The organism is Xylanibacter brevis ATCC 19188, from assembly GCF_000621725.1.
Lineage (GTDB): Bacteria > Bacteroidota > Bacteroidia > Bacteroidales > Bacteroidaceae > Prevotella > Prevotella brevis.
The window spans coordinates 1-57,671 of the sequence record NZ_JHXM01000017.1; the positions used below are offsets into that span (position 1 = coordinate 1).

Genomic DNA, 57,671 nt, shown 5'->3' on the forward strand with positions numbered 1-57,671 from the left:
TCGGCCGTCGAGCTATACCTTCCCGACGTAGGCGGCCTCAATCGCGGAAGTTTTAGCCTGCTGCGCAGGGAAATTTTTCAAAATCTGATTCAAAATTAAACAGGATCTTTTATCCATTCGGCTTGTGTCAGGCGAGAAAAAAAAAATAAAAATGAAAAATTTTGTTTTCAATTCTGGAAAATTTCCCGCCGACAGGCGGCTCACAAATTATTAACCAAATTAATTTAATACTATGAAAAACAAAATTGAAACTTGGAAATTTATCGTGCAGACCATCATCGCCGTGCTCACGGCGATTGCCACTAGCCTCGGCGTGGCTAGTTGTATGAACTAGGAACCCCTCCCCATCCCTCCCAAGGGGAGGGGGTTGGTTGACTACGTAGGCACTCCCCTCCCTTCAAGGGGAGGGGCAGGGGTGGGGTCTGTATCTCCATTGGCAGTTAGAACAACACTGACCCCACCCCCGACCCCTCCCCTACATGGGAGGGGAGAAAACAACACAATCCAACATCCCCTCCCCGACCCTCCCGAGGGAGGTGGGAATCCAGTCCTTTTTCTATCTGATTTCTACTTTAATTGGTTTCAATCTAAAGAATCTGCTGAGCCTCTACTGAAACGCAAAAAAAGGATTACCCTTAGATTTTTCGCTTGACCCCTAAATTTCTACTGAGCCCTTTAAATTCATTAAACAATTATTATTGCACAAGAAAAAGCGTAACTTTTCTTCTCTTAAAGTGGCACTTTTCTCTTTTTATTTCGTACCTTTGCACCAACCTAACTAAATAGTATTACAAAATGAGAACAACCATTATCACAGTTGCTATATTGCTGGGAGCCTTAAATAGTATAGAGGCTCAAGAAAAAGTGATGAGCATACTGAAAACCAACGGTAGCAGTAGTAAAACACGAGTAGCAGAACTAGACCAAATCAAGTTTCTACCATTTGACATTAACCATCTGCAACAACCTTCGAGTGAAACCCAGAGCCAGCCTGCAACCATGATCATGAAACTGATCAACGGTGCACAGATGCGCACCAGTGTGGACGAGGTGAAGGACATTTCGTTTGCTGACACACTCTATCATACCAACAGTATGGGACAGCACATTCTGGAAACAGACGAGCTGATTTGGCCCGACGATCGACTGCTGCCACATCTGTTACCACCGGCCTCTACGATCAAGACGCTCGACATGCCTGCCGCACGACTGGGCAATGCCGAACGCGTGATGTTCTGCACACTGCAAGGCATCGTCAACCGCACCTGTCCACGTATTCTGCTCTATAACCACAATGAAGAGCCACAAAGCACATGGCCATCTGCCAACGGACTGAGAACGAGTGCCATTTCAACAGGGAATCCCTACGAACTGGTGAAGTCTTATATGGAAGAGCTCAACGGACTGGTGCTCTATAGTAATCAACTGAGCGACCACTATGCTAATCTGGCCGTCACTATTGGTGGACTCGACAGGTTGCTACCGGTGACATCAGAAATTAAAGAAAAGCTGGAAGCTAATGGCATTCAACTCCCTGTGGTGGTTAATCTTACACAACTCACCATGAGTACTGCCGCAGACATCTATACCTACCTCTACGACAACTACTGGCAGCGCTGCAACCATCGACTTCTGATAAGCCTGAATCCCACGATTCCCTATGTGCACGACATCGGTGCTGCGTGCGGATCTGCTTGCATCTGGCTAGACCCACGCCAAAAGGACGAACGTGAGGTGATGGACAAGATGTTAAAGGACATGACCCCTGGACGCGACATCGTGCTGGGATGGTATCCCGAAGAACGATCGGGTGTTGGCGAAGCTACCAAATACGGACTGTCAACCGTGCCTGCCGACTTCTTTGAAAATGCTACTGTCTATTCTGCTGTCAACACTCCTATCAAGATTGCTCCTGTGCCCCAACGTCCCAAGCTGGAAAATAAGATTTATGCAGCCGTATATATCAGTGATGGCGACAACATACAGTATTGCCAGCATGCAATGGCAAAGATTTTCGAGCAAGGCGGCCGAGGACAGATGCCGATGAACTGGACCATTAGCCCTGCTTTGGCAGACTTTGCGCCAGCCATGCTGAACTACTACTATGGTAAGGCGTCAAACAACGACTGCTTTGTCTGTGGCCCTTCAGGACTCGGCTACGCTATGCCTTACGATGCCCACAATAATAAATATTATAGCCACATTGTCAAGACTGAACCGTTTAACAAATACACGCAGCTCACACAACGATACCTTGAGAAAACTGGGCTACGCGTCATCACCATCTGGGACAACATCCACAACAACCATGGCAGCTGCTATGCCAACAATTGCTCGTACCTTTATGGATTGACCATCAACGACTGGGAACGACAAAACGGCCGACTCCAGGGATCGATTCAATCGGGTACACTGCCTATTGCGCCACAATATCCATGCTACGCCAATAGCACAGATGTGGTCACAGACTTCTTCAATCGAGACATTAAGAACTTTGACGGCACCAAACCTATGTTCGTCACAGGACAGGTCACCGTGTGGGACGTAGGCCCAGATAAGCTGGTAGCTCTTAAAGATAAGCTCAATACGCTTTCGCCAGGCAACGTTAGCATCGTGCGTGCCGACCATTGGTTCAGCTACTATCGCGAAGCAAATCATCTACCATTCAACATCACCATGCTGCAAGACATGAAGATCACCTGTTCCTCTGCCAAGACGCCTGCAAGATATGCTGCAGACGGGTCACCATCATCAAGCAACACATGGATTTCAAGACAGTCGAAAAATCAAGGATGGATACAGATGGATTTTCAAGAGCCCTACGAAATCAGCCGCTATGTGATACGCCATGCAGAGACATCTGGACTCGACCCAGAACTAAACACACGTGATTTCACTATTGAGCTCAGTATGGACGGTGAGACATGGACCACCATTGGCACCTATACCGGCAACACAGCCCCTGTGACCGAAGCCAACATCACGCCCACACAGGCACGATATGTACGACTGAACGTCACTAACGGCGGTGCAGACGGATATGTGCGCATCGGAGATATTGAGATAGAAGGAGCGCATTAATAAAAGAGGGAGCACATTGAATTTTTTAACTCTGCGCTCCCTTATTTTTCTTTGCAATTTCGATCCATGTTCTCTAATTTTTGACATAACAACCAAGAATAATGAGATGTGGTTTGGTTAATAGCAAAAAACTTAGTACCTTTGCAAAGTATTCAAAAAACAAACCTGACCGCTATTAACTAATTATAAGAATCAACCCTTATTGTAGTTAGTATATCTTCAACTGAAGACATTTGTGTGTCAAGCAGTTAGCAACGAGTATAGTGGTATATTATAACCTCTATCTTTATCTCAAATTATTATACTAGACTATTTTCTTATATGAATAGCTGTGCGATGCCTCCCAAACGAAAGAGGCATCGCACAAGTGTTTTTATTCACCCTTATAGAGCGACTCTAGACGGATGTCGCGAGCTTGACGCAGGTAGGCATTACGCTGAACAACAGCTCGTACCCACTCGTCAGTCAGCAAGTTGGCTACAGGCAAGTTAAGCTGCCATCGTCCTTGTGCTTCCAGCCGATCTACCATCACACCCACGCTCAGGTTGTCAAGACTTTCGGCTGGAAGATAGCGCGACTCATCACCTTTCTCATCAGGAGTGATCTCTATCAACAGACGCGCTTCTTGCAATTGATACAACAGGTCATAAACCACACGAATGGGAATGCCTGACGACTGTCGCAGTTCTTCGGCTGTAGGCCCACGGCGCCCGTCGGCAAAACGGCGGCACACGATGCTCATGAGCAAGGCACTAAGCATGAGCTGATAGCGATGGCTAATATCCTCTGTACGACCATTATAGACATAGTAGTCAAGGTTCTGCGAAGTATAAGTCAACTCGGCTCCAAAAAGACAGATGGTCCAGGAGATTTGTACCCACAACATAAACATAGGTAGCGCAGCAAACGAACCATAAATGGCATTATACCCCGTGACCCACATCTGAGAATGAATATAGAAGAACTGAACCAGCTGCATGGCTATGCCCGACAATATGCCTGGGATAATTGCATTCTTAACTTTGACATGCGTATTGGGCATAAACACATATAACCCAATGAACAATAGCGACATGAGGATATAGGGCGACATATCTATGAGTTTCCTGACAAACGATCCCAATAATAGGAAATCGGTCATCGAATCGGCCATCGTGGCTAAGAAAAGGCTGAGACCGGTAGAGATAACAATAAAAATGGGAAACAGGAAGAACATGGCGAAATAATCGGTTACAGTACGAAAAATACTGCGCTTTCTCTTCACCTGCCAAATCTCGTTGAAAGCAATCTCAATGTGATTTACCAGCAGCATCACGGTGTAAAGCATAAAGATAAGACCTACGCCCAAGAAGATACCACTCTTGGTGTGCACCAAGTAGCTATTGACAAAACCTATGATAACCTCAGCCACTTGGGGTTGCGACGAGAAGGCATCGCGAAACCATAGCTCTATATAACGATTGTAGCCAAAACCACGGGCTATGGCAAAGATAACCGCCATGATAGGCACAATAGCCAACAGCGTACTGTATGTCAGAGCCGAAGCCTGATTAACCACACGCTCCTTCGTAAAAAAGCGAATAGCCAGATAGGCTATTTTATAAACGGGCAACTGTTGAAGATTTCTAACTTTTGATTTCATCGAGGTTAATCATGTAGCGTAAAGAGAAAAAACGAAAGCAGCGCCCCTATAAGCCGGGTTCTGTACTGACAAAAAGTCAGCGCCTGCCATTTATCTACTACGTACGTCACCATACGTCTCTAGCGTTCTACCCTCCATCGCATCCTCAAAGGAACTCGAGCGGGCAACCCTCAACTGGCGATGGTATACATGAACTTGCAGTCTCCAGATGGAACAGCCCAACGATCACCCGCTGGCTGGTGGTCTCTTACACCACCTTCTCACCCTTACCTTATATAAATATGAGGCGGTTATTTTCTTCTTCCATATCCAGCTGTCGCCAACTGCTTCTACTTTCAGAAGTGGAGCACCCTATACTGCCCGGACTTTCCTCTCGTCTCTCCTTTCAGAAACACCAGCGGCAAGCCGGAACGCTGCTTTCGCGTGTGCAAAGGTAATACTTTTTTTTGAATGATGCTAATTTTTGTTTAATTTAAAGAATTAAATGAATGTAAAAATACTGTTGGCAGTCGCAAACGGACATTAAAGGCGTGGCACGAAATGTTAAAATCAAACAAAAAGAACGGACATATTGTCAGTTTTTAAACTTTTGCCCATATATTTGCATCAAAGGATTACACGAAATTATAAACATTAACACTAATATGAAGATTATGGATAAGAAAAAGATTGCTAATTATGTTATCCCGGCCCTCAGCTTGACGGCCATCGTATTCTCGGTAGCAGCTTTTAACCAGACAAACGCAGCCAATGTGCTGGCTGCAAATCCGGAGACCACAGAAATCTCTAACCTGCCGGCCGCACAGCCAGTAGATTTGACATACGCTGCAGAAAAAGCGCTCCCAACTGTTGTACATATCAAGTATGTGCAGAACTCAAAAATCCAGACCGTAGAGGTGCAAAGCGACCCCTTTGAGGATTTTTTCTCTGACCCATTCGGCGGATTCTTCGGACGCGGACAGCGCGGACAGGGAGGTACACACAAACAGAAGGTGCAGACACCTAAAAAAACTGCCACAGGTAGTGGTGTTATCATTTCAACCGATGGCTACATTGTGACCAACAACCACGTGGTGGACGGTGCCGACGAACTGACCGTCACCTTGTCTGACAGTAAGGAATATTCAGCACGCATCATCGGAGCCGACAAGACCACCGACTTGGCTCTTATAAAGATTGACGGTAAGAACCTGCCAGCCATCCGCATAGCCAATAGCGACAATGTGAAAGTGGGCGAATGGGTTTTAGCCATCGGCAATCCTCTGGGACTGAACAATACAGTGACCGCTGGTATTATCTCAGCTAAGGCTCGTACACTGGGCGCCAATGGCGTAGAGAGCTTCATACAGACCGACGCAGCCATCAATGCAGGTAACTCGGGTGGTGCCTTGGTCAACACCAATGGTGAATTGGTTGGTATCAACGCTATGCTTTATTCACAGACTGGTTCTTATAGCGGCTACGGATTCGCCATTCCTACTGCTATGATGAACAAGGTGGTAGAAGACCTGAAGAAGTATGGCACCGTACAGCGCGCCATGATTGGTATTGGCGGACACGACGTCAAGGCCCAGGTGGACCTCGAAAAAGAAGAAGGCAAGGAGCCTACCGACTACGGCACAATGGAAGGTATCTATGTAGGTGAAGTATTAGAGGAAAGCGCTGCTGCAGAGGCAGGTATCGAAAAGGGTGATATCATCATCGAGGTGGACGGCAAGAAACTGACCAAATATGGTGAGCTCACTGGTATCCTGGCTCAGAAGCGTCCTGGCGACAAGGTAACCCTGACCTACTTGCACAACAAAAAGAAACAGACGAAGACTGTCACTTTGCGCAATGAGCAAGGCAATACCAAGGTAGTGAAGAATGCCGACATGGATGTACTGGGAGCAGACTTCCGCGAAATCACGAAAGCACAGAAGGAACAGCTTGAGATCAGCTACGGATTGGAGGTACTGAAAGTGAATGCTGGCAAAATGAAAGAAGCAGGCATCCCCAAGGGCTTCATCATTCAGCGCGTAAACGACGAACAAATTAAGTCTGTCGAAGACCTTCAAGAGGTAGTTAAAGAAGCTTCAACTTCGAAAGAGCCTGTGCTGATCATCAAAGGTCTGTTCCCCACAGGAAAACGCGGCTATTTCGTTGTACAATTGAGCGAGTAAACGCATTGTATTGTTAAAAGTTATTAAAAGGAGGAAAAAAGTTAAGACAAAACACTTTTTCCTCCTTTCTCTTTACTATCTTTGCGCTCTATAGACTTTAACACTGGTACCTGATGAGACAACTTAAAATTACCAAATCAATCACTAACCGTGAGAGCGAAGCTCTCGACAAATACCTCCAAGAAATCGGCAAAGAGTCGATGATCAGCACGGAGGAAGAAGTTGAACTTGCCCAACTGATTCGCAAAGGCGACAGGAAAGCGCTAGAGAAGTTAACAAAGGCTAATCTGAGATTCGTAGTCTCGGTAGCTAAGCAGTACCAGAACCAGGGACTGTCCCTACCCGACCTCATTAACGAAGGTAATCTGGGACTCATCAAAGCCGCCGAGAAATTCGATGAGACACGCGGATTTAAATTCATCTCCTATGCTGTGTGGTGGATTAGGCAAAGCATACTGCAAGCCATCGCTGAACAGAGTCGAATAGTGAGATTGCCACTAAACCAGGTGGGCTCGATGAATAAGATAAACCGAGTGGCTAGTAAGTTCGAACAAGAGAACGAACGCAGACCTTCTGCTCGTGAGTTGTCAGAACACATAGATTTGCCCATGGAGAAAATTGATGAAGCCATCAATATTTCCGGAAAGCAAGTGTCGGTAGATGCCCCTTTTGCCGACGGAGAAGAAAGCTCATTGCTGGATGTACTAGTGAACGACAATTCACCATCGGCCGACCGCGAACTGGTAAGAGAATCGTTACAGTCGGAAATAAGAGATGTGCTGAAGGAACTGAACGAGCGCGAACGCAATATCATTATGGCATTCTTTGGCATAGATCAGCCAGAGATGACATTAGAGGAGATTGGTGTGCGATTTGGTTTGACGCGCGAACGAGTGAGACAAATTAAAGAAAAAGCTATTCGACGGCTGCGTTGCAACGCTAAGAACAAGGTCTTACTCAGCTATTTAGGGGCATAAAAGCGATTTCAATAGAGTATTAACACACAAGTAAATAGAAAGTTTTGAAACATCTAACACTCATTATGATGTTGGCAGCCTTATTTGGAACTGCCACAACTATTAAGGCGAAAAAAGTAGTAGTGCCTAAGATGTATGTCTTTGGCGTAGCAGCGTCTTTCAACGACACAATTGTACACTTCACAGACATTCAGGAAGTTGACAGCGCTTGGATAGACAAGAAAACAAAATTTCTGGCTGGCCGAGACAACTATTCATATCAGCTGCGTGATTACTTGGAACAGCAGCAGATGCCCCATCGCACTTGTATCGTATTCTATAATAAGCAGCGCTCCAAACTTGAGAAGAAATATCTCAAGATGAAGCGTCTATACATGCCTGGCAAGGACGGAAAGGCACACTTCGACCTGCGTCATCTGAAAAGTGGCGACTTCAAATTCATGGCATACGACGCCAGCGAAGATGAGAAATAGTCACTATTTCACAATAGCTGAACACAACATCTGCATCAACTTTACTGATGGGCAGAAGAACACGATGGAACTGTTGCCATCGTTCTGTCAGTTTAGTACAAATGCGCCACAAGAAGAACTTCTCTTCACATTAACCATTGACGACACGCTATCGCCTAGAAAGGACAAAACGCTGGTACGAAAGTTTGACACAGGAAATGGCGACACAATTGTTTATCAGTTGAGTGACGGAGGTTATCAGTATGTCATACGAGATACACATGGTCGCGACTGTTGCTTACTGATAAGCAACAGAACATTCAATGAGTGCCAATGTGCACTTAATGGTGATTGGACCATGCGCTCATTCGGACTGAATGATGCGTTGATGCTCATTTATGCCTTCGCTGGTGCCTATCATCACACCATGCTGATACATGCATCATGTATTAAATATGGAGCATGGGGATTCCCTTTTACTGCTAAGAGCGGCACTGGCAAGAGCACACACACGGCACTTTGGATGAAGTACATCGACGGAGCAGAACTGCTGAACGACGACAATCCCATCATACGTATCATCAATAACAAAGCCTACATTTACGGCTCACCATGGAGCGGAAAGACACCCTGTTATAGAAATGTGAAAACGCAATTAGCTGCCATTACCACTATTTGCAGAGCGCCCGAAAACTCAATTCAAAAGCTAGGACCAGTACAAGCATTTGCCTCTCTTTTGCCTGCATGTTCAAGTATGATGTGGGATTCTGATATTCACAATTTTCTCTGCGACGACCTCACACAGTTAATCGAGAAAATACCTATCTACACGCTTCATTGCCTACCAAACGAAGAAGCAGCTCAGCTATGCTACAAGACCATCGTACCATAACAACAATCCAAATGGACAACGACCAGTTCCTGCCTCAGGTGGTGAATCTGCTGCAGGAAGGACATACGGTCACTCTGCCCCTTCGTGGTCGTAGTATGCGACCATTCTTGGAGGACGGACGCGACAAAGCTCTCTTGAAAATAGCCAAACACTATGCCGTAGGAGATGCCGTGCTTGCTGAAATAGCCAAAGGTAGTTTTGTTCTGCACCGCATTATCGTTATTGATGGTGACGATGTGACATTAAGGGGCGATGGTAATTTGAACAACGAATATTGCAAAATAATAGACATACGCGCTAAAGCTATCGGATTCTATCGAAAAGGACGTAACAAACTTGACAGTACCGACGGTTGCAAATGGCGTATATACTCATGGTGGTGGACACGTCTCTACTCCATTCGACGCTATCTATTGTTTGCTATGCATCCACACATACCACGTAGATGGAGAAGACAAACATCTTGACTGATAATAAACGAATAAAAAGGATATGAAAACAAAAAGAGGATTTAGACTTCGCAACATATGCGGTGAAAATGTGATTGTAGCTGAAGGTATAGAGAATATTGACTTCAGTCGTATCATCAGCATGAACGAATCGGCTGCATACCTGTGGAATAAAGTTCAGAGCATTGACTTTACAGCCAACACTCTGATAGATTTACTATTAGAAGAATACGAAGTCAGCAGAGAAGATGCCGCTCAAGATGTTAACCAGCTCATTGAACAATGGCAAAAGGCGGGCATCGTAGAGGATTAGAGTTTTAAAATCTGCTTGAACATCCCATCAAATTCAGATTCCAGCGATGGCTCATGACTGAAAATGCCAAATACAGCACTTCCACTGCCACTCATTGCGGCATATTCAGCACCCATATCGTAGAGACGTTGTTTGATAGCACCAATTTCAGGATGTAAAGCAAAAACACTCTTTTCGAAATCGTTTTTCAAATCATGTCGCCATGAACTGATTGGCTGCTGGACAACATCCCTACAGTTCTTTTCTGGACGAGCGGGAGTGATCAACGAAAATGCTTCTTTCGTTGGTACGGGAATATCTGCACGTACCACTGCTAGCCAATAATCATCTAAACTGAGATCAATAGGCATAAGTTGTTCGCCTATCCCCTCGGCATAAGATGGTGTATTCAACACAAAAAATGCGCAATCGGCACCCAAACGGGCCGCATAGCCAATAAGTTGTTGCTCGGTGAGTCCAAGCTCAAACATTCTGTTCAGCAACACTAGCATTGCCGCACAGTCGCTACTACCTCCACCCATTCCGGCTTGCGTAGGTATAGCCTTATATAAATGAGCATGCACGCGAGGCATCTGAGGAAAATCTTGTTTTAGTAGGTTATAGGCCTTAACCACAAGATTCTTTTGTTCATCTCCCTCTATCGCAATGTTCGACACCTTTAAGTCACAATCATAATCAGATGGAAATGCTTCGTCCATCACTGTTACCTCGAGCGCATCTTTCAGCGCAACAGGAAAAAACACCGTCTCCAGATTATGATATCCATCTGTACGACGTTCAACCACATTTAAACCAAGGTTTATCTTTGCTATAGGAAAAATAATCATCTTATATTTATTTATTGGTGCAAAAGTAATCATTTTCACGGAAAAAGACAAACCATATCAAAAAAAATACGTACCTTTGCAATTCAAACGCTATAATTAGTATGCCAGAACAAAATACAACCAAAAGACGTAGTAGAAAGCAACAGCCAGTGGACAACACCTATGCACACCTGCAGCCACAGGCACTTGACATAGAGCGTGCCGTACTTGGTGCCTTGCTCATTGACAAAGATGCATATTCGGTGGTTTGCGAGATGCTCTTCCCTGAGAGTTTCTACGATCCACGTCACCAGATGATCTATACTGCTATCCGTGACCTCGCGATGGCAGAGAAACCGGTTGACGTACTGACCGTAACTGAGCAAATGGCAAAGAACGGACAACTGGAAGAGGCTGGTGGTCCGAGCTATATTGCTGAGATATCGACACGTATTGCTTCTTCTGCTCACGTTGACTACCATGCTCGTATTGTAGCTCAGAAGTTCTTGGCACGTCAACTCATCCAGTTTGCCGGTGATATTGAAACAAAAGCGTTCGATGAGACAATTGATGTTGACGAACTGATGCAGCAGGCAGAGGGTGCCCTCTTCGAACTTTCTCAGAAAAACATGAAGAAGGACTACACCCAAATTGATCCAGTTGTAGGTCAGGCAATGCAAGCCATACAGAAAGCAGCTGGTAATTCTGGCGGTTTGACGGGAGTGCCCACAGGTTATCATAAATTGGACGATATGACCAGTGGCTGGCAGGCCAGTGACCTTGTCATCATTGCCGGACGACCTGCCATGGGTAAAACGTCATTTGCGCTCTCTATGGCCAAGAATATTGCAGCCGACTATCAGGTTCCTATGGCATTCTTCTCACTTGAGATGTCGAATGTGCAGCTGGTAAACCGTCTGATATCGAACTGTTGTGAAATTCAAGGTTCAAAAATTCTAAACGGACAACTTCAACCTGACGAATGGGATCGTTTGGATAAACGCATCAATGGTTTGCTAGGTGCCCCACTCTATGTAGATGACACCCCTGGTCTTTCTGTATTCGAACTACGTACTAAAGCTCGCCGATTGGTGCGCGAGCATGGCGTAAAAATCATCATGATTGACTATCTTCAGTTGATGAATGCAAATGGCATGCGTTTTTCTTCACGACAGGAAGAAGTGTCGACCATTTCACGTTCGCTCAAAGGATTAGCCAAAGAGCTTGACGTGCCTATTTTGGCTCTGTCACAGTTGAATCGTGGCGTGGAAAGTCGTGAAGGTTTGGAAGGTAAGCGCCCGCAACTGAGCGACCTGCGTGAGTCGGGAGCCATTGAGCAGGATGCCGATATGGTATTGTTTGTCCATCGTCCTGAATATTATCATATTTTCCAAGATGACAATGGACGCGACCTACATGGCATGGCACAAATTATTATTGCCAAGCACCGTAAAGGTGCAACAGGTGATGTGCTATTGACCTTCCGCGGTGAATACACTCGATTTGAGAATCCTGAAGACACACGTTTGGAAAACCGAGCGCCACAAGATGGTGGAGGTGAAATTCTTGGATCGCGCGTCAATGGTGAGAATAATATTCCAGATAATTTTGACCCCTTTGGAGGAAGTCCACTACCGCCACCACCTGGGGACGCACCCTTCTGATTGGCAGCAACTCATACCTTCATGAGTTCTGCCATAATCATATCGCTAACGAAAAGCCCCTCACGCGTCAGTATCAAATGGTTGTCAACTAATTTAAGCCAACCATTCGAAAGGTATTTCTGAGACATGCTCAAACAGTACTGGCGCTGTTGAGGTGTGAGTAGTTGCAACGAGAGCCCGTCACAGGTACGTAGTGCTGTCATTACCAAGTCATTATAGCGAGTTGACTCATCTAACTCTTCGAAGTCCACATGCTGTAAACCGCTCTCAATTCCTTCCAAATATTCCGAAAGGCTTGATACATTCCATTGGCGTTTGAATCCATCATAGCTATGAGCCGCAGCCCCAAGTCCTATATATGGTGTTTGATTCCAATAACTGGAATTATGGCGTGAGCGACAGCCTATACGGGCAAAATTACTGATTTCGTAATGTTCGTAACCCGCAGAAGCAAGGCGATCAATAAGTTCAAAATACATTTGACGCTCTAATTCTTCATCAATCTCGTTCACCTCTCCTTTCTCCAGCATTCTATAAAGTGCTGTTCCCTCCTCATATTGCAGGGCATAGGCCGACAAATGTTCTACATCAAGAGATAATGCCTTGTTAATATCGAGGAGCCACTCAGAAAGAGTTTGCTGAGGGAAACCATACATCAGATCAATACTTATATTGGAAACACCGGCCCTTCGCAGCAACTCGACAGATGGAGCAATTTGATCAGCATTATGACGGCGACGCAAAAAGCGCAGACGATCATTATTAAACGTCTGTACACCCATTGACACTCTGTTGACAGGCAATTCGCTTAGCGACTCTATAAACTGTTGTGTTACGTCATCTGGATTACATTCCATCGTCACCTCTGCTAAAGGGTCTACACGATACACCTTATATATATATGAAAAGAGCTGCTTAAGTTGCTGAGAAGAGAGTTGCGAGGGTGTACCACCACCAAGATAAATGGTAGAGATTATCTGCTGAGATTGTCTGCATTGCATCTCTTTACACAATGCATCTACGTATCTCTGAGATAAGTCAAGTTGCGTGGTCGAAAAGAAGCCACAATACACACAACGACTCGCGCAAAAGGGAATATGAATATATAGTCCTGCCATAATCGCTACAAAATTACTAATTTTGTTTAATTTTCAAAAGTTTTTTTTGGTATTTAGGCAGAAAATGCGTACTTTAGAGGCCTCAAACCTAAGGGCGAGAAGAGAATTACCAATAAATTATTAATAACTAAAACCTGTAACACTAATGAAAGTTTATCAGACCAACGAGATTAAAAACATTGCATTGCTTGGCAGTGCGGGTAGCGGCAAGACTACTCTTGCCGAAGCAATGGTTTACGAGGCCGGCATTATTAAGCGTCGCGGCACCGTAGAGGGTAAGAACACCATGAGCGATTATTTCCCCGTAGAACAGGAATATGGCTACTCGGTGTTCTCTACTGTTTTTCATGTAGAATGGAACAACAAGAAATTAAATATTATAGACTGCCCAGGTTCCGACGACTTTGTAGGTGGTGCAATCACAGCACTGAACGTCACAGACCAGGCTGTCATTCTGATTAATGGTCAGTATGGTCCAGAGGTTGGAACACAGAATGCATTTCGTTATACTGATAAGTTGCAAAAGCCTGTCATCTTCCTGGTAAACCAGCTTGATAAAGAGCATTGCGACTTCGATACCATTCTGAACAACATGAAGGAAATCTATGGCGAGAAATGTGTTCCTGTGCAGTATCCCATATCTACCGGTCCCGACTTCAATGCAGTCATTGACGTACTTCTGATGAAGAAATACTCATGGAAACCTGAAGGTGGTGCCCCCATCATTGAAGATATTCCAGCTGACCAGATGGAGAAAGCTAAAGAACTTCATGCCGCCCTCGTAGAGGCAGCTGCTGCCAACGACGACACTCTCATGGAGAAATTCTTTGAAAGTGAGAGCTTGACAGAAGACGAGATGCGCGAAGGTATCCGTAAAGGACTTGTGACCCGCAGCATCTTCCCTGTATTCTGTGTATGCGCAGGCAAGGATATGGGTGTTCGACGCCTGATGGAATTCCTAGGCAACGTGGTTCCTTTCGTTAGCGAGATGCCAAAAGTGCGTAATACACGCGGCGAAGAGGTTACCCCTGATGCCGCTGGTCCTGCTTCACTCTATTTCTTCAAAACTGGTGTTGAACCTCATATTGGTGAAGTACAATACTTCAAAGTGATGAGTGGATCGGTAAAAAGTGGTGATGACCTGACCAATGCCGATCGAGGTTCTAAAGAACGTATCGGTACCATTTATGCTTGTGCCGGAGCCAACCGCATTCCTGTTGACGAACTAAAAGCTGGCGATATCGGCTGTACGGTAAAACTTAAAGATGTCAAAACTGGCAATGCCCTAAACGGCAAAGATTGCGAGTGGCGCTACGACTTCATCAAGTATCCTAATTCTAAGTACTCACGTGCCATCAAAGCTGTAAACGAAGCAGAAACAGAAAAGATGATGGTTGCTCTTACAAAGATGCGTCAGGAAGATCCAACTTGGGTTGTAGAGCAGTCGAAGGAATTACGCCAAATTATTGTTCACGGACAGGGCGAGTTCCATCTGCGCACTTTAAAATGGCGTATGGAGAACAACGAGAAAATCAAGATTGAATATTTGGAGCCCAAAATACCATATCGTGAGACTATCACCAAAATGGCTCGTGCAGACTATCGTCATAAGAAACAATCAGGCGGTGCCGGACAGTTTGGTGAGGTACACCTGATTGTAGAGCCATATGCAGACGGTATGCCCGATCCCACATCATTCAAGATCAATGGCCAGGAGTTCAAGATGAACATCAAAGGTAAGGAAGAGATTGACTTAGAATGGGGCGGCAAATTGGTATTCATCAACTCTGTAGTAGGTGGTGCAATTGATATGCGTTTCATGCCTGCCATCCTAAAAGGTGTGATGGAACGCATGGAGCAAGGACCACTGACAGGTTCGTACGCCCGTGATGTTCGAGTGATTGTTTACGATGGTAAGATGCACCCAGTAGACTCTAACGAGCTCTCATTTATGCTTGCAGCTCGCAATGCTTTCTCGGCTGCATTCCGCGAAGCAGGTCCAAAGGTTCTTGAACCTATTTATGACCTTGAGGTATATGTACCATCCGATTATATGGGCGATGTAATGAGCGACCTCCAAGGACGTCGTGCCATCATTATGGGAATGGACTCAGAGGCAGGCTATCAGAAGTTATCTGCCAAGATACCTTTAAAGGAGCTTTCTAACTACTCTATCGCACTAAGTTCGATCACTGGTGGTCGTGCATCCTTTACAACAAAGTTTGCTAGCTACGAACTCGTGCCAAACGATATCCAACAGCAACTTATTAAGGAGCACGAAGCTGAGCTCAAAGACGAAGACTAATAATTCACTTCATACGAAGTTATCATACAAAGAGACCTTAGGCATTATAAGCCCAAGGTCTCTTTATTTACATCAAGGGTACAATATTTAGTAATATATAAGCAATCAACAATATTGTTTCGTGTTAATATTGTTAAAATTAACAGAAATAATTAACTTAAAAAGAACTATGGTGTTGAATTTCACTTATCTTTGCGACATCGTTATTAAATAGCAGAAAAGATGAAGAAATCTACGATATGGATTATAGCAGCCGTGATGGGAACTTCGTTCTTAGGATTGCTTTATTTGCAAATCTCCTACATCGAAGAGATGGCGAAGATGAAGAAGGAGCAATTCGACGAGAGCGTGACACGTAGCCTCTATCAGGCATCACGCAACTTGGAGCTGAATGAGACACTTCGCTATTTGGAGAAGGACGTTAACGAAGTAGAACGAAAAGCATTCACACAAGACTCCGTCATTGTAAACAGCCTTGATGGCTCCATCCAGCATGCTCATCAATTCTCTGTTTCTGCTGACGACGGTACATTCTATTCTGCTTTTGAACTCAAGACTTTTACAACAAAGCCTGCCTCAGTGCCAAAAGCAATGATAATGCATTCAGACAAAAATCAGAAATCTGAAGCAGCCAAGACACTCCAAGAGATTGTGCGCAATCGATATGTCTATCAGAAAGCTCTGCTCGATGAAGTGGTCTATAATATCTTATATACGGCAAGCGAGAAACCACTAAAAGAGCGTGTCAACTTCAAACTGTTGGACCAGGACATCCGCTCCGAGCTCATGAACAACGGCATCAGCATCCCCTATCACTTTACTGTATCTACAGCCGATGGACGAGAGATATACCGTTGTCCTGATTATTCTGATGAAGGTGATGAATATACCTATACGCAAACGCTCTACCGTAATGATCCCTCATCGAGAATGGGCGTAGTAAAGATACACTTCCCAGACATGAGTTCGTACATATTCTCGTCAATCAGATTCATGATTCCTGCGTTAATATTCACGATGGTTTTGCTGCTAACATTTATCTTTACTATAGTAGTGATCTTCCGTCAGAAGCGCTATACAGAGATTAAAAACGATTTCATCAACAACATGACTCACGAGTTGAAGACACCTATTTCGAGCATCTCGCTGGCTGCTCAGATGATGAACGATGACAGTGTGACTAAGAGTCAGTCCATGATGAAACACCTCAGCGGTGTGATTAACGACGAGTCAAAGCGTCTTCGCTTCCTTGTAGAGAAAGTGCTCCAAATGTCGATGTTCGACAGAAAGACTGCCTCGTTCAAGAAGAAAGAACTGGATCTCAACGAACTGCTTGAACAAACTGCTAGCAGTTTCAACCTGCGCGTAGAACACACTGGTGGTAATATAACCACAGAAATAGAAGCTATCGACTCTGCAATCTACGTTGACGAAGTTCATTTCCAGAACGCTATCACCAATTTAATGGATAATGCAGTGAAGTATCGTAAACCCGACGAACCCATTAATATCCATATACGTACTTGGAACGAAGGAACAAACCTGCTATGTTTCAGTATTGAAGATAACGGACTTGGAATAAAGAAAGACAATGTCAAAAAGGTATTCGACAAGTTCTATCGAGTTCATACGGGTAACGTACATGATGTTAAGGGCTTTGGACTTGGCTTGGCTTACGTAAAAAAGATTATTAATCTGCACGATGGTGAAATCAAATGCGAAAGCGAAATCGGGAAAGGCACCAAGTTTACAGTCAAGTTGCCTGTACTGAAAGAGGATAGTACACAATAGCCCGACTAATATAGAATAAATATAAATAAATTATAGTATTAACTCGGAGGAAAGAACTCTGTTCTAACCCCCATCCCCTAATACAGGGGGCAAAAAAAGAAAAGAATATGGAAGACAAACTGAAAATCTTACTTTGCGAGGACGATGAGAACCTCGGAATGTTGCTTCGCGAATACTTAGCAGCTAAGGGATTTGAGGCAGAACTCTGCCCTGATGGAGATGCCGGCTTTAAAGCATTCATGAAAACGAAGTTCGACATCTGTGTGCTTGACGTGATGATGCCTAAGAAAGATGGTTTTACATTGGCACAGGAGATACGTAGCGCAAATGCTGACATGCCTATTATTTTCTTGACAGCAAAGACTTTAAAAGAAGATATCCTCGAAGGATTTAAGTTGGGTGCTGATGACTACATCACCAAACCATTCTCAATGGAGGAACTTGTATTCCGTATTGAAGCAATCTTGCGCCGTGTACATGGTAAAAAAACAAAAGAGTCTACCCTCTACCACATCGGCAATTTTATATTCGATACACAGAAGCAACTGCTCACAATGGGTGACAAACAGACCAAGCTGACTACCAAAGAGAATGAACTGCTTGCTTTGCTTTGCTCGCATGCCAACGAAATCCTTCAGCGTGATTTCGCCCTGAAGACCATCTGGATTGATGATAATTATTTCAATGCTAGATCTATGGATGTTTACATCACAAAACTACGCAAGCACTTGAAGGACGATCCACAAATTGAGATTATCAACATTCATGGCAAAGGCTACAAACTTATTACTCCTGAAGAGCAATAATAACTCTTTTTGAGAAATTGGAATTACAATAAAGGCGGAGATAAAAGAAAAAACATCCCCGCCTTTTCTTTTTTACTTATTTAAGCCTAAAATTTGCTTATATCGGAAAAACTTAGTATTTTTGCGGGCTGAAACAATTTTGAATACAGAGAAGAAGAAGATATGAGGAAACGGTTTGTAATTACCTTGTGGTCAATATTGACTTTCATCGTTCTGTCAACTGCAACATGTTTTTGGGCCATCTCAAACGGATATATTGGCTACATGCCTCCCATAGAAGACCTACAGAACCCTATCAGCCGCTATGCCACACAGGTACTTTCCTGCGACAATAAACTACTGGGGACATGGAGCATGAGTCGCGAAAACCGCGTATTGGTCAACTATTCCGACCTACCAGAAACTCTTGTTAATGCATTAGTTGCAACTGAAGATGCACGCTTCTATGAGCACTCGGGAGTTGACTTCTATGCACTAGGACGTGCCATCATTAAGCGTGGCATATTGGGACAGAAAAATGCAGGTGGTGGTTCTACCATCACCCAACAGCTGGCCAAGCAGCTATTCAGCGATGTTGCTAAGAATAGTATGGAACGAGCTTTCCAAAAGCCTATTGAGTGGGTTATTGCTGTCAAACTTGAGCGATACTACACAAAAAATGAGATTATCGCCATGTACCTCAACTACTTCGACTTCCTGCACAATGCTGTAGGTATTAAAACTGCTGCCAACACTTATTTTTCGAAGGAGCCATCAGAGTTGACACTGACAGAGGCTGCAACACTAGTTGGCATGTGCAAAAATCCTTCTTACTTTAATCCACGCCGCTATCCAGAGCGTTGCATTGAGCGTCGCAATGTGGTATTAGGGCAAATGCTCAAAGAAGATTATATCACTCAAGAGGAGTTTGATAGTTGTTGCCAAGTGCCCCTTAACCTACGTTTTCATGTAGCCGATCACAATGCAGGAAGCGCCACTTATTTCCGCGATTTTCTTCGCCGATACATGACGGCCAAGAAACCCCAGCGCGACAACTATCCAGAATGGGGATATGTGAGTTTCTACCTTGACTCGCTGGCATGGGAACAAGACCCACTATTTGGTTGGTGCAACAAGAACAAGAAACGTGACGGCAGTTACTACAACATTTACACCGATGGACTGAAGGTCTATACCACTATTGACTCACGTATGCAACAATATGCGGAGGATGCTTGCTATCAGCACGTGGTTAACTATCTACAACCGGCCTTCAACCAATCACTGAAATACAAGCGCAATGCGCCATACTCAAGTTCTTTATCAGATGAAGAAATACAGCGCATTCTTCAGCGCAACGTGCGCCAGAGTGAACGTTATCGAGTGATGAAAGCTGCAGGTGCTTCACAGGAGGAGATTGACCGGGCTTTTAACACCAAAATTGAAATGACGGTCTTCACATATCGGGGCGAGAAAGACACGATTATGACTCCAATGGATTCTATCCGCTATTATAAGACTTTCTTGCGTACAGGTTTCTTCAGTATGGAACCTAAGAATGGCCACGTAAAAGCATATGTGGGAGGTTTGAATTTCCAGCATTTCACCTATGACATGGCAACAGAAGGACGTCGTCAAGTGGGTTCCACCATCAAGCCTTTCCTATATTCACTAGCTATGGAGAACGGCATGACACCATGTACAGAGGCTCCTAACGAGCAGCGTACCTATTATACCGATGCCGGACAGGCCTGGACCCCTCGCAACGGCAGTCGCACACGTTATGGTGAGATGGTTTCATTAAAGTGGGGTTTGCAACAGTCTAACAACTGGATCTCAGCCTACCTTATCGACCGCTGGGGGCCACGTAACTTTGCCGAACTGCTAAAACGCTACGGCATACGCAACCCAGAGATTGTTCCATCATTAGCACTTTGTTTGGGACCATGTGAGATTACTGTTGCAGAGATGGTCAGCGCCTATACGGCATTTGTCAATCATGGCGTACGCTCAGCTCCGCTCTACGTCACCCGTATTGTCGATTCCGAAGGCAACGTGGTAGCAGAATTCAAACCACGCATGAACGAGGTTATTAGCGGCGAGAGTGCCGATAAGATGATAGACATGCTGCGTGCTGTAATCGATGGCGGTACAGGTGGGCGACTGCGCTTCCGATATAACATCACAGCGCCATTGGGAGGCAAAACCGGTACAACAAATAGCAACAGCGATGGTTGGTTTATGGGAATAGCCCCGAAACTAGTTTCAGGTTGCTGGGTAGGTGGTGACGACCGTGACATCCACTTCGATTCAATGACTTATGGTCAGGGAGCCTCAATGGCTCTGCCTATTTTTGCCATTTATATGAATAAGATTTATGCAACACCCGAACTGGGCTACACCCAGCAAGATCAATTCGACCTTCCAATTGGTTTTAACCCATGTGGTAGTGAAGACGACATGATGCCCGTTGACGAGGAACTAGAAGGACGTAACTCAAATATAGGCGATATGCCACAATAGAAACAAATATAAATTACACGATATAACTAGCTAGAGAGATATGAAGCATCCATTGAGAAGTAGTGTCTGCACAGAAGGCAGACGAATGGCTGGAGCCCGCGCATTATGGGTAGCCACAGGAATGAAACACGAACAGTTTGGTAAGCCCATAATTGCTATTGTCAATTCGTTTACTCAGTTCGTGCCAGGTCACACTCATCTGCACGAGATTGGACAGATTGTTAAAGAAGAAATTGAAAAAATGGGCTGTTATGCAGCCGAGTTTAACACCATAGCCATCGATGATGGTATAGCGATGGGACACGATGGCATGCTATATTCGCTGCCTTCAAGGGATATCATTGCCGACTCAGTGGAATATATGGTTAATGCACACAAAGCCGACGCGATGATTTGTATCTCAAACTGCGACAAAGTGACGCCTGGCATGTTGATGGCCGCTATGCGCTTGAATATCCCTGCTGTTTTCTGTTCGGGCGGTCCTATGGAGGCTGGACGTTGGCGCGGAGAAAATGCCGACCTCATCACTGCGATGGTGAAAGGAGCTGATTCCAGTGTTACGGATGAGGAAATGGAACAGATTGAGAGTTGTGCCTGTCCAGGGTGCGGATCTTGCTCTGGCATGTTTACAGCCAACTCCATGAACTCACTCACTGAGGCCATTGGACTTTCACTGCCTGGCAATGGAACCATTTTAGCAACCCATAGCAACCGTATAGAACTATTTAAAAAGGCGGCACGCCAAATTGTAAAGAACGCACTTGCCTACTACGAAGATGGTGATGAGAGTGTGCTGCCACGCAACATTGCTACACGTAAAGCATTTATGAATGCCATGGCACTTGATATTGCCATGGGAGGATCAACCAACACCGTTCTCCACCTATTGGCTGTGGCTCAGGAGGCAGAAGCTGACTTCACGATGAAAGACATCGATGCTCTGAGCCGCCGTGTGCCTTGTCTATGTAAGCTTGCCCCTAACACGCAGAAGTATAGCGTACAAGAATGCAATCGTGCTGGAGGTATTTTAGGCATCTTAAACGAGTTAAGAAAAGGCGGACTTATTGACACTAGTGCACCTCGCGTTGACGGAATGACACTAGGAGAAGTTCTAAAGAAATATTCTATTGTTGATGGTCCCATAGATACAGATGCCAGCCATATCTATCACTCAGCTCCAGGCAACCGTTTCTCTACCAAAATGGGATCGCAATCAGAACGATATGATACACTAGATACCGACCGAATCGGTGGTTGTATTCGAGATCTCGAACATGCCTACACCAAAGATGGCGGGTTAGCTGTGCTCTTTGGTAACATTGCACAGGACGGCTGCGTTGTAAAGACCGCTGGCGTAGATGAGGCTTTATGGCATTTTGAGGGACCGGCTGTAGTATTCGACTCACAGGAAGATGCCTGCGAAGGAATTCTGGGTGGTCGTGTAAAAAAAGGAGACTGCGTAGTCATCACACATGAAGGACCTAAAGGTGGTCCTGGTATGCAAGAGATGCTCTACCCTACATCTTATATCAAATCAATGCATATGGGTAAAGAATGTGCTCTAATCACAGACGGTCGCTTCTCTGGTGGCACTAGCGGACTAAGCATTGGCCATATCTCGCCCGAAGCCGCTAGCGGTGGCAACATTGGTAAAATCAAGGATGGCGACATCATTGTTATAGACATTCCTTCACGAAGCATCAACGTGAAATTGAGCGATGAAGAACTTGCTGAACGAGAGCAGCAGCCATTAAAGCGAAAGCGTTTTGTTTCTAAAGCTTTACGCGCTTACTCACAAAGTGTCTCGTCAGCCGACAAAGGTGGCGTTCGTCTTTTAGACCCCCTAAACTAAACGAAGTTGATAATGAAAGACAAAATAACAGGAGCAAAAGCACTAATGCGTGCACTCAAAGCCGAAGGCGTGAAAACAATATTCGGCTATCCGGGTGGTTCTATCATGCCCACCTATGATGCACTCTTTGACTATACTCGGGGTGAAAAAAAATGTTTTGACCACATTCTAGTGCGCCATGAGCAGGGGGCCACTCATGCAGCAGAGGGCTATGCCCGTGTCAGTGGCGAAGTGGGAGTCGTACTGGTCACTAGTGGTCCTGGCGTTACTAATACTTTGACGGGTATTGCCGATGCTATGATGGACTCTACCCCTATAGTAGTTATTGCGGGCCAAGTACCTACAAGTGCACTTGGTACTGATTTCTTTCAGGAAGTAGATCTTGTAGGTGTATCGCAACCCATTTCGAAGTGGAGCTACCAAATACGCCATGCAGCCGATGTGGCATGGGCCGTCAGCCGCGCATTCTATATAGCTCGCACAGGACGACCAGGCCCCGTGGTTCTTGACTTTACTAAGAACGCCCAAACCGAAGTGATAGAATGGGAACAATCCAAATGCAACTTTATCCGTTCATATGTTCCCTACCCGACTTTAGATAATGATGCTGTGCGACAGGCTGCCGACCTTATCAATCACGCGAAACGTCCCCTTGCCCTGGTAGGACAAGGTGTTGAACTTGGTAATGCACAAGAGGAGTTGAAAGAGTTTCTTGAGAAAGCCGACATCCCAGCTGGTCGAACTATGTTAGGACTTTCTGCTCTGCCTTCTAACCACCCGTTGAATGTGGGCATGCTAGGAATGCATGGTAACTATGCTGTCAATCTAAAGGAGCAAGAGTGTGATGTTCTTATTGCTATCGGCATGCGTTTCAGCGACCGCGTAACAGGCAGCCTGAAGACCTATGCGAAACAAGCAAAAATTATTCATTTAGACATTGACCATTCTGAAATAGATAAGAATGTGAAGACCGATGTGGCTGTAGTTGCAAACTGCAAGGAGTCTTTGCCAGCACTAACTGCGTTGATAGATAAAGCTAACCACGAAGATTGGCGTTCTTCATTCTACGAACTAGACGAGAAAGAACGTCAAAAGGTTATAGAACCAGCCATTCACCCCACCAATGGTCCCTTGTTAATGGGCGAAGTGGTTAATGCAGTGGCCAACCAGGCTGATGACGATGCCATACTAGTCACTGATGTAGGTCAAAATCAACTCTTTGCCACTCGATATTTCAAATTTCATCATCAGCGCAGCATATGCACTAGTGGTGGTCTCGGTACAATGGGATATGGTATGCCTGCCGCCATTGGAGCAACCTTCGGAGCACCACATCGTCAGGTGTGCTGTTTCATGGGCGATGGTGGATTCCAAATGAACATTCAGGAATTAGGCACTATTATGGAACAGAAGGCGCCTGTGAAAATGATTCTTTTGAACAACCACTATCTAGGAAACGTACGCCAATGGCAAGACATGTTTTGGATGCGCCGCAAGTCATTCACTAAGATGATGAATCCTTGCTATGAGGCCATTGCACAAGGTTATGGCATACCCTATCATGTCGTTACTGACCGCAAAGATCTTGAGACTGCCATTAGCAAAATGTTAACGACAGAAGGACCTTTCATTCTGGAGTGTGCCATTAAAGAAGACGATGACGTGCTACCAATGACCCCACCAGGAATGAGTGTAGAGCAAATGAAGTTGGAGATTTAACATAGTATAAATAATAAGCATCATGAAGAATGAAGATTATATAAAGGGAGCTAAGCTCTACACTTTACTAGTCTATTCTGAAAACGTGGCAGGACTACTGAATCAAATCACAGCAGTATTCACCCGTCGGCAGGTCAATATCGAAAGTCTTAACGTTTCAGCCAGCAGTATAGAGGGCGTACACAAGTACACCATCACTGCTTGGAGTACTGAAGATCAAATTAAAATTATCACCCATCAGATAGAGAAGAAAATTGATGTTGTAAAGGCTAACTATTTCACCGATGACCAACTGTTTATTCGAGAAGCCGGTTTATACAAGCTTTCCACTGAGAAAGTGCTCTCCAACCCAGAAATATCACGCACTGTTCGCCGCTATGACGCCACTATTACTGAGGTAAACCCGACTTATACCATAGTAATGAAAAGCGGGCAGACGGATTCTATTATAGAGCTATTCCGTGCACTTGACGCCTTCGATTGTGTGCTACAATACACTCGAAGCGGCCGAATTGCTGTTACCCGCGGAACCCAAGAACAAGTAAGTGAATTCTTGGAAGAAAGAGAATCAAGAAGTAAAAAATAAGGGTATGATCGCATTGCGATTGAGAACGAACAATACGCCGTAAGGATACTTCTAGTGATATATTTCTGGAACGAGTAAAACTTAACGATAGAGAAATTTCGTCAATAATGGATATGAATAAAATAGGAAAGTACGAATTCTTGGCTGAACCCTTCCACTGCGATTTCAATGGAAACCTCTTTATGGGTCATTTGGGCAATCATATGCTAAATGCTGCAGATTTCCACTCATCAGCCCGCGGTTTCGGTATGAAATACCTTATGACCATCAAACGCTCGTGGGTACTATCAAGATTAGCCATCGAAATAACCGAAATGCCTAGCCAATACAGCAAGTTTAACGTAGAAACTTGGGTAGAGAATGCAATGAAGTTTTTTACTAGTCGTAATTTCAAGGTTAGTGACGAGAATGGGCACATATATGGCTATGGACGTTCTATATGGGCCATGATAGATACGGAGACTCGTCAACCCACCGACATTTTCGCCATTGATAACGGGGCAATCAACAACTGGATAGAAACTGATTACCCATGCCCCATCGACAAAGGTGGTCGTGTGAAAATGAGTACTGACGCTCAATTTGTTCATACCATTAACACATACTACAACGATGTGGATATCAATGGTCATATCAACTCAATAAAGTATATAGAGCACGTGCTGGATTTATGGCCAATATCATGGTATCAAGAACACACGATCCGTCGCTTCGAGATAGCTTATGTAGCCGAAGCGCATGCGGGTGACACTCTATCGTTCTTTCGTGAACAGACAGCCGAAAATGAGTATTGCATACGCATCGTTCGTACCGACGGCACCGAGTGTTGTCGTGCAAAAATAACATTCAAGTCATAAGTATTTGTATCATAATAATTGCACTAAACGAAAACAACGCTGATCTGAAATTAGACAATATAAATATGAATGATAACAATGTAAGAAGGGCAGAAATAAAAGACACGGCACGAATCATCGAACTGCTACATCAGGTGAACATGGTGCACCACAGGCTGCGACCAGACCTGTTTAAACCCTACACAACGAAATACAACGAGAAGGAACTTCAGACACTGATGCAGGACGACAGCAGCCCAATCTTCGTGTTTGAACAGGGTGAAGTAATAGGCCACGCTTTCTGCCAGGTGACAGAAGTGCACAACCACCAGTTGCTGGAAGATATAAAGACACTATACATTGACGATATCTGCGTAGACGAAGCTGCACGCGGACAGCACGTTGGTAAGGCGCTATATGAGCATGTGTGCCAATATGCACGACAGATTGGTTGCCGCAACGTGACACTGAATGTGTGGGAAGGCAACGATGCCGCCATGGGGTTCTACCGCAGTATGGGAATGAAAGTGCAGAAAATAGGTATGGAGATACTTCTGTAATAATACACAAGAGGGGGAAAAGAATGACTTTCCCCCTCTTTTCTTGTAGTATTAAGAAGAAATAGCTATCTTTGCAAATGTAACATCAATATACATTATTTCTATTAACTAACAAAAACATCACAAAAATGAAGGTACTGATTCTACAAGCTTCACCACGTACAAATGGTAGTACGGCCTGGATGGCTGAGGAATACAAAAAGGCTGCCGAGGCAGCTGGACACGAAGTAACGGTATACAACGTGGCTCACAAGAAAATAGCGGGCTGTATGGCCTGCGAGTATTGTCACAACAAAGGCAACGGCGCTTGCATACAGAAAGACGACATGCAAGAGCTCTATCCACTGATGGCCGAAGTCGAAGCATTGGTACTGGCAGCACCTATCTACTACTTCACGCTGAGCGCCCAACTGCAAGCCCCCATTCAGCGCATGTACTGTGTGAGCAAGCCTGCCAAAGTGCAGAAGATGTCACTGCTCATCTCGTCGCAGTCGCCCAACGTCTATGATGGTGCGATGGCACAGTTCCGCGACCTATGCAACTACTGGGGCGCGTTCAACCTGGGACTCGTTACGGCCAAAGCCGACGAGCAGAAGACCGAGGAGACCCAAAAGAAGATTGTCGCACTGGTAGCCAGACTATAATTATGAAGAACAGAAATCAGAAAATCATACGCACTAGCTGGATAGGCATTGCCAGCAATGTGCTATTGGCTGGCTTTAAGACTGCTGTGGGCCTGCTGGCCTCTTCAGTAGCTATTGTGATGGATGCCGTCAACAATCTTAGCGATGCACTGTCGAGTGTCATCACTATAATTGGTGCCAAACTATCGCAACGCCCTGCTGACCGACTGCATCCATTTGGTTTTGGACGTATAGAATACTTCAGCGCAATTATCATTGCCGTCATCGTGCTGACTACCGGTATTACCTCACTGATAGAATCAGTAAAGAAGATACTGGCGCCCACTGAGCCCGAATACTCCACCTTGACGTTGGTAGTGGTGAGCATAGCCATCGTGGTGAAGCTGGTGCTGGGTCAATACGTGAAGCGCCAGGGAGAAGAGCTAAAGAGCGATGCACTGATAGCATCAGGCTCAGACGCCTTGTTTGATGCCATAATCACGCTGGCCACACTGGTGTCAGCCGGTATCATGCTACTATGGAACGTGTCAATCGACGGACTGCTAGGTGCACTCATCTCTATAGTCATCATCAAGGCGGGCATCGACATGCTGGCATCGCCCATCAATCAGTTGCTGGGCACCAGCATTCCGGCTGAGTTGACGCATGAAATTGTGAGGGAAGTGTCCGACTTTGAAGAGGTGCACGGCGTTTACGACCTGATACTGCACAACTACGGCCCTGAGGTGAAGATTGGTTCACTGCACGTCAACGTGTACGACACCATGTCAGCACACGACATCCATGGGCTGACCCGTCGCATCACCTCACTACTGTACGAAAAACATGGCATCATCATAACCGTGGGCATCTATGCCATAGCAACAGGACAAAACCGGCGAGCCGAGTTGCAATCCATAGTGATGCAGGCACTGGCGGCCCACAAGGAGATTGTTCAAGTGCATGGATTCTACTATTCGGAGAAAGACAACATGCTGTCTGTGGATATCGTACCCGACATCAACGTACACAACGAGGCGTCACTCACCCAACAGTTGGTGGAAGAGATAAAGAAGCTGGTACCCGACATGGAGGTGAGCATCGTTACAGATCATAATTATACAGAATAAGAGGTAAAGACAAAGATGACAATACTAACAATAGGACTACTATTGCCGCTGCTGGGCACCATGATAGGTTCGGCATTCGTGTTTTTCATGAAAGAAGAGATGTCTGTAAGGCTGCAGAAATCGCTACTGGGGTTTGCTTCGGGCGTAATGGTAGCAGCAAGCGTGTGGTCGCTGCTAATACCTGCTATGGAGATGGAAACTGGGAGCGGCAAATGGGCAGTTCTACCAGCAGCCATTGGTTTCTTAATGGGCATGGGCTTCCTATTGCTAATCGACGAACTGACGCCCCACCTTCACATAGGCACCAACCAGCCAGAAGGCATGCGCTCGCACCTGTCGCGAACAGCTATGCTAGCACTAGCCGTCACCATCCACAACCTACCCGAAGGTATGGCTGTAGGTGTGGTGTTTGCCGGAGCCGACAGTGGAACATCGAGCATTTCGCTGGCCAGCGCTGTAGCTGTATCCCTGGGTATAGCCATACAGAATGTACCTGAAGGAGCCATCATTTCGATGCCGATGCGTGCAGCTGGCAACGGTCGTTGGCGCTCATTCCTGATAGGATCGCTGAGTGGAGCTGTAGAGCCCCTGGGCGCAGTAGCCGTGCTGATGCTAGCTTCTATGCTGACACCCGCTCTCCCCTATCTATTGACTTTTGCTGCAGGCGCCATGTTCTATGTGGTGATAGAAGAACTAATACCAGAGGCTTCGAGTGGTGAGCACTCTAACCTCAGCACCATCGGTTTTGCCATTGGCTTCGTACTGATGATGGTGCTTGACGTAGCGATGGGCTGAAAGTTCAGTATCACTTTCTCACAATTACGCTGCCGCTGGCCTGATGAGTAGCAAGAATAAGTACCTCGGCTATCTGCACATGTTCGGGGGCATTAGCTGCATAGACAGCAACATCGGCAATATCATCGCCAGTAAGCGGTTTGATTCCCTTATAGACAGTGGCTGCACGATCGACATCGCCATGGAAGCGAATGTTGCTGAAATTGGTCTCTACAAGTCCGGGCTTCAAATTGGTCACTCTGATGGGTGTATTGGCCACATCAATGCGTAAACCATCAGTGAGAGCTTTCACCGCAGCCTTGGTGGCACAATACACATTGCCACCAGCATAGGCAGCATCGCCAGCAACTGATCCCATGTTGATGATATGACCTCGATTGCGCTCTACCATACCTGGCACCACCAGACGTGTCATCAACAACAAACCCTTGACGTTAGTGTCTATCATCGGCTCCCAGTCTTCCATGCAACCTTCATACTCGGGTTCTAGTCCAAGCGCCAATCCGGCATTGTTCACCAACACATCAATATCCTTCCACTCGGCTGGCAGCGACGTGATACACTGAGTGGCTGTCTCGCTGTCTCGCACATCAAAAGCCAGCGTTAGCACCTCGGTGCCCTTATGCTCAAGTTCCTGACGGATAGCAGTCAATGCTTCAAGATTTCTGCCCGTAAGAATCAACTTATCACCGTTCTCGGCAAACTTTCTAGCACAAGCCTGGCCAATGCCACTTGTAGCTCCCGTAATTAACACTATTTTTTTCATTATCCTAAAATTTATATTCCTTATTATATTTATCACTGCGAAATTGTATGCAAATATAATAATAATCCAAGAATTATCAGCACTATTCACTTTATTTATGAATTATCGACTATCATTAAAAAACTTGCCATCAATGAAAAAATGGCCAAAAAGTATTGTTTGTTAGAAATATTTATATATCTTTGCGACAGGAAATACCTAATGACATTGTCTAAATAATAATACGTGAACCATTTTTTTAATAATAACTAACTACAATAATGAATAAAAACAAAGCTATGAAAAAGATTTTCCTGTGGATGCTGACCGCCATCCTGACCTGCGGTTTGACACTGATCTCACTAACTTCGTGTAGCGACGATGATGATTCTACCACCATCAAGGATACAAACCTAAGCGGATCTTGGTTTGCACAGATAAAAGTGGACGAGAAATCACCTGATTGCGAGAATTATGCGCTGTTAACATTTGATAAGAATGGGGTCGTTACTACGCGCAGTTATGAGATTTATCCCAATGAACCCATTAATTACAGCGAACGCTTTCGCCGCCATGAGTTTTATAACGTTAACGAGGCTGCTGGCACTTTCACCATACAATATGATGACGCTGAAGAAGAAGACGCATTGTACTACTACAGCTTTAACAAAGAAGGCATGGTCCTCAAGCAGGCTGGAAGCGATTTAATAATTCAGTTACATCGCCCAACGTATAGCGAACTGAAGATGCTATCGGTCTTTGATAAGGTGATTAGCAGCGATGATTATGTGGGCAAATGGATCAACGAAAAAAATGAGGCTGGCATCATGAAATACACCGTCATGACAATAGACGAAGATGGTATCATGGATTGCAAGGTTTATCTTACAAATGAAGATAAATGTCAGTGCGTTCCTTTTAAATTCTATTATTCCGAATACGACACCAAAGAACATAATGGACAGGTGATTGAAATGCACCCCTACGACAATTACAAACAAGTAAGCTACTGGTGGTGGACTGTGAAAGATAATATACTTACGACAGGACCAGCAGACATCGAAGGCAATGGTGATAGCGATGAAGATGAAGATGAAGATGAAGATGAGATAGTAAGCTATCGAGCCTTCACACCTTCAGACAAAGTGCTTATAGACAAACTGGAAAGCATGCTTGAGTAATAGCCCTGTATTAACTAAGAAATTTATTATTATATCGCAAGCGACATTTGTTAAATACATATAAATTATTAATTAAATCGCTTGCGATATATTTTTATTTTCTTATCTTTGCATCGCAAACAAGAAGTTAAACGAAAACTTAGATAAAATAATTATGAAATATGTAAGACTCATTGCACGTCTGATTTTAGGATTCTTCATGACGTATGCAGGCATAGCCCACCTTACGGTTGCCCGTCAGGAGTTTGTGGCACAGGTTCCAACATGGATTCAATTTACCCCAGCCTTCACCGACTTCGTAGTTTTGGCATCGGGAGTAGTAGAAATTGCATTAGGACTGAGTATGCTGTTCATGATCAAAAAATACCGCCCTATGGTTGGTGCTCTACTGGCCTTATTCTATATATTAATATTCCCAGGCAACATCAACCAGTATGTGAACCACATAGATGCATTCAACCTGAATACAGATGATGCCCGCCTGATCCGCTTATTCTTCCAACCCGTACTGATTGCCTGGGCACTATGGTCAACAGGCGGCTGGAAATACTGCAAACAGATGATACAAAAACAACAATATAAGGAAAACGAGAACTAATATGAAGAGAATTATGGTTATCGACGGCGGTCCCCGTAAGAACATGAATACTGCCGCCATGTGTGAGAAATTTGCTGAGGGAGCACGAGACGCTGGTGCTGAAGTAAAGGTTGTGCGCCTCTACGACATGGACTTCAAAGGATGTATGTCGTGTATGGCATGTAAGCTGAAAAACAAAGCTACCAACATCTGTAAGTTTAAAGATGCAATATCGCCCGTACTTGAGGAGATTGCTACTGCAGACGGATTGGCACTGGCATCACCCATCTATTTTGGTGGTATCACTGCCGAGATGCACGCCTTCCTAGAGCGTCTGGCTTTCCCTTGGCTCTCATACAACGACTACAGCCTGACTGCACCCAAGAAGATGCCTGTAGTACTGATGGAGACTATGAATGGCACCCCCGAACAGAACAACAGTCAGGGTTTTGGTACTAAGGAGATGTGTATTGCTGCAGCACTTGGACAGCCCGAAAAGCTGGTAGCATACAACACCTGCCAGGTGAAGAACTACGACAATTATGAGTTAGGTATGTTCTCTAAAGAAGCTAAACTGCAATGGCGCGACGAACACTGGGAGAATGGCCTACAGAGCGCATACGAAGCTGGTAAACGAATGGCTTCTGCAGATTAACACAAAAACAAAGATTTTTATTGGGAATTAATGGTATATACAAAAAAAAATCAAAATATTAACACAATGAATAAGATTTATGATTTCAAAGCCCTCTCTAGCAGAGGTAAAGAGATAGATTTCGCACAGTTCGAAGGTAAGGTGCTGCTGATTGTCAACACAGCCAGCAAGTGTGGTTTCACCCCACAATTTGCAGGACTTGAGGAACTGAACCAGAAGTATAAAGATCAGGGCCTGGTGGTCATTGGCTTCCCTTGCAATCAGTTCAAGGAGCAGGATCCAGAGGGCGATGCACAGATTGAGGAGTTCTGCCAGGTGAACTATGGAGTTACCTTCCAGATTATGAAGAAGACCGATGTCAATGGTGCTGCCGCAGAGCCTATCTTCGAATATTTGAAGTCGCAGGCGCCTACCGAGGAGTACAAAGGATTGAAGGCAAAAGCCACTCGCGCTATGCTGAAGACACTGAGCAAAAGCGTAGAAAAGGATAGCGACATCCTGTGGAACTTCACCAAGTTCCTGATTTCCAAGGATGGCACTACCGTTAAGCGTTTTGCGCCAACCACAGATCCTAAGGACTTCGAGAAGGACATCGAAGCAATGCTTTAAGAAAGCAAGAATAGAACAGAAAGAATGGATGTTCAAAGAACATCGTATTTAAAGTAGAACAGTAAAAGAAAATGCACGCAGAATTACAACTTAAAAATCAGATTTGCTTCCGTCTTTACACGGCTGCCAGACTTATCACTCAAGCCTACACGCCGATGTTTAACACGATGGGCATCACCTATCCGCAATATCTGGTGTTGATGGTGCTGTGGGAAAACGACAGTCAGCCGGTGAACGATATCGCTCGCCGGCTGTTGCTTGAGACGAACACCGTCACTCCCCTACTACAGCGCATGGAGAAGTTGGGCTTGGTGATTCGCCAACGTGGCAAAGAAGACAAGCGCCAGCAAATAGTTAGTCTTACGGAGAAAGGACGCGACATGGAGGAGCAAGCCATCAACACGATTCCTGCTGGTATGGGCGAGGAGATGAAAACCTGTCCGCTGAAACTCGAAGACTATCAACGCTTGGCAGAAGATTTGGATGCCATTATTGAAACACTTAAAAATAAATAAAAATACAGGTTTGGATCGATTATTATCATACATTGTGCGCATAGTTGTTGCGCTGTCGAGATTTACCAAACAACTATCGCTGAATAGTTACGGCGGCGAGCATCCATGTTAATTCATGCAACTTTCTCATCGTCGTTGTGTTTTATGAAACATTACTAATCTTAATTACCAGTCAGCACTTCAGTGATGCGCGGCACAATCTGCTTGCGTGAGAGATTCTCGGCTGTATAGCAGACGCCCTCACGCAACGACGCTCCGAAGATGGCCTCAGCCATCTGCTTGGCGCCTTCACCATAGTATATAAAATAGGTGCCATTCTCCACGTAAGGCCGTTCGGCACGGTCGTCACCCGTGTTCTCCACCTTGTTGTCGATCTTTGCCACAAGCATCTGCCGTCCTCGCTGCTGCATCACTTCGGGCATGACTGCCAGCATGCGGTCGATGAAGGCTTCCATCTGGCTCTGCTTGCAGTCGAGACTGCCGAAGCCAAGCTTATGGCCGCTGATCTCGTACTCCTTGTAGTCGGAGAGGAAAATCTCGGCATCGGTCATGCCGGTATAGTCGGTGGCGGCATCCTCCATGCCGCGGTTCAGGCTGACCACAGAGTCGGGGCTGATGGCCAACTGTGCAGCAAGGGCCTGTAATGCCGTGATGTCGATGTCGCGCGTGGTGGTCTTCGACAGGTTGCGCGTGTCGCTGATGATGCCTGCCAGCATGATGCGGGCGGTCTCGTCATCGATGGCGATGCCCTGTTCCTTATACATCTCGTAGATGATGGTGTTGGTAGAGCCAATCATCTCGCGGCGCACGAAGGGGATGCCGCTGTCGGCTATGTCGCCCTCCACATGGTGGTCTATCTTCTGCAGGATAACGGCCTCACGGGCACCGTCCACACACTGGGCATAGTCGGTGTGGTCGGTCAGGATGAGCCGTGTCTGCGGCACCACGCTCGACTTCAGTTCGGGCAGCGCAAAGCCGAACACGTGGGCAATATAGGCCGTCTCGCGGTTCATCCCGCTCGACACCTTGGCCTTGCAGTTGTAGCCCATCAGCCGCATCAGCCTGGCATACGACAAGGCCGAGGTGACGGCATCCACGTCGGGTGTCTTGTGACCATAGACGAAGCATGTGTCCGTGCCCCAGTCCAGTGTTTTCAGCAGTGCGCCGAACTCCGTTTCAGGGCCGGGCTGCGGAATCACCGCATTGTCTTCGTTCGAACAGGATGTCCATACAAAGAGGCTGCTTGTCAGGGTGGCAGCCACCATCCATTGCATGATTTTTCTCATCATCTTTCTGACTTTTAAATTATATTATGCTATTTGTTACGTAAAACCATTACTTACCCAAGAACCTATCGTCCAGAAAACGCATGAAAGCTTCCTTATACATATCACCTACAGGCAAAAAGGTATTCTCGTCCATCACCACCCTACACTTGTTCACTTCTTTAATCTCATTCAAATTAATAATATACGAGCGGTGAATGCGCATGAAGCATTTTGGCAAGCGTTCCTCCATTTTCTTCATTGACAGTAACGTGATGATGGGTTTCGTACTGTTACGTAAATACACTTTTAGATATTCACTCATAGCCTCTATGTAACGAATGTCAGATATACTCACTTTCACGATGCGATACTCCGTTTTCAGGAACAAGACATCAGAGGCAGACTCACTATCTACCACAATAGGCGTCAATCGTTCTTTCAGTCGGTTGGCCGCCCGCAGGAATTCCTGCAGTCCGAAGGGTTTCAACAGATAGTCCACGGCATTCACCTTAAAACCCTCGACGGCATATTCTGCATAGGCAGTAGTGAACACTACCAGTGGCGGCACCGCCAATGACTTCACGAAGTCCATTCCGTTGAGGTCTGGCATGTTGATATCACAGAAGATAGCATCCACCGTCTCCTTCTCCAGCACTTGACGTGCCTCGATGGCACTCTGGCACTGGGCCACAACTTCAAGAAACGTCACCTTGTGGATATAGGCCACAAGCTGTTGCAGAGCCAGAGGCTCATCATCGATGGCAATACAGCGTATCATGATAATGGTATGTTGAGTTCTACAGAATAATCATTAGCTCCTTCGTTGATGCGCAGCGAATAACGGTCCCCATACAATAGGTTAAGCCGCTGGCGCACATTGGCCAGGCCCACCCCGCCTTTTTCTTGGCTGGGCGTTTTCGCTTTCGAGTTACGACAACGGAAAGTAAACTTATTGTCTGCCACCGTCATGCTCACCTCGATAAAGGAGTCATGCTGATAGCTCACACCGTGTTTAAAGGCATTCTCCACAAATGATATCAGCATCAGTGGCGGCAACTGACGATCAGGTACATCTGCGGGCAATGTCAGCGAGATGCGCACCTTGTCGGTATATCGCAGTCGCATCAATTTTATGTACGTCTCTATGAAGTTCAATTCTTTGTTGAGAGCTACACGTTCTTTATCAGCATCATATAGCACATAACGCATCATCTTCGACAATTCAACAATAGTCTCCTGAGCTTTCTCAGGGTCAATGTCTATCAAGGCATGAATATTGTTCAATGTGTTCATGAAGAAGTGCGGACTAATCTGATAGCGAAGATAAGCCAACTGATGTTCTAAGTTCTGTCGTTCTAACTCTGCCAGTCGTCTTCGATCATCACGACTACGAATAAACTCCTTGACACCTAAATTTGCGCCAAACATCAGTATGACCACAGTCATCGACATGATATTGCGTTCATTCACTAGTGGCGGTCGTCTAAACCCATGATTGCGAGGTCCCTTCCAATGTTCTCCTCGCATAACATCACGCATTTCATGCCGTTCTGGCTCGTGGAGTTTCATCTTAGGTTTTGTATTGTATTGATAAACAGCGAACAACGCTACCACGATTGCCACTATCGTGAAGTATAGGACACGCCTCCGATTATGTATCAGCAGGGGAGCCAACAAAAAATTATGAACTACAAAAAGGAATAAATATATTGAAAAGTGGCGCCACACAAACAACACCTCATACCATTGAAAAGCCGCTTCACTGTCGGCTAACATGCGCACATAGCAACTAAGCAATGGCACAGCAAAGAGCATGCCCCATACAATCAGGTATATGATATTTTCCTGTCGCGACTGTTTCATATAAATCATACCGTTTCTCTTTTAAAATAACGTATCATGTTACGAAATATTGTATCAATGCCAACCACCGCCACCACCTCCGGTATTAGTATTGGTATAGCTTGATAGTGATACTGTTGACCCTCCGCTCACGCTGCAGTCTGCCACTCCTACTCCACCCATGCACGTATCGCCGCCTGTCACAGTGACACTTTGCTTCAAAGAGGGTTGTGTACTACCTGATACCACCATTCCTTGTCCTCCACTAGCAGGAGTTAAGAATGAGAAAGTGTTTCCGTCAACTGTCATTGCATACCAAGCATTTGCCGTCCAAGATGAAGTCTGAAAGCAAGATTGTGATAATTGTGCACCTCGTTCTAGTCCACCAACGGCAACGATAGTTCCACCTGTCACGTATAACTTATATCCTCCTTCAGTGTTTGCATCGATTGCAACCTCAGGCGATCCCGAACAAATAGCATACACTACACCTCCTCTAATATACAAATTACCATTAGCATCTAGACCGTCGTTGTGCTGACCATGAGCGTAAACATAACCACCAGTAATAGACATTGTACTCTTTGCATTAATTGCATCATCATAAGCATAGCTTGCCACGTCGCCACCACTTATATTTATCTCTTGTTTCGACTCAATACCTTCACCACCATTACCGCTTGTACGCACCCAGATTCTTCCACCATTGATATTAATAGAACCTTCTACTTTTATTCCTTTGGGCGATGTAGAGTCGCTACTGCTGGTATATTTTCCACCCGTCGTTACGATATAAACATTTCCTCCGTTAAAGTTCGCATCCGTGTCAACACTAATGCCCTTACCACCATAGCCAGTACTTTTCAAGAGTACATCCCCTCCATTTATTGTCAGCGTACTATCAGCTTTTATGCCGGCTGCGCCTTTCACCTCGTTAGTCTCACTGTCATACGAACCTTTACCAGTGGTAATAACTGTGGTACGCCCACCATTAATAATGATATGACTCTCGCTGTTGAGTCCCTTAGCACCAGCACCAGACACCTCTACATTCAGCACACCGCCATTTACAAAGATGCCATCATTGGCCTTGATACCATGATTTTCTGTTGTGGTGACGTTTATATGATTACCTTTATTAAATACGATATAATCTGTTGAATGAATGCCGTTATTTGTATGCCCTTCTACCTGCAGTTTTCCGCTACCATAGAACAACAGCTTACCTTTTGCATATAGGGCACCCTTATGACTGCCATCAGTTCCATCGCTCAACTGGTTGGTGGTTCCATCAGTCACGTAAACAAAGGCACGTTTGCTACTCAGTAAATTCAGAGCTGCCGAATCAGGATTGTGAATACTAACACCGTTCAGTATTACCTCGTATTTCTTTTCACCTAGTACCGTAAGAGATCCATTGGTAGTGGAGCCACTAACCACATAACAGATACCTTTCTGTGCACCGTGATCTGCAATCACATGACCGCCATTAACTATTACTTTTACCCCACCTTCTTCTTTAGCCACAGGATTGCTCATATCAATAGTTATTTGCGTAGAGAAAGTATTATTGTCCAACTGGTCCTCTGCATCAGGATAATAGGCTTGAGTCGCTGTATTAGACTCTTCAGCGTTCTGATCCATCATAATGTCAAAGGTTGCGATATCACCCTCCGTCGTCGAACTGCCTACGTTATTAGACATTCCACCACCATTATTCCAATTTGAACCATCGTTATAATAGTCTGCATAAGGGTTATCAGCCGTACACCCTGCTGCCACCATCAGCATGGACCAAATGATCGATTTAAACAGTATCTTTCTCATTGCTTTATAGTTTTTTGTTATAAATGTGTGGTGCAAAGATATTTATTCTTGTTGTATCATCACATTTTATTCAGTCAACAGCCAAATCATTTCAACGAAATGCAGGATGATGAAAAAGAGAGTTCATATGAAAAGCGAAAAAAGTGTGAACAAAAAAAACAAAAAAATACCAGTGTGATTTGGTACATTATCAAAAAAAATATACCTTTGCGATATAGTTTACGATTAAACTACAAGACTAATGAAGAAGAAAGCTATCATCATTGTTTTGACTATTGTAGCATTGCTCATTTTTGCTATAATAGGCGGCAGTTTCTATATGCTCGACTATTCGTTGGCTCCAGATGCCAACAGAACCGACCGTGACTCGTGCCTCAGACAGCAGTTTGAGAATTATCCAGAGAGTAAGGCTTGGATGGATTCATTAGTACGTGTTAACGCATTTCGCGACACTTTCCTAACCATGAACGATGGAAGAAGAATGCATGGATTCTATGTAAACAGAGGAAGCCATAAGACTGCAGTAGTGGTTCATGGTTGGCGTGACTGCGCAATTAAGTTCTTATGGTTGGCACGTATATATGAACATGAGTTGGGCTATAATGTGGTTATGCCAGAACTACACGCTTGCGGTGAGAGCGAAGGAGACGCTATTCGTATGGGATGGAAAGATCGTCTCGACGTGAAAGAGTGGCTTACGGCTTTTCTCGCAGACACGATGGTGGTCCACGGTGTATCAATGGGAGCTGCAACAACCATGATGTTATCTGGTGAACGAATGCCCAAAGGTATCCACGATCTACGCTTTATAGAAGATTGTGGCTATACGTCTGTATGGGATGAATTTGCCAGACAGCTAAAGGTAGAGTTTGGACTACCATCATTTCCGCTGATGTATTCTACCAGCTTGCTCTGTAAGTTACGCTACAATTGGAGTTTTGGCGAAGCATCAGCCCTAAAACAGGTTGTGAAATGTCATTATCCCATGCTTTTTATTCATGGTAGCCAAGACTCATTTGTGCCCACCAACATGGTGTACCCACTCTTCAAAGCAAAGCCTGGTAAGAAATCACTTTGGATTTCAGAAGGAGCAGACCACGCCGTATCTTACAAGGAACACAAGGCGGAGTATATAAGTCTCATCAAAATATTCTTGCAATAGTTGCATCTGCCATTGCTTCGTAGGCACGCTCGCTGGGATGCAGATGGTCACCACTGTCGTAGCCAGGTGCAAAAGCCTTCGGATTTGAAGCATCACGAACGGCTGCATCAAAATCAATGCATCCGTCAAAGATAGAAGAAGAGCGCAACCATTCATTAAACTGCTGTCGCATCTGTTCACGCTGCTCGTTATAGGTGCGCCAGCCCTCAATAGGCAGAAGCGTACCGCTCCACACACGTAGTCCCATCGCCTTCGCTGGGTTCACATAGATATCCTCTACCCCATGCGCCATCTCTTCCACTGTAGGCAGGTCGCTCCACGGACGGAAAGGATTCACATCTGTACCCACAGGGTGAATGATGTCGTTGATACCATGTTGTATGATGACATCCGTGGCACCGCTGACGCGCATTTCAATGGGAAAACGAGTGGCACCTTTTAGCCCATAAGCCTGATAGGTGATACAATCGTACTGACGCAAAATGCGTGTACCACTAACGGCACGACGTATCACTGCTACGTCGGTGCCTAACAACTTTTGCGCCAGATAGTCAGGCCACGACTGCGCCGTAATGGAGTCGCCGTAGCACACCACTGCCCTACAACGGTCGGAAGTCAACACATCAATGGTGTTCAGGAAGTAGAACCAGTTCGTACGGCGAGATAGATCCAGAGGCAGCTCGTCCGACTCTGCATAATCGCCATAGGCGTAATATCCCTTTGACAGAGGACCAGTAATCAGCGTACCGCTATTCATCTGGGTATAGTCAGCAAGATACATGCTCACCTCAATGATATCACCGCTGGTCACTGCGATGCTGACAGCATCGCTATCTGTCTCGGTGCCAGGCATCAGTAGAACCGTTTTCTCGCCATTGAAGGTGATTGGCGTATGGTTCACAAATACTTTATTCAGTGTCACAGGTTCCGTGCCCGTGAGGTTTGAGAAACGGAATCGAAGTTGCGTGCCGTCGAATGGCATCTGTATGGGATAACGCAATGTGAGGTCTTTTGCATAAAAGGCCTCACGTCGGTCAGTAATAGAGGTGGCATTGCCCCAGCAAGCCACCCATTTATGATTATCAATCATCCTGATGTACTTTACTATTTCTTTTCGGCTGCAAAGTTACACATTTTCTGTCTGTTTCAGCGCATCTTTTGCTGCTTTTTTAGGCATAGCTATGCATACCACCCAAGAGATAGTTCACGCCGAAATAGGTAATAAGTACAGCAAGAAAGGCACCTACTATATAAATATGATAGTATTTGTCGTTGCGGAAAAGCGGTAATGAAGCTTTGTGCATCGGCACCGCATATACCATCAACGTGATCAGTGCCCACGATTCCTTGGGGTCCCATGACCAATAGTTGCCCCACGACACATTGGCCCATACGGCACCTAGGAAGATGCCAATGGTAAGCAAGAATATAGCAGGATAGAGCAATAGCTGCGAAAGAGCTGTAATACGTTCTAGGTCGTGGGCCCAAAAAGCATAGACACCTAACAATACCTGAAGCGCAAAAATGGAATACGCACACATCACCGTCATCACGTGGATTGACAGTAGAGGCGACTGCAACACTGGCATCAAAGGCGTTAATTGCGTACTGCTGCCACCCATCATGGCCACCAACATACAGAACGAGGCGATGAGAGGAGCGAAACCCATGATGATATTAAATTGGCGATGTAAGGCCACCGAAAACAGCACCACCACCCATGCCATAAATAACATAGTTTCTGGACCGTTACTCACAGGTATATGTCCACCCAGCCACCAACGCAGAGCCAACTGTAACGTAAGGTATATCAGCAGCATCACGTGAAGAGCCCACAAGGCTATATTAACCGAGTAGCGCCACTTGGTTGTGAAGAGCATTACCATACACAATAGCAGGCTAAACGTCAGCGAAAGCATGACGGGCCACTTCTGAGCACGCAATGAATTATAGAACAGTTCAGCCTGTGTCTCGCCACCCGAAGGCAACACCTCGCCAACCATCTCTCGCTGAAACAGTTTTATCTTAGCTATGATCTCCAACGCACGGTCGTGCTGACCAGTGACGATAGCCTCTGTCAGAAAGTCCATAGACTGTTTGATAAAGAACTGTTCCTTCACTGGAATCTCACGTGGCAAGGCGTGTGCACCTGGCATATACCAATTTACATCGTGACCAATACGATATGGGAACATCTTTATATACTCACCGCCGTAGAACATCTCCACCACGGCCTGGCGCTCGGCCAGTTTTTTCTTCTCCTTGGCACTCATCGTTTCCTTATTAGGTTGCAAATAAGGTTTCATCGCAGCCTCCCAAGGCATGTAGTAAATCATCCAACTCGTAAACACTTGATCTGCTGTATAGCCGTTCCAGCTGGCGCTACCAGTCAACTTCATCACAAAGTCGGTAGCCACAGTATTCATTGGACAGATGCGGTTGTTATAAAGAATCTGTATGGTGCCCATGCGCTGAGCTATGTCGCGATCGATTACTGGCAGCGGCTCTTCTGCATTTACGCTGACGGCGCACAACAGCAAAACCACACCGGCTACAGCCTTACGGTATAGAGCACGCATCTGTGTACGACGCGAGAACAGCGTGGCTATGATGCCTATCAGCAGTAATAGGTAGCCGCTGTAAGTGATGGCAATACCATAGGGATCATAGCTCACACCCAGCGTCACACCTTCGCCATCAGAATCGTAGCTAGACTGAAACAAGCGATAACCATCAATATTGCCAATATGGTTCATCGAAACGGTCACCTCCTTAGCGCCACAACTAATTACACTCTGATAATCTAATGGAGCGTCTGTACCGGGATAGTTTACGATTTGGAACGACTTGAGTGTCAGAATCGTGCCCGACGCCAGCTCGCTAGGAACGTCAATGCGCAGATGAATGGTGTCGCGACGCGCGGTGAGATGAGTCACCAGCGCGCCAACGAGAATCACCACAAAGGCCGCGTGCAGCAGCATCACAGCCAATCGTTTGTAGAGTTGTTGCTGCACCATGTATGCGCAGCCTACCACCGTCATCACTGCCCACAAAGCAGAAAACCACCAGGCTCCATAGATGTGTTGACCCACGAACTCGGTACCTAGATATTTCTCGACAATGGTAGCTGCTGCAATGCAGACAATGATGAGAGGATATAGAATAAAGAGTATTCTTTTCATTATATTCTTTAAATCGATTCGATGAAGAAGATGAGCTGATCGCGTTCTTTCTTCGATAGGCTACGGAACTTTGTAACGGCATTATACGCATCACTGGTGCCGCCCTCATTTCTGCATCCGTGCCACATGATAGCTTCCAACACATTGCGTGCACGGCAGTCGTGCAAACGCTCTACACCACTACCACACTTTGCAGCCAGTCCGCGTCCCCATAGCGGTGTGGTACGACACCATCCTGTACGAAGGTCGTTCTTCATCCACAAACGATGCTGCACAAAGTCAGTATATGGCCATATTTTCTGGTGAGGATAGCGAGGTAGCTCGCTGTCGTCCTTGAAGAACTTGTTAGGGTCCTGCAGGTGGTCATCGCCAGTCTCCCACGACGGACGGTGACAGGCAGCACAACCAATCTGCGAGAACAATTCCTTACCCTTTTTGAAGTCCTCTGTGGTGGTGTTACGTGCAGCGGGAACTGCTAATCCACGATGCCAAATGGCAAAGTTCTTAAACTGTTCGTCTGTCATCTCTACATCCTGCTGCTTGCTGGTGAGATAAGTATAGATATCCTTCTCCAAATTACCTGTATGCCATTCAGGATGCTTTTTCAGCGGATCCAATCGGGTGATATATTCCGTAAAACCAGCCTGCACCTCAGGGTCTTTAGACGACTGTGTAGCATAGTATGTGCCAGCCAGGTCGAGATAATGATAGCGACGGTCAGAACGTGTCACATTGGTGATGTTCCAAATGGCATTCACACCAGCAGCATCCATCAACGGTCCGCGCGACATCGCATAAGTATAGCGTCGCACATAATTAGTGCCGTCGCCCTGAAGAGAGTTAGAGTAGTAGCTGTTCCACTTGCCGTTAGCCTGATCCCACATAGCAGGATTAAGGGCGTCTGTCTTACCAATGCTGTTGAAATACTTGCCCTCTTTCTCCCACTGAGCAGTGATGTCTGCATCGGGGATGGCGTCTGTCAAACCTGTGCCATAGATTCCAATGGTAGATTCCAAGCGAACGACCACATCATTATTGTACTCATCTTCTGACAAAATCACGTCGCTGCCACCACGGCCCACAGCAACGGGTGCGTAGTAAGCGCTATAAGGGATGGTCACCTCAGGATAGATTAGCGAGTAGGTCTCACCATCAGGGAACTTGTTGCCCCACTCGTCAGTATATTCATTCCACGCAATCTTGATTTGGTTCTCATCAATAGGAGCCTTGAATGGCTTCACTGCAACTGTCTGAGGCATACCAGCCACCGAGCGGATATAGGCATTAGTGGTTTTATCATAGATAACCAACAGATAGCCATTTCGGTGATTGTCAGCCTTATACTCTGTCTGACGTGCACCATGTCCATAACCAGGGTGACAATACAAGCAACCGCGACGCACAAATACAGGTCCTAGTCCGTGGAAAGCACCGTCGGTGTTGGTGTTGTAGTCTTTCTCAAACAAGTACTCACCCTCGTTGAAGGCAGTCATCATGCCTGCATCAACAACAGCCTTGGTAGGCTGTTCAAAGGCGGTAGCTGTGTTCACAGCGGTGGTACCGAGCTGTCCACCGGCATAGTAGTCCTCAGGGTAGTCAGTGGCTGTTGGGTCGCCGATTTCCCACGTCAGTGGTTCAACGGAACCATCACTGCTGGAACATCCAACAGTGATGATTGTAGATAACAGCACACTACCAAATAATGATAGTCTCTTCATAATATGATATTTAGAAATATTACTTTTTAATCTTTACAATACTATTATACAACTTCTGTGCATTATCTGCCAGCGTACGATAAGTGGCCAGTACAACATTGTCCACATAATTCTCATTAATCACTTTACACTGTTGTTCAACGGTAGCGTTGCCGGCATAAGCTTTCAAAGTCTCTGCCATTTCATCCAGCGCAGCATCCAGTTCACCCAGAGCTTCGATGGCATCGTTGCAAGACGCATCAGAATAGTTAACGGCGAAAGGTGCCTTCATAGCCTTGATCTTTGCCAGGGCATTATCCAGTTTGGAAACAGCTGTATTAGCCTGAGTCTTCAGTGTGGCATTGCCTGCATTCTGACAGAAGTATATCACAGAATTCTGGTTAGGCGTCACGGCGTTCATGCTACCATAAAGTGCGTTCTTGCATGAGATGATATTGTCGTAAAAGTCTGTAATAGAGTTATAGGCATAAGGAGACTCGATGTAGGTGGCATCTTGGCCTGTGAAAGGCAGTCCTATTTTCGAGTCGCCCACCTCACCGATAATATCCTGACAACCAGAGATAATCTCCAGTGTAGCATCGAGAGCAGTGGCCCAATCACCAGTGCCAGGATTCTTAAAGGCACGTCCAAAGTTTTGGAATCCGTCCAGTGCACCTTCCACATCGCCATCGTCATTAATAGAGTTGTGTGTAGCCACATAGTCGAGTGCTATCTGGTGGCGCTCAGCATTACTTTCTTTCGAGTCCCAAGCAGCCTCGAGAGTGGCAGTAGCATGATAGAGGTCTTTAGCCACAGCGCAGATATAGTCATATTCAAGGTTAGTGATCTGGTTGATGTCACGTGGTGCCCCCTGTCGGAAGAGCACATATTCCAATCCGTGATAGCCAAGAATACCTGAGTTAGCCGTCTTGATAAAATTGTCTAAATTACTCATCGCCGTTGCGTCGCGCAGCACATCAGCCAAGTCGTTGGCTGCTACGGGCCAAGTGTCAGTATGTGGATCGATAGAGTACACATCAGCAGCACCGAAGAGGAAAGCCTCTGTATTTTCCCAATTGGCGCGTGCCACCTTCCAGTCGTCGCAAGCCTGGTTCAATGCAGCTTGAGTACCATTGACGATTGTCACATCGGCTTCATCGTCGTTTGAGCAAGAGATAAAGCCCGTAGAAATGACGGCAGTCAAAGCTGCCATTTTCAAAACATTGTTTGTTTTCATTTGTTGTATTAATTATTAAATTTAGAAAGATTGTCCGTTTACATAAACCATCCGGTATAAGTCACACCGATACTAACGCTAGGCTCGTTGTTATAGGGCTGTTTATACAGCGGGCTGTCGGCAGCGAGACCACTATTATTGGGCTTTTCGAAGAAGCGATAGGCATATTCAGCCTTCAGCGTGATCTGCTTCACGGGCGAATAATTCACGCCTACAGCCGCACGATAGCGCTTGGTGTGTTTATACATCGAAGCATAGGTGCCAGAGGCCATTGTGTTGTAGTGTTCGAATCGTCCGAAGAGCCACAAAGACTGCCCCGCCCCAGCCTGACGTCTAGTCATCAACGGCATCACGTTATAGCCAGCCTCCAGTGCATAAGCAAGTGCATGACTACCTATATTTGTGTAGTGATGAGGGTTGCCATCCTGATACTTATGGTGTGTCCAGTTAGCTTGGTTGTAGGCCGAAATTTCGTCAGCATCGGCAAAGTGAGCATAATCCACATTTCCACGCACAAGCCAGTTCCAGCGGTTCAGCGTAAAGTCGAGCGCCACGATGCCCAATGCTCCGTGTACATCGTCATATTTAGCACCCGGTGTGCGCAGCGAGTTGCGGAAGGTGTAGCCATAGTAGCCGCTCAATCCTAGTCGCAGTCCCTTTACCATATAATTATCTACGCGCGCAGCTACAGCATAGTTGTTAGCCACCTTAAATTCGTAGGGGCTAGTAGCACCATAGTGCACAAAATCCTCGGCAGTGAAACTCTCGCTGTTAAGTCCCGACAGCAGTTGTGCCTCATAGCGCCAATCCTTCAGACGTCCCCAGAGCGACAGTCCCACCTGGTGCCACGTGTTGGGCAGAATGGTGGACTCGCCTTCGGGACGATAGACGCCAAAGAACTGGTTCGGTTCGTGATGCGCATTACTATAGCCCACAGGCACGATAATCTCGCCCATCTTCACGTTGAACTTACCACCGGCAAAAGCTTTGTTGATCCAGAACTGCTCGATGTTCACCTCGCCGCCCTTCTCAACCTCAGCCTCATACTCGCCAGCCTCTTCAGCCTCGATCTCTACAGCCGTGCCATTGCCTCCATGTTCAAATTCGATCTCCGATCCCATGGTCCAACCATGCCCGAAGTCATAGCCCAGGTTCAGCACCACATGAGGTAAGTCGAAACGCCCGTGACTATCGTCATTAGCATAGTTTTCTGGTTTCTTATAACGGTTAAAGCTCTGGCTATAGAAATTACGAGTCATCACAGCCTCGCCATAGCCGCCAATAGTTAATTTTTTCTCTTGTGCTGCAGCGCTTACACACGACAGCGCCAGCACAGATGTCATCAATAATGTTTTCATGCTTCCTTTATACGTGTCAATTTCGGCTGCAAAGGTAAGCTGAATTAAGATTTGTTACAATACCTAAAAAACGTGATATTTTTCTCGACGTCTTACGTCTGCTAACAAAAAAAATGGATTATTTGCTAGTAATACATATAATATGGTGTAATACCAGTTTGGGAAGTTGAAGATCATTGTCAATCCAGGACCTTCCTGCACATCAAATCAGTCACTACAATGGTGTAAAAGCGTAGCTAAAGCGACCTAAAAGTTGCACTTTCACAGTTCACGACTTAAGTCGAAAGCTCTTACGACTTAAGTCGGTAAGTCTGTTGACTTAAGTCGTAAGGTCTTTCGACTTAAGTCAACAACCGCCAAAGCAGCACTATTCAGTCAGCAAAGTGCCACTTTTAGGATGGAAAAACAAAAGAATAGAGATACAAATCCATAAAGTTGAAAAATCAACAAAAAAAGAATCCCCTCTCCACGCGGAGAGAGGACCGATGGTGAAGCCATGTTTCTGAGGGGAGGTTACTTCATCTTTTCCCTAATATGCTCCTCGTACTCAGCCAGTTCGCGCTCACCAATGTGGGCAAGACCGTAGTGCTCGTCATGCTGAGAGAAGTCGAGGCCCACCTTCTCGCTGTAGGCAGAGACACGCATGGGAATCATAAGGTCTATCAGACGATAGCCGAGCCAACTCATAGCGAAGGTGTAGGCAAAGACAATGACAATGGCCAGCAGATGATAGAGGAAGACTACAAAGCCCTCCCACGTGCCGGCGATAAGGCCCTCCTGAATGAAGATGCCTGTGAGCACGGTGCCGAAGATACCACCTGTTCCGTGGGTGGGAAATACATCGAGGGCATCATCGATGCTGGTGTGCGAACGCCAATAAACGGCGATGTTACAGATCATCGTGATGACAAAGGCGATAAAGATGCTCTGACCCACGGTGACATAACCGGCTGAGGGGGTGATGGCTACCAAGCCCACGACGCAACCTACAGCGGCACCCATAGCCGAGGGCTTGCGACCACGCAGACAGTCGAAGAAGATCCAGGTCATCATAGCCGTTGCAGAGGCGGTGTTGGTGTTGAGGAAGGCCTTGATAGCCACACCATCGGCATGGAGCGACGAACCGGCATTGAAGCCAAACCATCCGAGCCACAGCATGGCGGCACCCAGCAGCACGAAGGGTATGTTGGCGGGTTCACTCTTGCGCGTCTCAGCCTTACGGCGTCCAAGATAGATGGCACCTGCCAGCGCTGCCACGCCCGAAGAAGCGTGCACCACGATACCACCGGCAAAGTCAATGACGCCCCACTTCATGAAAAGGCCTTCGGGATGCCACGTCATGTGAGCCAGCGGACAGTAGATGACAAAGAAAAAGAACATCATAAAGAACATATAGGCCGAGAAGCGCACGCGCTCGGCAAACGAGCCGGTGATCAGCGAAGGGGTGATGATGGCAAATTTCATCTGAAACAGGGCAAAGAGTGCTAGAGGAATGGTAGCGCCACCCAACACATAGCCCGTGGGAGTGGTATACACATCGGCACCAACGTGTTGGAACATGAAGAAGGTCAGAGGATTGCCTATCACACCACCTATGTCGTCGCCAAAGCAGAGCGAGAAACCTACTACGACCCATAGCACGGAGATAAGGCCCATGGCGATAAATGACTGCAGCATGGTGGAGATGACATTCTTAGCACCTACCATACCACCATAGAAAAAGGAGAGACCTGGGGTCATCATCAGTACAAAGATGGTGGCCGTAATCAGCCAGGCTACATCCGCTGCAGAGATAACCGACCAGTCACACTCAAAAGTGTGTTCACCAACAAACAATCCTGCAAAGGCAATCAGCGTCATAGCTGACATCAGAATAATCCAGCGTTTTTTAATTTTCATTGTTCTTATTATTTTTACAATTCCTTCATTTGGATTGCAAAATTATGGCAAAACGACAGATTAACGTCCCTGCAGACGGCTTTTTTCAGCTACAAAATGACGATTATTTACACTTTGATATAAAACGCACAAGAATACTAACAAATTGAAAGCGACAGCTCCCAAATCCCCTCCCTTCCGCTCGAGCTCTGCTCGCTTGCTACCGAAGGGACGCAAGAAGGGGAGTTAGTGACCCCACCCCCAACCCCTCCCCTACATGGGAGGGGAGTGACTACGGAGTCCTTGGTTTTCAACCGCATAGTACGAAAGATTCTTTTGGGGTATGTTCTATAAATTGCATATAGCATCCGCTGAACTCCCCTCCCCTACATGGGAGGGGAGGAAAACAACACAAGACCCCTCCCCGACCCTCCCAAGGGGAGGGAGGAAAACTACACAACACAACATCCCCTTGACAACAATCCAAACCCCACCCCATCCCTTCCGAGGGAGGGGATCAGAAATAAGAAAGTCTCCCCCTTGGGGAGATTTAGAGGGGGTTGGTTTGCGCTACAGGTGCACCACTTCTCACTTCTCACCTCTCACTTCTCACTTTAAACAATAAACAGCGCACCTGTTCAGGGTGCGCTGCTTGTTGTTTAGGAGGGGGTCTGTTTTATCCGAAATAGTCAATCTGCATAGCTTTACGCACCTCGCTCATGGTCTGAGCGCCCACCTCGCGGGCTGCTTCACATCCCTTGCGCAGGATGTTGTAGATCTCAGGAATGTCTTTCTCCAGTTCGGCACGGCGCTGACGCATAGGCTCCAGATACTGATTGAGCACCTCGTTGAGGAATTTCTTGCACTTCATATCGCCCAATCCACCACGAGTGTAGTGATCCTTCAACTCGTCGAGATTCTGATACTCTGGCCAGAAGTTCTTGAAATCGTCATCGGTAGAAAAGGCGTCGAGATAGGTGAACACAGCGTTGCCCTCTACATGACCAGGGTCTGACACGTTGAGGTGTGTGGGGTCAGTGTACATAGAGCGCACCTTCTGCCATACCTCGTCGGCAGAGTCTGAGAGGTAGATGCAGTTGCCCAGCGACTTAGACATCTTCTCCTTGCCATCGGTGCCAGGAAGGCGACGGGCGGTGAGGTTCTCGGGCAACATGATGTTAGGCTCTACCAGTACAGGGCCGTAGGTATTGTTGAAGCGGTTCACCAGCTCACGCGTCACCTCAAGCATGGGCTCCTGGTCTTCGCCAGCAGGCACAGTGGTAGCCTTGAAGAGAGTGATATCGGCTGCCTGTGACACGGGATAGCAGAAGAATCCCAGAGGGATGCTCTCACCGCCAAAGCCACGCATCTTAATCTCAGTTTTCACCGTGGGGTTGCGCTGCACGCGGCTCACAGTGATGAGGTTCATGAGATAGGTGGTAAGTTCGGCCAACTCAGGTATCTGACTCTGGATGAAGAGTGTACACTTGTTGGGGTCGAGCCCAGCAGAGAGATAGTCGAGAGCCACCTGTGTGACGCTGTTGCGAATCTTCTCTGGATTATCGGCATTATCTGTCAAGGCCTGCACATCGGCCATAAACACAAACATGCGGTCGTAGTCGCCAGCGTTCTGCAGTTCTACGCGGCGGCGAAGCGAGCCAACGAAGTGGCCCAAATGTAGTTTTCCTGTGGGGCGGTCGCCCGTTAAAATTACTTTTCCCATATTAAATATTTAAGTTTTGCATTTTCTCTTTCTTTACAATAGCTAACTATTCAAACTCCAACTGATCCACGCGCTTCTGCATCTTGCGGTAGGCCTCCTGCAGGTCACCTTGCGTGATGTCGATACTGCGCTCCACGGGGCGCCCCACATCGTTCAGACGATGTGAGAAGAGCCACTCGTAGGTTTTCTGCGAATAGAAGTAACGCGACAGGGCGCCATGCGATGCACCACGAATCCAGTCGTAGCGCAGGCGCTGCGTCAGACGATTGCGCTTTAGCCCGTCAACAACCTTCTGCGACTCGCGTACAGACACAGCGCGGTCACCTGTGCCGTGGATAATCCACAGAGGCACCTCGCCCAGCTTTGTCTGGTCCTTCAGCGAGCAACCACCACAGAGGGCCATGCCAGCCGCAATCTTATCGGGATAGGTGCCCACAAAGTCCATGGTGCCGTAGCCTCCAAGGCTCATGCCTATCACATAGACCCGCTGGTGGTCGTAGGTGTAGTCGTTTGCATCGAGCCACTCTAGGATGTCGTTCAGCTTGCGAGGGCTCCACGCACCACCCGGATTCTGGGGTGCCACCACAAGAGCGGGCACGTCGAGTCCGCGCTTGATAGCATCGATGGTGCCATAGCGCAGCACGCGATCCATATTGCGCCCACAAAGGCTGGCACCATGAAGGAAGACAAGGAGCGGTGTGGATTCCTGAGAGTAGTAGTAGTCCTCAGGGGTGTACAACCAGAAGTTATAACCACCTGGAATCACGTTCTTCTTGGCCGATACCAGGTCGTACTGCGCATAGTTACACAGCACACTCAGTGCCAACAGGCATACTAACACACATCGCTTCATCATAGGCTTATTCTCCTTTCTGTTTGATAATAAACTTATTAATCATGGTGCCCCTACAGCCCACCACCACCGCATTGCCCACCACGATGGGCGACGACTCGAAATTGGCACCTATCAACTTCTTGGCAATCACACGACCGCTCTTTCCCTCGATGAGATAGGCATAGCCACTGGCATCGCCCGTGAAGATAAACATGCGGTCTTGCTCATTGAGCAGCTTCACTGGCGACGACCAACAGAAGTTGCCGTAGGGCACGGTGTATTTTAGGCTGCCATCACGCGTAGAAAGTGCCATCAGTTCGCCACGACTGGCCGAGGCACCGTTGCGACAGATGTTGGCAAAGATCATATCCTGGCAGTCGCCCGATCCCAACAGTGGCGTTGAATACACACCACCATCAAGCGTCTTTCCAGGCAGATTTACACGCTGACAGGCTATCTGCTTTTCCCACACAAGCTGACCTGTGAGCGCCTGCAGTTTGACGAAATGACAGATGCCCTGGTCACCCTGCTTGTCCACCTCGCACGCGGTATATATATAAGGTGAGCCATTCTCCTCGCGACAAACGATGGTGCCATCGCTGTCATCGTGGTTATCATAGCGCCACACGGGCTTCATAGTGTTCAGGTTCACACAGACAACGTTGCCTTGATTATCACTGAAAAAGCCATAGTTGCGATACACGCAGAGGCTTGACTCAATGCCTGGGGCCTTACCATTCACTCGATAGCGCAATGTCTGGAGGCGGCGCAAGTGACCACCGGCTGTTCGCTCGAACTTATACAGCGATCCATTCTCGCCAGGCCAGAAGAGATACCCGCCTGCCACCACGGGCGACGAGTCGAAAGCCTGCCAGCCACGCCATGCACGTGGGTCGTTGAAAAAGAACGTGCGTTCGTGCTTCAGCAAGTCGAAAGCCTGACATCCCAAGGGAGCTCCAATGCTGACGCCCTGACCTGAATAGAGGTTCATCAGCTCTGGGTCGAGCGACATGGTGCCTTTCACCACATTATGCAGGTCGAGCGGCTGGCGCGAGGGTTTTCCAGATTGGAAATTAAGGAAGAAAGCCTTGCCACAAAGCGAGCCCACCATCACCTCTTCGGCACCAAAATCGGCAGTGAGTGCTTCAGAATGCGCTCGAAACTGCTTCATCTCCGCCTCTGTCCAGCGGGCATAGAGAGGCTGGCCGGTCCAACCAGTGCCCCCACCCCATGTACCAAATTTGGTAGAGTCGTTGCGATAAGGTGTGTTGTAGGTCCATGCTATCTCTATCGTATCTGGATTGCCCTTCACAGTGCCGCCGAAGTCGGCGTCGCGACGGAGGTTCTTGCGGAAAGTCATCACCCTGTCAGAGCGATCATAGCGATCATCATAATCTGCAAGGAAGTGAGTCAACGAGTCATCTGTCTCCACTTGAAATTCGAGCACAGCAGCCGATGCAAACATAGTGTCTGGCAGAGTCAGCTCCTCAAGTGTGGGAACATGTGCCACCGAATCACTATCCGAAGCGCCAACGCCTAATACGGCTGGCACACCTTTACCTGTGCAAGCTGCGGTCAGTAAAAGAAGCAGGAACAAGGCCTGCGACATATATTTCATTTCTACAACCGATAGTTTCTTACAAATTTCTCACCTTCAGCGAAGCCTTCCTCGTAGAGGCGCTCCAACTTATCTACATCCTGACACATACGTCCAACATCCATAGGGCGCTGCGGACGGATGACTACTATTTCACCCCAGTCTTCCATGCGTTCCACCATGTCGAGCTGCTCGTTGTATACACGCACACGATGGCTTAGTGCCACACGCAGGCGTGGATAGTCGCGATAGATCATCTTGGGGATGTCCATATCGCGCTCTGTAGAACGATAGCCGCGATTGCGGGTCATCACCACCACATTGAACGGATGTCCCTGTTCCACTGCTCGAAGCACAGGAATTGAGTCGACAATGCCACCATCAAGCATTGGAATGCCATCCACCATCGTAATTTGCGCAACAAAGGGCAACGAACTGCTGGCTTTAACAATTGCCGTCAGACGAGTGGCATCATATGGTTCACTCAAATATTCGGCACGCCCCGTCAAACAATTGGTGGTCACCGCCTCAAAGATAGCTGGATTACAACGGTAGGCCTCATAGTCGAAAGGCAGTATCTCGTTGGGAAAACGCTGATAAAGCACGTCGGGGTCAAAAATGCTGCCATCAACGATAAGAGACTTCAGAGAAATGTAGTCATACTTCTTGAGCATGTCTATGTTCGAATAGCGTGCACGACGAGGCTGATTGCTCATATAGCTGAGCCCGTTGCAAGCACCAGCCGAGACGGCCACCACATAGGGAAAATGGTAGTCGTGCTTCATCAGCGCATCAAGCACACCACTGGTGAAGACGCCACGCATTCCGCCGCCTTCAAGCACCAATCCCGTGTCTTTACCTAAACATTCCATGCGTTTTCGATGCAAAGGTACACATTTTTTCGTTTTTTCACATTGATTTCTCCACAAATTAATAAATAATGAGTAACTTTGCAGGAAATTTCCACTAATATGTTTAATAAAGACACATACACACGTCGCAGAGCTGAATTAAAGCAACTGGTTGGCAATGGTATTATCGTACTTTTCGGTAACAACGAATCACCCGCCAACTACCCCGCCAACAGCTATGCGCCATTCCGTCAAGACTCTTCATTCATTTACTACTTCGGCCAGCACCGCGATGGACTGGTGGGCGTTATTGATGTGGACAATGACGAAGAATGGCTCTTTGGCGACGACATTGACATCGAGGACATTGTATGGATGGGATTCGTGCCGTCTGTAGCTGATCTGGCTGCAGAGGTGGGTGTAAAGAAGACTGCACCCATGAAAGAGCTGACCAACAGGCTGAAAGGTACCTGGGCAGCCGCAGAGAAGCACTTCCTGCCACCTTATCGTCACGACACTAAGATTCAGATTATGGACCTGCTGGGCATCCATCCTTCTGCACAGAAGGAAGCAGCTTCACTGAAACTTATCAAAGCAGTGGTGAAGATGCGCTCTACCAAGGAACCACAAGAGATTGACGCCATCGAGCGAGCTTGCGACGTGGGCTATGCCATGCATACCACAGCACAACTGCTGATCAAGCCTGGCGTCACAGAGCGATTCATTGGCGGACAGGTGGACGGCATAGCTCGCAGTTTAGCACAGGGCGTCAGCTTTGCTACTATCTTCTCGCAGCATGGGGAGATTATGCACGGAAGCCCCAGTGGTGCCCAACTGGAAGCTGGACGTCTGGCACTGTGCGACGCAGGATGCGAACTGGACGACTACTGTTCAGACAACACACGCACCATGCCCGTAAGCGGTAAGTTCACACAGAAGCAGCTGGAAATCTACTCCATCGTAGAGGCCTGCCACGACTATGTGCTCGAGGTAGCCAAGCCTGGTGTAAAGTATCAGGATGTGCACTTTGCTGTTTGCCGTCTGATGACCGATCGGCTGAAGGAATTGGGACTGATGAAGGGCGACACCGAAGAGGCTGTACGCGCTGGTGCTCACGCCATGTTCCTGCCTCACGGATTAGGACACATGATGGGTATGGATGTACACGATATGGAAGGACTGGGACAAATCTACGTAGGCTTCGACGAGGAGACACGCCCCAATCTTGAACAGTTTGGCACCAATTGCCTGCGCATGGGTCGCCGCCTAGAGGAAGGCTTCGTGGTAACCGATGAGCCAGGTATATACTTCATTCCCCACCTCATCGACCTGTGGAAGAGCGAGGGCCACTGCAAGGAGTTCCTAAACTTTGACAAGCTGGAAACCTACAAGGATTTTGGTGGTATTCGCATCGAAGACGACATCCTGATCACCAAGGACGGATGCCGATTCCTGGGTTCAAAACGCATCCCCTATCACCCTAAAGAATTAGAATCATTTATGAATAATAACTAATTGAAAATGAAAAAATTACTATCAATCACACTCCTGGCCGTATTGGCCTTGGGAACACAGGCTGCAGAGAAAGACTCTACCAAGTGCAACAAGCCTGTATTCACCACCATTAAAGAAAATCCCATCACCAGCGTGAAAGACCAGAACCGCAGTGGTACTTGTTGGGACTACTCTACCATCTCATTCTTTGAGGCTGAGATTCTGAAGACAACTGGCAAGACATACGACCTCTGCGAGAGCTTCGTGGCCAACAAGACCTATATGGATCGTGCTATTCAGGTGGTACGCTACCATGGCGACTGCCAGTTCTCTCAGGGTGGTTCTGCAGAAGACGTGCTGGCAACCATGAAGAAGTTTGGTATCTGCCCAGAGGGCGCTATGCCTTTCCCTGGTTCTCTCTATGGTGACTCACTGAACAACTTCAACGAGTTCTTCTCACTGATGGAGCCCTATGTAGCTGCCATTGCTAAGAGCGACGCCAAGAAGATATCAAGCCAGTGGAAAGTAGGTTTGCAGGGCATTCTGGATGCTTACCTGGGACAGTGCCCTGAGAGCTTCACATACGAGGGAAAGAAATACACGCCAAAGAGCTTCGCTGAGAGCCTGGGCATCAATCTGGATGACTACGTTTCCATCACCAGCTACACCCACCACCCCTTCTACACAGGTTTTGCTGTAGAGGTACAGGACAACTGGCGTTTCCCCCTGAGCTACAACCTGCCAATGGACGAGATGATGCAGGTCATCGACAACGCTATCGAAAAGGGCTACACCATCGCATGGGGCGGCGACGTGTCTGAGGACGGATTCACACGTCAGGGTTTGGCTTATGCCATCGACACCAAGAAGACTGAGAGTCTGGCAGGTAGCGATATGGCTCGCTGGCTGAAGATGACTGCTGCTAAGAAGCGCAACCTCATCGACTCCCTGGGATGCAACGTACCCGAGATTACCGCTACTCAGGAGCTGCGCCAGGAGCGCTTCGACAACTGGGAGCTGACCGACGACCACGGCATGCTGATCTATGGCGTGGCTAAGGATCAGAATGGCAAGGAGTACTATATGGTCAAGAACTCATGGGGCGAAACAGGCGACTACAAAGGAACTTGGTACATGACCAAAACCTTTATCGCTGCCAACACGATGGATTTCCTGATCAATAAGAACGCTATTCCCAAGAACATCCGTAAAAAGCTTGGCATCTAAGCAGTAAGAAGCTGATTTATATAAAAAGCGGCATATTCTGTTAAATTTCATACAGGATATGCCGCTTTTTCGTTTTTATTCGTTACCTTTGTATGCTATTTTGCCGTAATAGGCACCAATGGCACCTGAAACGAAGATAAAAAAAACGATATAATGAATTCTAAATGGAATTATGAACCTCCTACGCCTGAACGGCAGTTGGCGGCGAAAGAATTGGCAGACAAAATAAACATGAGTCCCATTCTGGCCGAACTACTCATCAAGCGTGGTATTCGCACAGAGTCGGCAGCCAAACGATTTTTCCGCCCTATGCTCAGCGAGCTCATTGACCCGTTCTTGATGAACGACATGGATATCGCCGTGGATCGTTTGAACGACGCCATGGGTCGAAAAGAGCGTATCATGGTATACGGCGACTACGATGTGGACGGATGCACAGCTGTGGCTTTGGTGTACAAGTTCTTGCAGCAGTTCTACTCAAATATTGAGTACTACATCCCTGATCGCTATGAAGAGGGCTATGGCATCAGTATCAAAGCGCTGGACTATGCCGCTCAGGCGGGTGTGAAGTTGATTATCGTACTGGATTGCGGCATCAAAGCTATCGACGAGATTGCCTATGCCAAGAGTTTGGGCATCGACTTTATCATCTGCGATCACCACGTGCCCGATGATGAACTGCCATGTGCTGTGGCTATCCTAAACCCCAAGCGCGCTAACTCCACCTACCCTTTCAAGCACCTGTGTGGTTGTGGCGTAGGTTTCAAGTTCATGCAGGCCTTTGCTAAAAACAATGGCATTGCCTTCTCACAGCTGGTTCCACTGCTGGAATTCTGTGCAGTGAGCATCGCTGCCGACATCGTTCCTGTGACAGGCGAAAACCGCATTTTGGCTTTCCATGGTCTGAAACAACTGAATCAGAATCCGTCGGTAGGTCTAAAATCTATTATCGAGATTTGCGGATTGACTGGTCGCGAGATCACCATGAGTGACATCATCTTCAAGATTGGCCCTCGCATCAATGCCAGCGGACGTGTACAGAATGGCACGGAGACGGTTGACCTACTGGTGGAACGCGACTTCCAGAAGGCGCTGATAGAGGCTTCGCATATCAACGAATACAACGAGCAGCGCAAGGACATCGACAAAC

General features: G+C 46.7%; 48 protein-coding genes and 1 other RNA gene (1 of these 49 running past the window's edge). 30 read left to right on the forward strand and 19 right to left on the reverse strand.

The features are described from left to right. Window positions 1-232 precede the first annotated feature (232 nt). On the forward strand, window positions 233-334 hold the full coding sequence (locus T433_RS16515; protein WP_155808454.1) for a smalltalk protein: 102 nt from the start codon (window positions 233-235) through the stop codon (window positions 332-334). A 533-nt stretch (window positions 335-867) separates the two neighbouring features. Beyond that, a complete protein-coding gene (locus tag T433_RS15080; protein WP_162164192.1) occupies window positions 868-3,081 on the forward strand; it encodes a discoidin domain-containing protein in 2,214 nt (737 codons plus the stop codon). A gap of 373 nt (window positions 3,082-3,454) precedes the next feature. Here T433_RS15080 and T433_RS15085 read toward each other — a convergent pair whose 3' ends face one another. Both T433_RS15085 and rnpB read right to left on the reverse strand, forming a co-directional pair. Next, window positions 3,455-4,723, reverse strand: coding sequence for a YihY/virulence factor BrkB family protein (locus T433_RS15085; protein WP_052357067.1), 1,269 nt, complete (start codon window positions 4,721-4,723; stop codon window positions 3,455-3,457). A 33-nt stretch (window positions 4,724-4,756) separates the two neighbouring features. Then, window positions 4,757-5,140, reverse strand: an RNA gene (gene rnpB, locus T433_RS15950) — RNase P RNA component class A. Window positions 5,141-5,376: 236 nt separating this feature from the next. Here rnpB and T433_RS0109365 point away from each other — a divergent pair. From T433_RS0109365 to T433_RS0109390, 6 genes are all read left to right on the forward strand, one after another. After that, complete coding sequence (locus tag T433_RS0109365; RefSeq protein WP_027455618.1) at window positions 5,377-6,885, forward strand: Do family serine endopeptidase; 1,509 nt, start codon at window positions 5,377-5,379, stop codon at window positions 6,883-6,885. Window positions 6,886-6,998: 113 nt separating this feature from the next. Continuing rightward, a complete protein-coding gene (locus tag T433_RS0109370) occupies window positions 6,999-7,862 on the forward strand; it encodes a sigma-70 family RNA polymerase sigma factor (RefSeq protein WP_027455619.1) in 864 nt (287 codons plus the stop codon). 44 nt (window positions 7,863-7,906) lie between these two features. Next, window positions 7,907-8,335, forward strand: coding sequence for an uS11 family ribosomal protein (locus T433_RS15090; protein WP_155808455.1), 429 nt, complete (start codon window positions 7,907-7,909; stop codon window positions 8,333-8,335). Beyond that, window positions 8,325-9,206, forward strand: a complete 882-nt coding sequence (locus T433_RS0109380; protein ID WP_027455620.1) for a phosphoenolpyruvate carboxykinase (ATP) — start codon at window positions 8,325-8,327, stop codon at window positions 9,204-9,206. Before T433_RS15090 ends, T433_RS0109380 begins: the two co-directional genes overlap by 11 nt. After that, complete coding sequence (locus tag T433_RS15095) at window positions 9,182-9,673, forward strand: S24/S26 family peptidase (protein ID WP_044109622.1); 492 nt, start codon at window positions 9,182-9,184, stop codon at window positions 9,671-9,673. The genes T433_RS0109380 and T433_RS15095 overlap by 25 nt, the downstream gene beginning before the upstream one ends. 25 nt (window positions 9,674-9,698) lie before the next feature. Further along, complete coding sequence (locus T433_RS0109390) at window positions 9,699-9,968, forward strand: PqqD family protein (protein WP_027455621.1); 270 nt, start codon at window positions 9,699-9,701, stop codon at window positions 9,966-9,968. Here T433_RS0109390 and ispE read toward each other — a convergent pair. Then, complete coding sequence (gene ispE / locus T433_RS0109395; RefSeq protein WP_027455622.1) at window positions 9,965-10,795, reverse strand: 4-(cytidine 5'-diphospho)-2-C-methyl-D-erythritol kinase; 831 nt, start codon at window positions 10,793-10,795, stop codon at window positions 9,965-9,967. The genes T433_RS0109390 and ispE overlap by 4 nt on opposite strands. A 101-nt stretch (window positions 10,796-10,896) precedes the next feature. Here ispE and dnaB point away from each other — a divergent pair, with 101 nt between their 5' ends. Then, entirely contained in the window at window positions 10,897-12,438 is a 1,542-nt protein-coding gene (dnaB, locus tag T433_RS0109400) for a replicative DNA helicase (protein WP_027450446.1), read from the forward strand. 11 nt (window positions 12,439-12,449) lie between these two features. Here dnaB and hemW read toward each other — a convergent pair whose 3' ends face one another. Beyond that, a complete protein-coding gene (gene hemW, locus T433_RS0109405; protein WP_027450447.1) occupies window positions 12,450-13,556 on the reverse strand; it encodes a radical SAM family heme chaperone HemW in 1,107 nt (368 codons plus the stop codon). A 145-nt stretch (window positions 13,557-13,701) separates the two neighbouring features. On the opposite strand from hemW, the gene T433_RS0109410 reads away from it, so the two are divergent. The 12 genes from T433_RS0109410 (at window position 13,702) to T433_RS0109465 (ending at window position 29,061) form a co-directional block, all read left to right on the forward strand. Further along, window positions 13,702-15,861 carry an elongation factor G gene (locus T433_RS0109410; RefSeq protein WP_027450448.1) on the forward strand — a complete coding sequence of 720 codons (2,160 nt, stop codon included), beginning with the start codon at window positions 13,702-13,704 and terminating at the stop codon, window positions 15,859-15,861. A gap of 222 nt (window positions 15,862-16,083) precedes the next feature. After that, window positions 16,084-17,652, forward strand: coding sequence for a sensor histidine kinase (locus T433_RS0109415; protein ID WP_027450449.1), 1,569 nt, complete (start codon window positions 16,084-16,086; stop codon window positions 17,650-17,652). 107 nt (window positions 17,653-17,759) lie between these two features. Further along, window positions 17,760-18,458: a response regulator transcription factor RprY gene (gene rprY, locus T433_RS0109420; protein ID WP_027450450.1), complete on the forward strand. Its 699-nt coding sequence runs from the start codon at window positions 17,760-17,762 to the stop codon at window positions 18,456-18,458. A 162-nt stretch (window positions 18,459-18,620) separates the two neighbouring features. Further along, entirely contained in the window at window positions 18,621-20,960 is a 2,340-nt protein-coding gene (locus tag T433_RS15100) for a transglycosylase domain-containing protein (protein ID WP_044109624.1), read from the forward strand. A gap of 40 nt (window positions 20,961-21,000) precedes the next feature. After that, entirely contained in the window at window positions 21,001-22,812 is a 1,812-nt protein-coding gene (ilvD, locus tag T433_RS0109430; protein ID WP_027455623.1) for a dihydroxy-acid dehydratase, read from the forward strand. Between the two features lie 9 nt (window positions 22,813-22,821). Further along, window positions 22,822-24,531 (forward strand): biosynthetic-type acetolactate synthase large subunit, encoded by a 1,710-nt coding sequence (gene ilvB, locus T433_RS0109435; RefSeq protein ID WP_027455624.1) that lies wholly within the window; start codon window positions 22,822-22,824, stop codon window positions 24,529-24,531. 22 nt (window positions 24,532-24,553) lie between these two features. Next, the gene (gene ilvN / locus T433_RS0109440) at window positions 24,554-25,117 is read left to right on the forward strand and encodes an acetolactate synthase small subunit (RefSeq protein WP_027450453.1); all 564 of its coding nucleotides are present in this window, start codon (window positions 24,554-24,556) and stop codon (window positions 25,115-25,117) included. Between the two features lie 113 nt (window positions 25,118-25,230). Then, window positions 25,231-25,974 (forward strand): acyl-[acyl-carrier-protein] thioesterase, encoded by a 744-nt coding sequence (locus T433_RS0109445; protein WP_428837375.1) that lies wholly within the window; start codon window positions 25,231-25,233, stop codon window positions 25,972-25,974. Between the two features lie 65 nt (window positions 25,975-26,039). Beyond that, the gene (locus tag T433_RS0109450; protein WP_027455626.1) at window positions 26,040-26,513 is read left to right on the forward strand and encodes a GNAT family N-acetyltransferase; all 474 of its coding nucleotides are present in this window, start codon (window positions 26,040-26,042) and stop codon (window positions 26,511-26,513) included. A gap of 128 nt (window positions 26,514-26,641) precedes the next feature. After that, a complete protein-coding gene (locus T433_RS0109455; RefSeq protein ID WP_027455684.1) occupies window positions 26,642-27,157 on the forward strand; it encodes a flavodoxin family protein in 516 nt (171 codons plus the stop codon). A 2-nt stretch (window positions 27,158-27,159) separates the two neighbouring features. Then, the gene (locus T433_RS0109460) at window positions 27,160-28,266 is read left to right on the forward strand and encodes a cation diffusion facilitator family transporter (RefSeq protein WP_044109626.1); all 1,107 of its coding nucleotides are present in this window, start codon (window positions 27,160-27,162) and stop codon (window positions 28,264-28,266) included. Window positions 28,267-28,281: 15 nt separating this feature from the next. Further along, a complete protein-coding gene (locus tag T433_RS0109465; RefSeq protein ID WP_027455628.1) occupies window positions 28,282-29,061 on the forward strand; it encodes a ZIP family metal transporter in 780 nt (259 codons plus the stop codon). Window positions 29,062-29,071: 10 nt separating this feature from the next. Here the strand turns inward: T433_RS0109465 and T433_RS0109470 are convergent, their stop codons facing one another. Beyond that, a complete protein-coding gene (locus T433_RS0109470; protein ID WP_027455629.1) occupies window positions 29,072-29,827 on the reverse strand; it encodes an SDR family NAD(P)-dependent oxidoreductase in 756 nt (251 codons plus the stop codon). A 278-nt stretch (window positions 29,828-30,105) separates the two neighbouring features. Here T433_RS0109470 and T433_RS0109475 point away from each other — a divergent pair, with 278 nt between their 5' ends. The 5 genes from T433_RS0109475 (at window position 30,106) to T433_RS0109495 (ending at window position 33,343) form a co-directional block, all read left to right on the forward strand. Further along, window positions 30,106-30,987: a hypothetical protein gene (locus tag T433_RS0109475; RefSeq protein ID WP_155808456.1), complete on the forward strand. Its 882-nt coding sequence runs from the start codon at window positions 30,106-30,108 to the stop codon at window positions 30,985-30,987. Window positions 30,988-31,141: 154 nt separating this feature from the next. Then, window positions 31,142-31,585: a DoxX family protein gene (locus T433_RS0109480; RefSeq protein WP_027455631.1), complete on the forward strand. Its 444-nt coding sequence runs from the start codon at window positions 31,142-31,144 to the stop codon at window positions 31,583-31,585. Window position 31,586: 1 nt separating this feature from the next. Then, window positions 31,587-32,219, forward strand: a complete 633-nt coding sequence (locus T433_RS0109485; protein WP_044109629.1) for a flavodoxin family protein — start codon at window positions 31,587-31,589, stop codon at window positions 32,217-32,219. Between the two features lie 66 nt (window positions 32,220-32,285). After that, window positions 32,286-32,828 carry a glutathione peroxidase gene (locus tag T433_RS0109490; protein ID WP_027450462.1) on the forward strand — a complete coding sequence of 181 codons (543 nt, stop codon included), beginning with the start codon at window positions 32,286-32,288 and terminating at the stop codon, window positions 32,826-32,828. 71 nt (window positions 32,829-32,899) lie between these two features. After that, window positions 32,900-33,343 (forward strand): MarR family winged helix-turn-helix transcriptional regulator, encoded by a 444-nt coding sequence (locus T433_RS0109495; protein ID WP_027455633.1) that lies wholly within the window; start codon window positions 32,900-32,902, stop codon window positions 33,341-33,343. Window positions 33,344-33,504: 161 nt separating this feature from the next. Here T433_RS0109495 and T433_RS0109500 read toward each other — a convergent pair whose 3' ends face one another. The 4 genes from T433_RS0109500 to T433_RS0109515 all read right to left on the reverse strand — a co-directional run bounded on the left by T433_RS0109500 (window position 33,505) and on the right by T433_RS0109515 (window position 38,280). Next, window positions 33,505-34,632: a DHH family phosphoesterase gene (locus tag T433_RS0109500; protein WP_248616509.1), complete on the reverse strand. Its 1,128-nt coding sequence runs from the start codon at window positions 34,630-34,632 to the stop codon at window positions 33,505-33,507. A 46-nt stretch (window positions 34,633-34,678) separates the two neighbouring features. Beyond that, a complete protein-coding gene (locus tag T433_RS0109505) occupies window positions 34,679-35,389 on the reverse strand; it encodes a LytR/AlgR family response regulator transcription factor (RefSeq protein WP_027455635.1) in 711 nt (236 codons plus the stop codon). Continuing rightward, on the reverse strand, window positions 35,386-36,081 hold the full coding sequence (locus T433_RS16835; protein ID WP_231478033.1) for a sensor histidine kinase: 696 nt from the start codon (window positions 36,079-36,081) through the stop codon (window positions 35,386-35,388). Before T433_RS16835 ends, T433_RS0109505 begins: the two co-directional genes overlap by 4 nt. Before the next feature lie 447 nt (window positions 36,082-36,528). Beyond that, window positions 36,529-38,280, reverse strand: a complete 1,752-nt coding sequence (locus T433_RS0109515; protein ID WP_027455637.1) for a carbohydrate-binding domain-containing protein — start codon at window positions 38,278-38,280, stop codon at window positions 36,529-36,531. 241 nt (window positions 38,281-38,521) lie between these two features. Here T433_RS0109515 and T433_RS0109520 point away from each other — a divergent pair, with 241 nt between their 5' ends. After that, complete coding sequence (locus T433_RS0109520; protein ID WP_027455638.1) at window positions 38,522-39,442, forward strand: alpha/beta hydrolase; 921 nt, start codon at window positions 38,522-38,524, stop codon at window positions 39,440-39,442. Here the strand turns inward: T433_RS0109520 and T433_RS0109525 are convergent. From T433_RS0109525 to T433_RS0109570, 10 genes are all read right to left on the reverse strand, one after another. Next, window positions 39,423-40,532 (reverse strand): SGNH/GDSL hydrolase family protein, encoded by a 1,110-nt coding sequence (locus tag T433_RS0109525; protein ID WP_027455639.1) that lies wholly within the window; start codon window positions 40,530-40,532, stop codon window positions 39,423-39,425. The genes T433_RS0109520 and T433_RS0109525 overlap by 20 nt on opposite strands. A gap of 79 nt (window positions 40,533-40,611) precedes the next feature. Next, window positions 40,612-42,624 carry a cytochrome c biogenesis protein CcsA gene (locus T433_RS0109530; RefSeq protein ID WP_027455640.1) on the reverse strand — a complete coding sequence of 671 codons (2,013 nt, stop codon included), beginning with the start codon at window positions 42,622-42,624 and terminating at the stop codon, window positions 40,612-40,614. Window positions 42,625-42,632: 8 nt separating this feature from the next. Continuing rightward, the gene (locus T433_RS0109535) at window positions 42,633-44,342 is read right to left on the reverse strand and encodes a di-heme oxidoredictase family protein (protein ID WP_027455641.1); all 1,710 of its coding nucleotides are present in this window, start codon (window positions 44,340-44,342) and stop codon (window positions 42,633-42,635) included. 19 nt (window positions 44,343-44,361) lie between these two features. Beyond that, window positions 44,362-45,558, reverse strand: coding sequence for an imelysin family protein (locus tag T433_RS0109540; RefSeq protein WP_081778440.1), 1,197 nt, complete (start codon window positions 45,556-45,558; stop codon window positions 44,362-44,364). Between the two features lie 38 nt (window positions 45,559-45,596). Beyond that, window positions 45,597-46,916 (reverse strand): hypothetical protein, encoded by a 1,320-nt coding sequence (locus T433_RS0109545; RefSeq protein WP_044109633.1) that lies wholly within the window; start codon window positions 46,914-46,916, stop codon window positions 45,597-45,599. 513 nt (window positions 46,917-47,429) lie between these two features. Next, window positions 47,430-48,815: an ammonium transporter gene (locus T433_RS0109550; RefSeq protein WP_052357070.1), complete on the reverse strand. Its 1,386-nt coding sequence runs from the start codon at window positions 48,813-48,815 to the stop codon at window positions 47,430-47,432. 655 nt (window positions 48,816-49,470) lie between these two features. Next, entirely contained in the window at window positions 49,471-50,517 is a 1,047-nt protein-coding gene (trpS, locus tag T433_RS15105) for a tryptophan--tRNA ligase (RefSeq protein WP_044109636.1), read from the reverse strand. A 46-nt stretch (window positions 50,518-50,563) separates the two neighbouring features. Further along, complete coding sequence (locus T433_RS0109560) at window positions 50,564-51,370, reverse strand: carboxylesterase family protein (protein WP_027455645.1); 807 nt, start codon at window positions 51,368-51,370, stop codon at window positions 50,564-50,566. A gap of 7 nt (window positions 51,371-51,377) precedes the next feature. Continuing rightward, a complete protein-coding gene (locus T433_RS0109565; RefSeq protein ID WP_027455646.1) occupies window positions 51,378-52,970 on the reverse strand; it encodes a PQQ-binding-like beta-propeller repeat protein in 1,593 nt (530 codons plus the stop codon). 2 nt (window positions 52,971-52,972) lie between these two features. Further along, on the reverse strand, window positions 52,973-53,821 hold the full coding sequence (locus T433_RS0109570) for a patatin-like phospholipase family protein (protein ID WP_027449840.1): 849 nt from the start codon (window positions 53,819-53,821) through the stop codon (window positions 52,973-52,975). A gap of 99 nt (window positions 53,822-53,920) precedes the next feature. On the opposite strand from T433_RS0109570, the gene T433_RS0109575 reads away from it, so the two are divergent. From T433_RS0109575 to recJ, 3 genes are all read left to right on the forward strand, one after another. Then, complete coding sequence (locus T433_RS0109575) at window positions 53,921-55,315, forward strand: aminopeptidase P family protein (RefSeq protein WP_027449839.1); 1,395 nt, start codon at window positions 53,921-53,923, stop codon at window positions 55,313-55,315. A gap of 6 nt (window positions 55,316-55,321) precedes the next feature. Further along, window positions 55,322-56,521 (forward strand): C1 family peptidase, encoded by a 1,200-nt coding sequence (locus T433_RS0109580; protein WP_027455647.1) that lies wholly within the window; start codon window positions 55,322-55,324, stop codon window positions 56,519-56,521. Between the two features lie 153 nt (window positions 56,522-56,674). After that, window positions 56,675-57,671, forward strand: partial view of a single-stranded-DNA-specific exonuclease RecJ gene (recJ, locus tag T433_RS0109585; RefSeq protein WP_027455648.1) — the 5' portion only. It continues 728 nt past the right edge of the window; the window shows 997 of its 1,725 coding nt (coding positions 1-997); it begins with the start codon at window positions 56,675-56,677; the stop codon falls past the right edge of the window.

What these genes read in the sequence shown, in the direction of transcription:
- dnaB (WP_027450446.1), top strand. Translation starts at nt 10,897, where the DNA reads ATGCCAGAACAAAATACAACCAAAAGACGTAGTAGAAAGCAACAGCCA.
- T433_RS0109390 (WP_027455621.1), top strand. Translation starts at nt 9,699, where the DNA reads ATGAAAACAAAAAGAGGATTTAGACTTCGCAACATATGCGGTGAAAAT.
- T433_RS0109370 (WP_027455619.1), top strand. Translation starts at nt 6,999, where the DNA reads ATGAGACAACTTAAAATTACCAAATCAATCACTAACCGTGAGAGCGAA.
- T433_RS0109455 (WP_027455684.1), top strand. Translation starts at nt 26,642, where the DNA reads ATGAAGGTACTGATTCTACAAGCTTCACCACGTACAAATGGTAGTACG.
- T433_RS0109495 (WP_027455633.1), top strand. Translation starts at nt 32,900, where the DNA reads ATGCACGCAGAATTACAACTTAAAAATCAGATTTGCTTCCGTCTTTAC.
- T433_RS15095 (WP_044109622.1), top strand. Translation starts at nt 9,182, where the DNA reads ATGCTACAAGACCATCGTACCATAACAACAATCCAAATGGACAACGAC.
- T433_RS16515 (WP_155808454.1), top strand. Translation starts at nt 233, where the DNA reads ATGAAAAACAAAATTGAAACTTGGAAATTTATCGTGCAGACCATCATC.
- T433_RS0109515 (WP_027455637.1), bottom strand. Translation starts at nt 38,280, where the DNA reads ATGAGAAAGATACTGTTTAAATCGATCATTTGGTCCATGCTGATGGTG.
- ilvD (WP_027455623.1), top strand. Translation starts at nt 21,001, where the DNA reads ATGAAGCATCCATTGAGAAGTAGTGTCTGCACAGAAGGCAGACGAATG.
- rprY (WP_027450450.1), top strand. Translation starts at nt 17,760, where the DNA reads ATGGAAGACAAACTGAAAATCTTACTTTGCGAGGACGATGAGAACCTC.
- T433_RS0109525 (WP_027455639.1), bottom strand. Translation starts at nt 40,532, where the DNA reads ATGATTGATAATCATAAATGGGTGGCTTGCTGGGGCAATGCCACCTCT.
- T433_RS0109575 (WP_027449839.1), top strand. Translation starts at nt 53,921, where the DNA reads ATGTTTAATAAAGACACATACACACGTCGCAGAGCTGAATTAAAGCAA.
- T433_RS0109475 (WP_155808456.1), top strand. Translation starts at nt 30,106, where the DNA reads ATGAAAAAGATTTTCCTGTGGATGCTGACCGCCATCCTGACCTGCGGT.
- trpS (WP_044109636.1), bottom strand. Translation starts at nt 50,517, where the DNA reads ATGGGAAAAGTAATTTTAACGGGCGACCGCCCCACAGGAAAACTACAT.
- T433_RS0109465 (WP_027455628.1), top strand. Translation starts at nt 28,282, where the DNA reads ATGACAATACTAACAATAGGACTACTATTGCCGCTGCTGGGCACCATG.
- hemW (WP_027450447.1), bottom strand. Translation starts at nt 13,556, where the DNA reads ATGGCAGGACTATATATTCATATTCCCTTTTGCGCGAGTCGTTGTGTG.
- T433_RS0109410 (WP_027450448.1), top strand. Translation starts at nt 13,702, where the DNA reads ATGAAAGTTTATCAGACCAACGAGATTAAAAACATTGCATTGCTTGGC.
- T433_RS0109520 (WP_027455638.1), top strand. Translation starts at nt 38,522, where the DNA reads ATGAAGAAGAAAGCTATCATCATTGTTTTGACTATTGTAGCATTGCTC.
- T433_RS0109490 (WP_027450462.1), top strand. Translation starts at nt 32,286, where the DNA reads ATGAATAAGATTTATGATTTCAAAGCCCTCTCTAGCAGAGGTAAAGAG.
- T433_RS0109445 (WP_428837375.1), top strand. Translation starts at nt 25,231, where the DNA reads ATGAATAAAATAGGAAAGTACGAATTCTTGGCTGAACCCTTCCACTGC.
- T433_RS0109535 (WP_027455641.1), bottom strand. Translation starts at nt 44,342, where the DNA reads ATGAAGAGACTATCATTATTTGGTAGTGTGCTGTTATCTACAATCATC.
- T433_RS0109570 (WP_027449840.1), bottom strand. Translation starts at nt 53,821, where the DNA reads ATGGAATGTTTAGGTAAAGACACGGGATTGGTGCTTGAAGGCGGCGGA.
- T433_RS0109580 (WP_027455647.1), top strand. Translation starts at nt 55,322, where the DNA reads ATGAAAAAATTACTATCAATCACACTCCTGGCCGTATTGGCCTTGGGA.
- T433_RS0109530 (WP_027455640.1), bottom strand. Translation starts at nt 42,624, where the DNA reads ATGAAAAGAATACTCTTTATTCTATATCCTCTCATCATTGTCTGCATT.
- T433_RS0109545 (WP_044109633.1), bottom strand. Translation starts at nt 46,916, where the DNA reads ATGAAAACATTATTGATGACATCTGTGCTGGCGCTGTCGTGTGTAAGC.
- T433_RS0109540 (WP_081778440.1), bottom strand. Translation starts at nt 45,558, where the DNA reads ATGAAAACAAACAATGTTTTGAAAATGGCAGCTTTGACTGCCGTCATT.
- T433_RS0109505 (WP_027455635.1), bottom strand. Translation starts at nt 35,389, where the DNA reads ATGATACGCTGTATTGCCATCGATGATGAGCCTCTGGCTCTGCAACAG.
- T433_RS0109450 (WP_027455626.1), top strand. Translation starts at nt 26,040, where the DNA reads ATGAATGATAACAATGTAAGAAGGGCAGAAATAAAAGACACGGCACGA.
- T433_RS0109550 (WP_052357070.1), bottom strand. Translation starts at nt 48,815, where the DNA reads ATGAAAATTAAAAAACGCTGGATTATTCTGATGTCAGCTATGACGCTG.
- T433_RS0109470 (WP_027455629.1), bottom strand. Translation starts at nt 29,827, where the DNA reads ATGAAAAAAATAGTGTTAATTACGGGAGCTACAAGTGGCATTGGCCAG.
- T433_RS0109365 (WP_027455618.1), top strand. Translation starts at nt 5,377, where the DNA reads ATGGATAAGAAAAAGATTGCTAATTATGTTATCCCGGCCCTCAGCTTG.
- T433_RS0109560 (WP_027455645.1), bottom strand. Translation starts at nt 51,370, where the DNA reads ATGAAGCGATGTGTGTTAGTATGCCTGTTGGCACTGAGTGTGCTGTGT.
- T433_RS0109500 (WP_248616509.1), bottom strand. Translation starts at nt 34,632, where the DNA reads ATGATGAGAAAAATCATGCAATGGATGGTGGCTGCCACCCTGACAAGC.
- T433_RS0109415 (WP_027450449.1), top strand. Translation starts at nt 16,084, where the DNA reads ATGAAGAAATCTACGATATGGATTATAGCAGCCGTGATGGGAACTTCG.
- T433_RS0109485 (WP_044109629.1), top strand. Translation starts at nt 31,587, where the DNA reads ATGAAGAGAATTATGGTTATCGACGGCGGTCCCCGTAAGAACATGAAT.
- T433_RS0109380 (WP_027455620.1), top strand. Translation starts at nt 8,325, where the DNA reads ATGAGAAATAGTCACTATTTCACAATAGCTGAACACAACATCTGCATC.
- T433_RS0109565 (WP_027455646.1), bottom strand. Translation starts at nt 52,970, where the DNA reads ATGAAATATATGTCGCAGGCCTTGTTCCTGCTTCTTTTACTGACCGCA.
- T433_RS0109460 (WP_044109626.1), top strand. Translation starts at nt 27,160, where the DNA reads ATGAAGAACAGAAATCAGAAAATCATACGCACTAGCTGGATAGGCATT.
- ispE (WP_027455622.1), bottom strand. Translation starts at nt 10,795, where the DNA reads ATGATTATTTTTCCTATAGCAAAGATAAACCTTGGTTTAAATGTGGTT.
- T433_RS0109480 (WP_027455631.1), top strand. Translation starts at nt 31,142, where the DNA reads ATGAAATATGTAAGACTCATTGCACGTCTGATTTTAGGATTCTTCATG.
- T433_RS15080 (WP_162164192.1), top strand. Translation starts at nt 868, where the DNA reads ATGAGCATACTGAAAACCAACGGTAGCAGTAGTAAAACACGAGTAGCA.
- T433_RS15100 (WP_044109624.1), top strand. Translation starts at nt 18,621, where the DNA reads ATGAGGAAACGGTTTGTAATTACCTTGTGGTCAATATTGACTTTCATC.
- ilvN (WP_027450453.1), top strand. Translation starts at nt 24,554, where the DNA reads ATGAAGAATGAAGATTATATAAAGGGAGCTAAGCTCTACACTTTACTA.
- T433_RS15085 (WP_052357067.1), bottom strand. Translation starts at nt 4,723, where the DNA reads ATGAAATCAAAAGTTAGAAATCTTCAACAGTTGCCCGTTTATAAAATA.